Raw genomic sequence first — 56,083 nt, 5'->3', positions numbered from 1 at the left:
CCAGCTGAACTGGAACGGGAGCAATGCAAGCATAAAAACGACGATCAGGCGGCGCATTTTTTGAGTCTAGCACGCGGTCCGGAAAACTTCGTGTGACGATCAGCCGCCCGAGCCGTACAGTTCCTGGATGCGCTGTTTTTCAGCGGCTGACATGTTCAGATATTCCTGCTGCACCTGCTCACGCGTCTTGGAGCCGCCCGTTGCCTTGACAGGCAGTGCACCACCCCGTGACAGGATCGCCAGCGTACCGTCCTTGCGCGCGACGTCGACCGACCGGAGCACGTCGCCACGGGACATGTTGCTTTGCACGTGGTCGGGATGGGTGGTCATTCCCACTTCACCGCCGGCGGGATGGTAGAGCGCCGAAGCAGATGCCAGGCCTGGGGCCGCAATGGCAAGGGCAAGGGCAATCAGGGAGAGTGGGAGGGGTTTGCGAACGGTCATGGTGTGGTCCCTTGATTCGGATGAGCCAGCGGCGACTTGCCCGGGCTATGCCTTTCGACACGGTGGGACTGTAGAAATCGGCGCGCGACAAGGCGCCAACAGCCAGATGACAAATTCGTAATCTACGAACAGGAGGCATTCTTCGAGAATGGCACCATGAAAATTCTGCTCATCGAAGACGAAGTCAAGCTGGCGGAGTACCTGCGCAAGGGCCTCGGAGAGGTCGGCTATGTGGTGGACGTCGCCCACAACGGCGTGGACGGCCTGCACATGGCCCTTGAAGGCGGCCACGATCTGCTGGTGTTGGACGCGATGCTCCCAGGGATCGACGGCTTCAGCCTGCTGACGGCCTTTCGCAAGACCAGGCAGACCCCTGTCTTGATGCTCACAGCCAGGGTCAGTGTCGAGGATCGGGTGCTCGGACTTCAGACGGGTGCCGATGACTATCTGGTCAAGCCCTTTGCGTTTTCCGAGTTGAGCGCCCGCATCCAGGTTCTGCTCAGGCGTAGCCACGGAGCACGGGACACGGCAGAGCCCACGCAACTGCGTTTGGCCGACCTGGAGATCGACCTGGTGCGGCGCAAGGCGACACGAGGCGGTCAGCGCTTGGAGTTGACTGCCAAAGAGTTCCTGCTGCTGACCCTTTTTCTGAGAAGGAAGGGAGAAGTGCTGTCTCGCACGGAGATCGCCGAGCAGGTCTGGGACATGAACTTCGACAGCGATACCAACGTGGTGGAGGTCGCCATACGGCGCCTGCGTACCAAGATCGATGTGCCCTTTGACACCGCGCTTCTGCACACCATCCGCGGTATGGGGTACGTCATGGAAGAGCGCAACGGATGAAGGCCCTGGTCCAACATCGCTCATTGCGCCAGCGGTTGTCGTGGTGGCTGGCACTTCAGAGCTTTGCCGGGCTCGGGCTGGTCTGTCTGGCCGTCTACCTGGTGACCGAATTCAACTTCCGAGATCGACAGGAGGAAACGCTGGCGCAAAAGGAAAACGTCATCCGGCACTTGCTGGCGGACGGCAAGGAGCACGGGGATTCGGAAGACCTTGCTCACAAGCTCGATGATTTCCTGGTGGGGCACGGAGATCTTTCGCTTGAAGTAGCGCAGGCCGATGGGGCCGTCCTCTACGCCCATACCCGCAACCAGAATGAAAAGACGGTCTGGCGCCAGCGGCAGTTCGAAGTGGCGCAGTCTGCAGGCCAGACACCCTCAAAGAGTCTGCGCGTCCAGCTGTCGCTGGACATCCAGACCGACAACCAGTTGCTGCACCGGCTTGCAGTCACATTGCTGGTGGCAGCCATTGGCGGGGCCGTCGTGGTTTCGCTAGGCGGCTTCTCCCTGGTCAACCTGGGCCTGGCGCCCGTTCGAAGACTGGCCAGCCAGACGCGCGCCGTTTCGGCGGACAACCTCCACCAGCGGCTCGATGGCGCGGAGCAGCCCCTTGAACTCGTGCCGCTGATCGACCAGTTCAATGCACTCCTGGCTCGCATTGAAAAGGCCTACTCCCAGATGGAGGGCTTCAATGCGGACGTGGCGCACGAGTTGTGCACGCCTTTGGCCACGCTCATTGCCAACAATGAACTGGCGCTGCGGCGCCCCGAGCAGGCGGATATTCGCGAGGTGCTGGCGTCCAATCTGGAGGAGCTGCATCGCCTGACCGGTATCGTCAACGACATGCTGTTCCTGTCCCAGGCGGATCGGGGCGTGGGAGCGCGTCGCGTGCCCGTGGCAAGCCTGGCATCGGTGGCAGCCGACGTGCTGGACTACCACGAGGCGGCGCTGGCCGAGGCGGGTCTCACCGCGAAAGTAGTCGGCGATGCGCATGGCACCTTCGACGTGCCGTTGTTGCGCCGGGCTTTGTCCAACCTGCTGGGAAACGCAACCCGCTACGCGAGCACTGGCTCCATCGTGCAGATCAACTTGAGAACTGTTGACGAGGACCGCGTGCTGATCAGCGTCACCAACTACGGCAACACCATCGATCCCGAAATACTTCCCCAGCTGTTTGACCGGTTTTTCCGGGCAGATCCTGCTCGCAGCCATGGGCAGAGCAACCATGGCCTGGGCCTGGCCATCGTGGGCGCGATTGCCCGCATGCACCAGGGCAAGCCGGTGGCCAGGTCAGAGAACGGAGTGACAAGTGTCGGGATAGAGATTCGCGCTCACTGAAAATCAGCGTCGTTTGTTGGCCCGCTGCCTCGGAGCCACGCCAATATCATGATGAGCACCTGGCGGGTGGGCTTCGCTGGGCTGCATGTGATTGTGTTGAAGTGCCGCATTGGCCAAGCCGCCCAAGATGCCGCACTCACCGGCGGGATGGCCTGGTGAGTACTGTTGTTGCAAGCTGCGCAATTCCGACTCCAGTGCCTGGAGTTCCCGGATGCGAGAGACCACGTGCCCGATGTGCTCCCGAAGAAGCGCGTCCACTGCGCCGCAGTTTTCATCCGGAGCGTCCTTGAAATGCAACAGCACCCGGATCTCATCGAGCGTCATGTCCAGGCAGCGGCAATGGCGGATGAAGGCCAGGCGCTCGACATGGCTGCTGTCGTAGACCCTGTAGTTGCTTTCTGTGCGCATCGCGATCGGCAGCAGGTTCTCGCGCTCGTAGTAGCGGATGGTCTCTGTCTGCGTGCCTGTGGCCTTGGCAAGTTCGCCGATTTTCATGAAGCGTCCTTCGCAAAATCTGGTTTACGTAGGACAAGGCGGCGACGTCTCGAAAGTCGCTTGACTTTAAGGTCACTACAGGGTTTCCAATTAGGCCATGAAAACAGAAACCAGCACTTCCTCCAGCGTTGTTGACACCTGCTGCTCCTCGGGCTGCTCCAGTACCGTTGCCTCGGCTTCTGCCGCCGCAAGCAGCCCAGGCCAGGGCACGCTGTTCCGAATCCCCACCATGGACTGCAGCGCCGAGGAGTCGGAGATCCGGCGGGCGCTGGAACCTCTGGAGGGAATCAGGTCCTTGGGTTTTCAGCTCGGCGCGCGCACGCTGAAGATCGATGCGGACGATCGCGCCTTGCCCCTGGCGCTGGATGCTATCCGCAAGGCGGGCTTCGATCCACAGCCGGTCGCCACTGCGGCAAGCACCCAGGGTGGCCAGGGCCGGGTGTTTCGCATTGCGACCATGGACTGCAGTGCCGAGGAGGCGGAGATTCGCCGGGCGCTGGAGCCTCTGGATGGAATCCACTCGCTGGGTTTTCAGCTTGGCGCACGGACGCTAAAGATCGACGCTGAGGAAAGCACCTACCCGTTGGCACTCGACGCCATCCGGAAAGCGGGCTTCGATCCGCAGCCTGTGGCCGGTTCTGACGGCGGACAGGCGGGTGCATCAGCCGACGACCACGACCAAGGACATGGTTTTGCAGGCGGCATTTCCCGGTTGGTGGCTGCGCTGGTGTTCGCGACTGGGGCTGAGGTCCTTTCCTTCTTTGCACCCGACCAGATGGCCTGGAAGGTGGCCGGCATGGCCATCGCTGCCGTGGCCATCTGGCTGGCGGGTATCGACACCTACAAAAAAGGCATTGCGGCACTGCTGCGCGGCAAGCTCAACATCAATGCGCTGATGTCGGTGGCCGTCACGGGCGCATTCCTCATCGGTCAGTGGCCTGAGGCTGCCATGGTGATGGCCCTGTACGCGATTGCTGAACTCATCGAGGCCAAAGCCGTGGACCGGGCCCGCAACGCCATCAAGGGCTTGCTGGAACTGGCCCCAGAAGAGGCACTGGTTCTGGGAGCAAATGGGTCGTGGTCTGCTACACCGGTGGCTTCGGTGGCCATTGGAGCAACCGTGCGCATCAAGCCAGGCGAACGGGTGCCGCTGGACGGCAAGGTGACCAAGGGCAACGGGGCCATCAACCAGGCGCCGGTGACTGGCGAGAGCATTCCCGTGGACAAGGCGCCTGGCGACCAGGTGTTCGCGGGGACCATCAACGAGACTGGTGAACTGGAGTTTGAGGTTACTGCCTTGTCCAGCAACACCACCCTGGCCAGGATCATCCAGGCCGTGGAGCAGGCGCAGGGCACGCGTGCACCGACGCAGCGCTTCGTCGACCGCTTCGCCTCGATCTACACCCCTGCTGTCTTCGCCATTGCCGTGGCGGTAGCGGTGCTGACCCCTTTCCTGATGGGCCTGACTTGGCTGGAGGCGCTATATAAGGCCTTGGTGCTGCTAGTGATCGCCTGTCCGTGTGCTCTGGTCATTTCCACGCCCGTCACAGTGGTCAGCGGATTGGCCGCGGGAGCGCGCCGCGGGATCCTGATCAAGGGCGGAACCTACCTGGAAGACGCCCGGCTCCTGAAAGCCGTTGCGCTGGACAAGACGGGCACCATCACCGAGGGCAAACCCAAGCTGGTGAAGTGGCAGGTATGGGGCGCTGGCGATGAGGGCGCTATCCAGCAGATGGCCGCCAGCCTGGCGGCCCGTTCCGATCACCCCGTTTCCAAGGCGATTGTTCAGGGACTGGAGGCACAAGGCCCCGAGGCTGAGAACTTCAAGGCCTTGCCCGGGCGCGGTGTCGAGGGCGTGGTCAATGGTGCGCGCCTGGTGCTGGGCAATCACCGGCTGATTCACGAGCAGGGCTTGTGCGGACCGGACCTGGAGGCGGAGCTGGCCATCCACGAAAAGCAAGGCCGCACGGTCACCCTCCTGGCAGACGACTCGCGGGTTCTGGCGCTCTTCGCGGTAGCGGACACCATCCGCGAGACCTCAAAGCAGGCCATCGTCGATCTCAAGGCACTGGGAGTGACCTCGGTGATGCTGACCGGCGACAACACGGCCACTGCAAAGGCCATCGCAGCACAGGCCGGCATTGATGATGCCCGCGGGGATCTGCTGCCCGAAGCCAAGCTTGATGCCATCAAGGAGATGCAAAAGCGCTATGGCGCCACCGGTATGACCGGCGATGGCATCAATGACGCGCCGGCGCTGGCGCAGGCCGACATCGGCTTTGCCATGGGCGGTGCGGGGACTGACACGGCGATGGAAGCGGCCGACGTGGTCATCATGAACGATGACCTGCAGCGCGTCGCCGAGACCGTGCGCCTGTCCAAGCGCACCCATGCCGTTCTCTGGCAGAACATCACCTTGGCGCTGGGTATCAAGAGCGTTTTTCTGGTGATGGCGGTGGTGGGCACTGCGACCATGTGGATGGCCGTTTTTGCGGACATGGGGGCCAGCTTGCTGGTGGTGGGCAATGGACTGCGCCTGCTTCGCGGCACGCGGGTCGAGCCTGCCGCGAAGACCCAGCCTGCGCAGCCCAAGGAGCATGCCCATTCCCACTAGCGATTGCCCGGGACGCACGATGCCTATTTGCCCGCCTTGGAGACCTCCTGGGCTACCAGCTCAGCCAGTTGCTTGGCGCCAAAGCTGGGCAACGGCCGCCCATTCACAAAGAAGGTCGGGGTCTTGTCGACCTTGAGGGCAGTCAGGTCCTGCACATCCTGCTGCAGCATCGCTTCCAGCGTGGGCGATGCTATGTCGGCCCGAGCTCTCGCCATGTCCAGACCTGCCTGCTCGGCCGCACTGTAGGCCAATGCCAGATTGGGATTTCCATGGTCTGCCCACTGTGGCTGTGCCGCCAGCAGGGACTCCAAGACCACGAGGTACCTGTCCTGCAGCCGCGCGGACTCCAGCAGCTTGACCACCTCGCCCGAGCCCTGGTGGAACGGTGCATACCGGATGACCAACCGTACCTGGGAGGGATACCGCTGCATGAGATCTTTCACGACCGGATAGAAAGCGCGGCAGGTCTCACATGCGGGATCGAAGAATTCGACAATGGTCACGGGCGCCTCTCGGGGGCCGATGACTGGCGAATGCATGCGCACCAGCCGCTCAGACTGCCCGGCGGCATGCTGCTCTTGGTTGCTGGTCACATGGCTCTGGTAGAGACTCGCACCGACCGCGAAGGCTGCAAGTGCGACGCCCAGCACGAGGGCGATGATGTATTTGCGGTGGATCATTTGGCTGTTTTGCGCAGATAAAGACAGAGTGAAACGGCGATGACAATGAACGCCGCCAAGGAAAGCCAGGGCAGTTCAATGCCATAGAAAAAGTCGAGCTTCTGATCGGCGCAGGACACGCCTACAGCGCATGGAACCCATGCCCTGGGAACCAGGCCTGCAGCCAGAAGGCTGTGGTAGCCCGCTACGGCCGCGCCTGCAAGCGCCAGGGGCGGGGTCCCCTCGTTTTCAGTGCAATAACTGGCGGTACGCAAACCCAGCACTGGCGCGGGGGTGGTGTTGGTAGATCGTTGATTCTGTTGGCTTTCCTGTTCACCTTCAAATCCGGGATTCGTGGCGTCAAACCGTGATCGGTTTCATCCGTTGGTGCCAGTTATCGGTGCTCCCTGCCGCGAGGGCAGGATTTGGTCGGCATAACGGTCAACAGGAAAGCGGATCACGCCTCGCAGGTTGATGCTTTCCAGCCTGGTGGGAGCAATTTTTCCGATCAGTTCCGGCGGAATGGCCTGGCGGCGGTTCGACCAGCGATCCAGAACAGCCTGCATTTGTGACGTGTTCCACGCCATGACGATGTTGGCCAGCAGACTCAACGCGTCGGCCACAGCCTGCATTTCGTCCACACGTTTGGCCTGTGCCGGGCTGATCCGGCCGGTGTAAATGGCGCGCTTGAGGGCGTTGACCGCCTCCCCCCGGTTGAGCACCCGGCGCAATTCATTCCTGAAAGCGTCCTTAACAAAGTAGTCGGCAAGGAACGCGGTTCGCAGCAAACGTCCCAATTGCACGCCAGCGTCATAGATGGGGTCACCCTGGGCAGCAGAGCCAAACCGCGCCAGTGCTGCCACCGCACTGGCGTGACCACTCATGACCGAAGCCGCCAGATGCACCAGGCTGTCCCAATGCTTTTCGATCAGGGCAACGTCAACATTGGCCTCGCACACCGCAGCTATTTCGGCTGGCACCTTGGCGCCGCGAGGCACGAACAGGTGGCGTTGTTTCAATTCCTTCAACCGCGGGCAAAGATCAAAGCCCAACAACCGGGCCAGTGCCATCGCAAAATCGGTGTAGCCGTGGGTGTCCACCGCCAGTTGGCTGGTTTCAAGGCGTTCCTGACGTATGACGCCTTCAATGGCCACGCCAGCTTGGCGCTCATTGAGCACGAAGGGCTGTGCGTGAAAGATTCCCCAGCGGTCGCGTACATGGGAGTAGATGCCAATGGAGGGCGTGTTGCGCCGGGGATCAAGCCGGGCCTGCCATACCCGCTTGGTTGTCTCCATGCTCATCATGTCAGAAGACGCCAGGTCTGAACGGCCCCAAGTGGTGGCGATCGGGTGGCGTTGCATAAACTCCAGCACCGCCTGGCAAGCCTGACTCAGACGGCGTTCGTCCCGTGCCCAGCGCATGGCCTGGCGGATGCTGGTGGCAGACAACTGCGGAATCATGCGCGCGCATTCGATGGCTGTCAGACTGGTGCCGTGGGCCATGATGCCGGCATAGACCATCAGCAGTTCCGCTGTTGACCGTGGTTCACGGCCGAGCATGATCCAGCTGAAGCGCACCTGGGCGTCAACGGCCAGAATCACTTCAGGCAATTGCACTTCGCCGATGCGGTGATCCAAAGCCGCCCGTAGCTTGGTGACTTCGGGGTCTTCGTCTTCGGCGGGTAAAACTGAGAGGTGGAGTTCATCGTCGACGCGCAGTACGCCACTGCGTGCCGCCGCAGCCACAGCATCGACACCTGCAGTTACCTTGGCCAACAATGGCTTCAGAAAGGTGGCCGCCTTGCCGGGCAGCGACAGACGGGCATAGTGCTTCTTGGACTCGTCCTTCCAACGTTCGTCCGTGAAGAACAGGCGTGCACGGCCCCTAAAACTCAAGCTGTGCTCGATCCAGACCGATCCATTGCGCACCGCGCGGCGCAGGGCAAACAAGGTGGCAACCTCCAATGCCCGAAACGCCCGTTCCCGGTCTGGGCTGGATATGGCGGCTTGCCAGACCTTCCCCAGGCCTGGCGCGACAACGCCATCCGGCAACTTTCTGATGTTACTGGCGTAATAGGCGCTCAATTTCGTCAGGGCGTCGATGGTGGGATGCTCTCCGGTGGCTTGCCATGGAAGCTTTGCAATTGCCACAAGCAGTGAGCGTACGGGGCGAATGACATCAATCAATCCTTCGCGCACAAGGGAGGCCCGACTGGGTGGCTTGCGTTTCTGGGTTTCGATGACCAAGGCTTCAAGCCGTGCGCGCAGCTCGGCGTCCGGCACAGCGCCCTGGGCGCTCAAGGCCACGAGTTCGGCCAGTAGCGTTTTGTACATCGCCGCCCAGTTGACGGTGGCGGGGACCTCGGCAGCGGTCTGGCGCCACAGATCGGCAATCCGGCGCTGCACCATCAAAATCAACTGGTCCGTGGTGGTGAACAGGCAATACCGCAGAAAGCAGGCGACCTCCACGGTGCGCGCGGGTTCCTTGATCTTGGCGCCGGCAGACGGCGGCCGAGAGACTAGTCGGCGCGCGTAACGGCGCAAGATGAGATCGGGGATGTCGGTCAGGTGTTTATGAACGTCCAGCTCGTACAGCAGATCGATGCGTTCAAGTACCTCGCTGATTTGGCGGGTTGAGTGCTTGGCCGGCGCCGACCACAGCCAGCTTTGTTGGGTTTGTCCATCTGGGCGCAGCTCTGCAACCGAGGTTCGCCACCGATCAAGGGTTGCCGGATCGACGCTGGCGGCGATTGCAGCACCTGTCTCCGCTTCGAGCTGGGTGAGTGCGCTCGCAATCAAAGTCCGGATGGCCCGCTCGTGCACGATCACCAGCTTATTCTTGTACAGCCATTGGCGGGCCCTCCCGAGCAGTTGATCGCGGTCGGCGCAACGGGCCACTTCGTCCCGCAGTTCACGCACCAGGGAGCGGCGTTGGTGCTCGCTCATCCACCGAAAACCAAGGGCCGTGCACGCTACTTGCTGGTGATCGAACAGTGTCTTCTCCCGCCCGTACAGCGTGCGCAGCGAAGCCACATCAGGGGTGGCAATGCCAAGTTCCTCGCTCAAGTGGCGCCACAGGGCGACGGGAACCACCCGAAAGGCATACAGCAGGCGGCCACTCATGCGCAAAAACCCGATATGCAGCGCCAGACCGAGCTTGTGGGCGTCACCCCGGCGCGCATTGATTGCCTCGCGCTCTGCACCATCGAAGGTGAAAAACGCCTTCATCTCGAAGTCACTGATATCGCGGGGCAGCTCACGCATCCCCAAAAACGTCGTTTGCCAGTCCTGCATCGTGAACCCCATTAGTGGGAGGCCACGATACCCGTTTGAGAAGTGAACAGGAAAGCCAACAGAATCAACGATCTACCAACACCACCCCCGCGCCAGTGCTGGGTTTGCGTACCGCCAGTTATTGCACTGAAAACGAGGGGACCCCGTCTAGAGTCGGTGCGGTTGATTGATGTTGTTTGGGTTGATACCCAGACCTCGCAGGTGGCTGCGGCATTTGAAGTCGAGCACACCACGTCCATCTACTCAGGGATCGTTCGCATGCTTGATTTGGCCCTTGGCACGCGGGTTGCTGGCAAATGCGCGCTGTTTTTGGTAGCCCCAGACAATCGCAGAGACAAGGTGGCGGAACAACTTCGAAGACCCGCGTTTTCCCGGGTGTCAGAGCTGGGGATCCGTTATCTGCCCTACAGCCAACTGGAGCAGAACCACGCGTCAATGAGCCGCTTTGGCTCCAGCATCAAACCACTGCTGGAGATTTCGCAACGGCTGTAAACCACGCTCCCTTCGGCGTGGCAACCCGCCATATTCATGCTTTGTCGATGTTCACCACTGTGCGTATCGGCCACTCTCGGCTATGTCGGCAAGATGACGTTGCTGTCATCCATAGCTGCGCAATTGAACGGCTGACGCACCCGTCGTAGGGCTTCTTGATGGGCTGGCGGCACTTATTATTTCGTATCGATCGCTGCTCTCGATCTCCCCGCAAAAAGACCCCTCATACCCCCAGTCAGTTCGACAATGGACACACCATGAACATCACCACCAACCCGCTCGGCGCACTACTGCCAGTCAATCCGGCGGGAACGTTGCCGTCCAAAGCACCCACAGTTCAGGACCGTGGATTTTTGGACGTGATGAAGCAGGCACTCACGACCACGAGCCAATTGCAAAGTGAATCTGGGCGCCTGAGCCGCGAGGTCACCTTAGGCAACCCCACTGTCAGTCTTGAAGAAACGATGTTTGCAGGAGTCAAGTCGAACATTGCATTTCAAGCGACGCTTCATACCCGCAACCGTTTAGTTCAGGCTTACACCGATGTGATGAACATCCAGGTCTGATGCTCGGTAAGGAGAAGTACACAAATGCAGGCGCTGAGTGCACTCGTTGCTGAAAAATCGCCGACTCAGGTGGGACAGGCCCATTAATGCCCGTTGGGTTCGACTGGAAAAGCCAGCGAGAACCGTGTTTTTCCTTGCTCGGAACGGGCCGAAACATGGCCCCCATGCGCCTCAACAATGGCTTTGGTGATGGAAAGACCCAAGCCGGAACCATCGGACCCAGGATGTGTTCTTGCAGGGTCCGCACGATAGAAGCGGTCGAACAACCGAGGGAGATCTTTGGAGTCGATTTCGTTGCCGGTATTTTCGACGGAGACTCTCACGGCGCCCTCTTCCCTGGCCACTGCAACTTGAACCTCTCCCCGTTCCGGCGTGTGGCGCAGCGCATTGGAGAGCAGGTTGCTCAACGCGCGGCGGAACATCAGTCGATCGCCCTGAATTTCACCGTCTCCATGCGTGCTCAGGTTGATGTTTTTTTCTTCTGCGACTGCTTCATAAAATTCCAGCAGTGCACGGACCTCCGTCGCGGCGGAAAATCGTTCCTTGCTGGGCAAATCAACGCCGCGTTCTGTCTTGGCGAGAAACAGCATGTCCGACACCATGCGGGCCAGGCGCTGCAACTCCTCGGCATTGGAGGCCAGTATGTCGCGATAGGTTTCGGCGTCACGTCTGGCAGACAGGGTGACCTGGGTTTGCGTGAGCAGATTGCTGATGGGTGTGCGCAGTTCATGAGCCAGATCCGATGAAAACTCGGACAGACGCAGGAAGTCTTCCTGCAGCCGGTCCAGCATATGGTTCAGTTCTTGCGCCAGATCGGCCATTTCAATGGGAACGGCTTCCACGGGCATGCGCTCTTCCAGCTGTTGCCCGGTGACTGCGGCTGCCCGGGTCTTCATGGCGCGCAGAGGAGCCATCCCCTGGTGTGCCGCCAACCAGCCCAGCACGCCGCTGATCAGCGTTGCGATGGCGGCATATATCGCCAGGCTGCGCCGCAAATCGGACAGAAACTGCGTGTGATGTTCGGTATCGACGGCGATGGAAACCTCAAGAACCGTTGTGGCCGCATTCGCCATGCGCGCCTGATAGTGGATGGAGTGGAACTCGCTTCCCCCCTCTCTCCAGACGTCAAGCGTGTGCCGGTCGGGAGAAGAATGTTGCGAAGCGGGCGTCTCGGGCGGGTTAAAACCGTCGGATTGAAAGAGCGCCGCGCCTTTTTCGTCCTTGACCAGGACATAGAGGCCATGGTGATGGCTCAGCGCTTCGTTCAGGCGCCCGCGTGCATCCTCCGGCGAATTCGCGCGGGCCAGAATGTTGTCAATCAGGAGTTTTTTGTCTCTTAAGGCGGTGCGATCGAGTTCCAGAAAATGGCGGTCCGTGGCGATCATGAACAGGAAACCCAACCCGAGGACGACCGCTGCGGCCACCATCGTGAAAAAAGCCGTCAGGCGACTGGTCAGCGAAAGATGGCGCAGCACTTACGGTTCCTCGGGTGCTTCCAGTACGTAGCCCATGCCCCGTACGGTCTGGATGAGTTTGACATCCTGTCCTTCGTCAATCTTGATGCGCAGGCGGCGCATGGCCACCTCGATCACATTGGTGTCGCTGTCGAAGTTCATGTCCCACACCTGTGAGGCAATCAACGAGCGCGGCAGCACTTCGCCGCTGCGCCGCATCAAAAGCTCCAGCAAGCCAAACTCCTTGGCCGTCAAGTCAATGCGCTTGCCTGCGCGCGTGACGCGACGCCGCAGCAAGTCCAGTTCCAGGTCCGCCACGCGCAGCGTCGTGCTCTCGGTTCCGCTGCGCCCGCGCCGGAGGATGGTGCGGACACGGGCCAGCAGTTCGGCGAACGAGAAAGGCTTGATCAGGTAGTCATCTGCGCCCAGTTCTAGGCCCTTCACGCGGTCTTCGACCTGGTCGCGGGCGGTGAGAAACATGGCTGGCATCTGCAAGGCGTGCTGGCGCATCGATTGCAGGACCTGCCAGCCGTTGAGCCCTGGAAGCATCACATCCAGGATCACCAAATCGTACGTGCCCTGCAATGCAAGGTGCAGGCCGTCATTGCCGTTATGGGCCAGGTCCACGACGAATCCTGCCTCGCCCAGGCCTTGGCGCAGATATTCACCCGCTTTGGGCTCATCTTCCACAATCAATATCTTCACGACGGTGCTCCACTTGCTGGCGTGGTGATAGTTTGACGAGGTTTGGGGCGTCTGACATGCAGATAACAAAGATGTAATGTGGCGCACAGCTTTATGTCATGGATATCGTTCAAGAATCTCACCCATGAAACCCGAGATTCACTGTGGATCCCCGAGAACACCGTGCCCATGATGTCTGGCAAAGGCCCCTTTGGCTCGGTCGAGATGGGCGGCATGTTCAGTGTGTTGAAGGTGTGCCGAGAGCAAAAGCCTAGTAAATACATGGACCCAGCCTGGTTCGAGCATCCGGAAGGTAAGGTCGCCCACGAGTACCAAGGACCCTTGACCGAGCCTGCCCGGTTCAAGGCTGAGGTTGGGCAGTCCATGCGCCGAATCCAAGAGTCCAGCAACCCCACCGAGGTCCAGGTGCGTAAACCCACTTCGCACCATGGCCACTGACAAGCTAACCCTAGATGGATGAATCCAATGAAAAACACAAGCAACACAACTCCCAAGATCATCGCGCTGCTGCTGTGTGCTGCCGCTGGTTTCGCCCATGCCAGCGATAGCCATTCCGGCGAACACAGTCACGGCGCCAATGAAACCGCGCTTGGCAGGCCCGGCACGGCCGCGAAAGTCACCCACACGATCACCGTCAACATGAGTGACGACATGCGGTTCACGCCCTCCGCCATCCAGGTCGACAAGAACGACACCGTGCGTTTCATCATCAAGAACCAAGGCCAGGTCAGGCACGAGCTGAGCCTGGGCACCGAGCAGGACCTGCTGGAGCATCTGGAGGCGATGAAAAAGTACCCCGACATGGAGCACGACGAACCAGGAAAGGTGACGCTTGCACCAGGAAAGCAAGGCGAGATCGTTTGGCAATTCACTAGGCCTGGGTTTGCGAACTTCGCCTGCCTGATGCCGGGTCACTACGAGGCTGGCATGAAGGGCTTGATCAAGGTGGCCCAGAAGTAATGCACTCCAAGAATAAGGAATCATCCATGCGAGAGATGAATTCACCCTCAAGACCCATGCGCCGCGTGTTCCTGCTGGGCATGCTGGCCCTTGGCGCGACCTCCCTGCCTGCTGCGGCCAATCCCCGGGCGACGGCCCTGCAGGTCTGGAAGGACCCCCACTGCGGCTGCTGCAAAGACTGGATCGCGCACGTGGAACAGAGCGGCTTTCGCGCCAGCGTGGCCGACGAGGGGAACGACGCGGCGCGTGCCCGGCTGGGTGTGGCACAAAAATTCGCGTCCTGCCATACCGCATTGGTGCAGGGCTATGTCATCGAAGGCCATGTGCCCGTGGCCGACATCCTGCGCCTTCTGAAGGAAAAGCCCAAGGCGCTTGGTCTGGCCGTTCCGGGCATGCCCATCGGTTCGCCCGGCATGGATGGGCCAGCCTACGGCGGGCGCCAGGACGCCTACCAGGTGCTGTTGATCCAGAAGGACGGCTCGGCGCAAGTCTTCACATCGTACAAAGGAAAAGCATGAACCTCTTTACACATTTTCTCGTTGCCTCGGCCATCGCTGCGGGCTCGCTGCTGCCCGTGGGCAGCTTCGCCCAGGCCACTGCGGAACACGACCATAACCATGCGTCTGCGGCCTCTGCCGCATCCCTGACCGAAGGCGAGGTCAGGAAAGTGGACCAGGAGTCCTCCAAAGTCACGATCAAGCATGGCGAAATCAAGCATCTGGACATGCCGGGCATGACCATGGTGTTCACGGTCCGGGACAAGGACTTGTTGGCTACGGTCAAACCGGGCGACAAGATCAAGTTCATGGCGGTGAGCGAGGGAGGCAAGTTGATCGTTACCGACATTCAGCCGATCCGCTAAGAACACGCTGCATTCGCGTGCCATCGCCGCGCGCTCAACCCCTCCGGGGATGGCCACGGCAACTTCAACCAGGACAGGAGAGAACCATGATCCATATTCGCAACACCCTGATCGGCATCTGCGTGGCAACGGCATCGCTGGGCGCGCTCGCCCAAGGCACCGAAGAGCACAAGGAACACCATCCGGAAGGCGCGGCGCCCGCTGCAGCGGCCAAGAAGGCCCCGGGCCAATCCATGGGTGCAGAAAAAATGGCTGCCATGGACCAGCGCATGAAGGACATGCAGGCGATGCACGAAAAAATGATGTCCGCCAAAACGCCCGAAGAGCGTCAGGCACTGATAGCCGAGCACATGAAGATGATGCAGGACGGCATGGCCATGATGAAGCAGATGGGTGGCATGTCCAAGATGGCTGGAATGCAGGGCGGTAAAGGCATGAGCGGCATGACCGATCGCCAGCAAATGATGGAAAAGCGCATGGACATGATGGAGTCCATGATGCAGATGATGATGGATCGCATGCAGTCGCCAATGGCGCCTGCGGCCAAGTAAGGGGTAAACATGAACCACAACCATGCCCCTCATCAGATACCGGGACAAAGCCCCCAGAAAGATGGGGGCTTTTGGCGTTCTAGGTATGCCATCGGGCTACTGGTGTTCGGGGCTATTGCTGGCTACTTTCTATGGACCGAGCATCGCGCCCATCTGACGCAATGGTGGCCCTACGCGATCTTGTTGCTTTGTCCGTTGATGCACGTTTTCATGCATGGCGGGCATGGCGGGCATGGCGGGCATGGCGGGCATGGCGGGCATGGCGGGCATGGCGGGCATGTCAATGATAAGAATGCCGAGACGTCGCAGCAAAACGACGATCAGCGCAGGAGCTAAAAGCGATGAACCACTCTGGGTCCTCTTACGGTCTGTGGCTGCTGGTGGCCATCAACGTCGCCATCTTCGCCATGTTCGCCTTCAGCTTTTTTAAGCCGGCCACCGCACGCGACTGGCGAAGTTTTGGCGCGTTCACGGCGTTTATCGTTGCGCTGTTTGTCGAGATGTACGGTTTTCCGCTGACCATCTACTTTATGTCCGGGTGGTTGGGGCAAAAATTCCCTGGTGTGGACTTTTTGAGTCATGACGCCGGGCATCTTTTGGAGCTGTTATTTGGCTGGGGCGGCGATCCTCATTTTGGTCCGTTCCACATTCTCAGCTACCTGTTTATCGGTGGAGGATTCTGGATCCTGGCCGAAGCATGGCCGACACTTTATGCAGCCCAGCGCCAAGGCCAACTGGCACAGTCGGGCCTCTACGCCCGGGTGCGTCACCCGCAGTACATCGGGTTCGTACTGATCATGTTCGGTTTCCTGTTGCAATGGCCGACCATCCTCACGTTGCTGATGTTTCCTGTCCTCTTGGTCATGTACGGCCGCTTGGCATTGACTGAAGAGCGTGAGAGCGCGGTGCGATTCGGTCAGGTCTGGCAAGAGTACGCGAGCCGTGTACCGCGTTTCATACCCAAGCTAGGCTGACAAAAGGCAGCTTGGGGGATATTTCAACTGTCAAGGTGAATCATGACCTCCATTGATTTGGTCATTGCAGGCATGACTTGCTCCATGTGCACGGCGCGTGTAACGCAAGCCTTGCGGGCCGTTGCCGGAGTAGGTGCTGTCGAAGTCGATTTGAAGGCGGGCACGGCGCACGTCAAGGCCGACTCTTCCCTTGCCCCACTTAATGGGGATCTCTTGATTCTCTCGCTGCAAGAAGCGGGATACTCCGCCCGCATCTTGCATTCGGGTGCACCCCATCTGTACACCGCGCCAGTCAATTCCGGCTGCTGTTGCAAAAGCTGACATGCCCGACATCACCATGGGCAAAAGCCGGTTGAGGTTGGGTTTGGGGGGACTCCTGGTGGTTCTGCTGATGGCCGCAGGCATGTACGTTCTGGGTGCGCGGAGCCAGTCGGCACCCGATGGTTTGCGCCCCGATGATCCGCAGGTCGTGAATGCGGGAGCCCGCATCTACACCCAGCATTGCGCCGCCTGCCACGGAACCCGTGGCCAAGGCCAGCCAGACTGGCGCGAGCGCGGCCCCGATGACCTTCTTCCAGCCCCACCGCATGACGAGAGCGGTCACACCTGGCACCACCCTGACGCACAACTTTTCGCCATTACCAAATATGGGCTGGCGAAGTTGATCCAGCAGCCGGACTACCAGACCAACATGCCCATTTACGACGGTGTGTTGAGCGATTCGGAAATCATTGCCGTGCTGTCATGGATCAAGGCACAGTGGCCCAAGGAAACCCAGGCACGGCACGATCAGGCCAACGCACAGTACCAAAAGTCGCTTGATCGTTGAGCCAGTCCCTCTGGCTGGACGCAAGCACTTTTCTGTCGACAGAAAAAGAAAGGCCCGATGCACAAGCATCGGGCTGAAAGGGGAAATGAAGCGATTAGTTGATGTAGAGGTTCTTCAGCTGTGCGTTCTTGTCATCCAGCACCTGCTGGCGAGATGGGCTGGTTTGAGCACCCGTATTGGTCTTCTCCACGATTTGAGGTGTCGGCGTATCTCCGTGCAGCATCTTGGCATGAACGTTGGGATCTACTGGACTCTTGGCCGTGTTCTGGCCGATGTGCTCAGGCGTGACATGAACAACATCGCCATTCCCTTGGTGCCAGGCGGAAGTGGCCTGAGACAAGCCAGACAAAGTGACAAAGGCAATGGCGAGAGAGAGCTTTACGGTTTTGGTGGTCATTTTGAAGTCCTTGCAATGAAAAGTGAAACTGGATTTTTTGCCTGTGCGAAGAGCACGAGTTAACTGTAAGAAGCCGCCACCAACAGGACGCTGACCACCACATTACGTTTTGTTCATTTCGAACCCTGTGCATTCCATTTGGTGGATGCGCACCGTCCGACTTGACTTTGCCACCTTGACAGGGTTCATCATGAAATTAAGTCAGGAGCCATCCACCATGCAAGCGAACACCCCCATTGTTTACACCTGCCCCATGCACCCCGAGGTGCGCCAAGACCACCCGGGGCGCTGTCCAAAGTGCCAGATGCATCTGGTACCCGAGGGCGAGGTGTCCCATAGCCCCCCGCATGACCATCGCAGCCATTCCATACACACTGCGGTGCCTGTACCTGCGAACGCACCACGCACCACACAGCCGGAGTCGGGCGGCACGATCTACACCTGCCCCATGCACCCCGAGGTGCGGCAAGATCACCCGGGCCGCTGTCCAAAGTGCCAGATGCACCTGGTGCCCGAGGGCGAGGTGTCCCATGGGCACCCGCATGACCATCGCGGCCATTCCATGCACGCTGCGGTGCCTGTGCCTGTGCCTACGAATGCACCAGGTACCACGCAGCCAGAGGCAAGCGACACGATCTACACCTGTCCCATGCACCCCGAGGTGCGTCAGGACCACCCTGGCACTTGTCCCAAGTGCGGCATGACGCTTGAGCCCATCATTCCGCTGGATGAGGAAGACAACCATGAGCTGCTGGACTTCCAGCAGCGCTTCTGGTGGACGCTGCCGCTGACGGTCGTCGTGACCATTCTGGCGATGTTCGGCCACCGCCTCGGATGGTTTGACATGAAAGTGCAAACCTGGGTTGAACTGGTGCTGTCCTTACCTGTCGTGTTCTGGACGGGCTGGCCCTTCTTCGTACGCGGTTGGCAGTCCGTTGTCCATCGCAGCCCCAACATGTGGACCTTGATCGCTCTGGGAACGGGCGCAGCCTTTCTCTACAGCCTCGTGGCCACCGTGGCGCCGGGCGTTTTCCCCGATTCGTTCATCTCCCTGGGGCGTGTGGCGGTCTACTACGAGGCGACAGTGGTCATCATCTCGCTGACTATGTTGGGCCAGATCATCGAGTTGAAGGCCCGTTCGCAAACTTCTGCGGCCATCAAGGCGCTACTCGGATTGGCACCCAAGACGGCACGTCGCATCAATGCGGATGGGAGCGAAGAAGACGTACCTCTGAACCATGTACACGTCGGAGACCTGCTGCGCATCCGCCCCGGCGAGAAAGTGCCGGTCGACGGCATTGTGACTGAAGGCAGCAGTGCAGTCGATGAATCCATGCTGACCGGTGAGCCTGTGCCGGTGACCAAGCGCCCTGGTGACAATGTGATTGGCGCCACGATGAACACCAGTGGTGCCTTGGTGATGCGCTCCGAGAAAGTCGGTGCTGCCACGATGCTGTCGCAGATTGTTCAGATGGTGGCCAATGCCCAGCGCTCGAAGGCGCCCATGCAGCGCATGGCGGACGTGGTGGCAGGCAAATTTGTGGTCGTGGTGGTGCTCATCGCCATTGCCACCTTCTTTGTCTGGGGTTTGTTTGGTCCAGAACCTAGCTGGGTGTTTGGTTTGATTAACGCAGTGGCGGTGCTGATCATCGCGTGCCCTTGTGCGCTGGGGCTGGCCACGCCGATGTCGGTGATGGTGGCCACAGGGCGTGCCGCGACACAGGGAGTGCTATTCCGCGATGCTGGCGCCATCGAGAAAATGCGCGAGGTGGACACGCTGATAGTGGACAAGACCGGAACCTTGACCGAAGGTAAGCCCGCTTTCGACACCGCAGTTGCCGCACCTGGCTTTACAGGGGACGAAGTACTGCGCCTTGCGGCCAGTTTGGACCAAGGCAGCGAGCATCCTTTGGCAGAGGCCATCGTCAGCGCCGCACGCGACAAAGATCTTGAACTAGTCAAACCCGTTGATTTCGAGTCCGGCAGCGGCATCGGCGTGCGCGGCATGATCGACGGGAAGCATCTGGTGCTGGGCAACACCGCCTTGATGCAGCTAGAAGGCGTGGCCACTGATGCGCTCAAGGTTGATGGCGAGCGTCTGCGCAGTGAAGGCGCCAGCGTGATGCATCTGGCCGTGGACAGGCAACTGGCTGGCATTCTGGCCGTTACCGACCCCATCAAAGCCACCACGCGGGAAGCTATTCAAAATTTGCACGCCAGCGGCTTGCGCATCGTGATGGCAACTGGCGATGGCCTGACCACGGCCAAGGCTGTGGGTGCAAAACTGGGCATCGACGAGGTGCATGGCGAAGTCAAGCCCGCAGACAAGCTCGCGCTTGTTGAGCGGCTCCAGAAAGAAGGCCACATTGTTGCCATGGCCGGCGATGGCATCAACGATGCGCCGGCGTTGGCAAAGGCCGACGTCGGTGTGGCCATGGGCACGGGGACCGATGTAGCCATGAACAGCGGCCAGGTCACGCTGGTGAAAGGAGATTTGCGCGGCATCACTGCGGCGCGCGACATCTCCATCAACACCGTCCGGAACATGCGCCAGAACCTGCTCTTCGCCTTCCTCTACAACGGCCTCGGGGTACCGATTGCGGCAGGCGTGCTGTACCCGTTCACCGGGTGGTTGCTGTCTCCGCTGATTGCGGCGCTGGCCATGAGCCTGAGTTCGGCCTCGGTGATCTTCAATGCGCTGCGCCTGCGTCGCGACCGTTGAGATGTCCACCTACTGCAAGCACAGTGAAGCAACGGCAATCATCGCCGCCCCAGCCGAGACTGTGTTCGCGTTCATGGATGATCCTACCCATCTCGGTGCACACATGGGGCGGCACTCTTTCGTCATGGGCGGCATCTCCATGCGCACGCAAACCGATGCTCGGGGAGGCCGGGCTGTGGGGTCCGTGATCCGCATGTCAGGCCGAATGTGGGGCCTAGAGTTCTCGTTGGAAGAGGCCGTTGTTGAACGTCGCAAGGGGCAGCGAAAAGTCTGGGAAACCCTCGGTGATCCACGCTTGTTGGTGATCGGGCGTTATCGCATGGGTTTTGAGGTGCAACCGACCGATAGGGGGACGCAACTGCGAGTATGGATTGACTTCGACCTGCCCGCACGCGGGCTGCAGCATGGTCTTGGACGGATTCTTGGCAGTTTCTATGCCAACTGGTGTGTTCGGCAAATGGTGCGAGAAGCCGAGCGCACATTGAAACGACGGATTCAAAAGTGAATTGCAACACCGAGGGCTTCAATCAATGTGGGTGGATGCGGTGCCATGTCATCTCGATAAGCGCAGATCACCGCGTTCCGAGCAGTGCTTCTGTGCGTGCCATGGACGGCCTCAAGAAAATGATTTGATTACGCAAATGTAATCTGAGGCTCATCCTTCTATCAGGCCGGCCTGTCGAGAATGGCTGTATGGGATGGCGCTGCGGATCAAGCGCGCCGGCAGAACACGGCTGACACCGTGAAAAACACTGAGGGGATCAACGCGATGGATTCAACCTACCACCGGTTCACCGAATTATTTCAACAACTGGGGCTGGCCGCTGACGCTCGGAGCATTCAGGACTTCCTGCTGCGCCACAGCCCGCTTCATCCATCCATCCGGCTAGAAAGTGCACCATTCTGGAGTCAGGCCCAATCGGCCCTGTTACGGGATGAAATATTGCTGGATGCGGATTGGGCAGAGGTCGTTGACCAGTTGAATACAGCCTTGCGTGGATCGAAAGGTAAGTGATGTCCAATATAAGGTTGAGGCGGTCCGTCGGCGCAGCATTGTTGGCACTCGTATTTACCCAGGCAAGTTTCAGTCAAGAGGGGCGCCTTGGCGCCCATCTGGAGGGGCTTTTGAATGCGGCGCGGGAGGGTAATCCAGAATTTGCCAGCATGCAGTACGAGGCCGATGCCGCTGCCGAGCGCATACTGCCCGCCGGCGCCCTGCCCGACCCGCGGTTCAGCATGGAGTTGCGCGACCTCACCCGCATGGGCGAGCGCAATGCCTCGCTGCTGCCCGGGCGTGTGGGCAGCACGCGCTACATCTTCACGCAGGAGCTGCCGTGGTTTGGCAAGCGGGACCTCAAGCGCGCGGCCGCCGCCTTGCAGGCCGAGGCTGCCCAGGGGCGCGTGGCGGGCAGCTGGAACGAGCTGGCCAGCAAGATCAAGGCAGCCTACGCCCAGCTCTACTACCTGGATCAGAGCGAGCGGCTGACCCGCGAAATCCTGGACCTGATGGCCCGGCTTGAGAAAGTCGCCCAGGTGCGCTACGCCAGTGGCCTGGCCGCGCAGCAGGACGTGATTCGTGCGCAGCTGGAGCAAACCACCATGCGCAACGAATTGATTGCACTCGAAGCAGAGCGAAGTCAGTTGCAGGCCAAGCTGAAAGCGCTCGTGGGGCGCCCTGCCAGCGAGATGCTGGCTACGCCAGAGAGCATTCGCACACTTCCGGCGCCTGAGACCATGCGATTTGATGTCCTGGAGCAGCGTGCACGGTCCAGCAATCCGCTGCTGAGAACCGAGGAGTCACAAATCCAGGCTGCAGAAAAGAATCGTGAACTCACCTACAAGAACCGCTATCCGGACTTTGCGGTGGGGGTGTCACCCATCCAGTACGGCAAGTCGATACGGGAATGGGAGCTGATGATCGAGGTCACCATCCCCTTGCAGCAGGACACCCGCCGTGCACAGGAGCGTGAGGCACACGCCATGCTGGAAGCAGCGCGCTCCCGCCGCGAAGTCGCCACGAACCAGGTGCTCGCCGATCTGTACGAAAACACCGCAGGCCTGGAGGCGGCTCGCCGTACGCTGGCGTTGACGACGGACAGCCTGCTGCCCCAGTCGGAGCTGACGTTCCGGTCGGCATTGGCAGGCTACGAATCGGGCAAGGTGGATTTCGCCACTTTGCTGGATGCGCAAAGGCAGATACGGCAAGCAAAACTTAATCAAGTCAAAGCAGGAGTGGCGGCCCAGATGCGCCTGGCAGACATCGAGCGCATCGTGGGAGAAGAACTATGACAACAAAAATCGGGATGAGCGCGCTCGTGCTGGCAGCCACGGCACTGGCTGCGGGGGGCGGCTATTGGTACGGACAACGCCAGTCTGCTGCACATGGATCCGTGCAGGCGGCATCAACTGTTGCTTCGGCAAGCGAAAAAAAGGAGCGCAAGGTCCTTTATTACCGCAATCCGATGGGTTTGCCCGATACGTCCCCCACGCCCAAGAAGGACCCGATGGGAATGGACTACATCCCTGTCTACGAAGGCGAGCAGGAGCCGGACGCCGCAAGCGCCAACCAGATCAAGATCAGCACCGACAAGGTTCAGAAACTCGGGGTGCGCGTTGAGGCGGTCAGCTTGCGCAGCCTGGACAAGATGGTGCGCGCTGCAGGCCGTATCGAACCCGACGAGCGCCTGACCTACGCCATCACCCCTAAGTTCGAGGGCTACGTCGAACGCCTGCATGTCAACGCCACCGGCCAGGTCGTTGGCAAAGGTCAGCCCTTGTTCGAGGTCTACAGCCCGGAACTGGTGTCGGCGCAACGCGAATATGCGATTGCCGCCCAAGGGCTCGACGCCTTGAAGGGCGCCAGCGAGGAAACACAGAAAGGAATGCGAGAACTCGCCGAATCGGGCCTGACGCGCCTGCGCAACTGGGACATTTCGGACGAGCAAGTGAAGGCGCTGACTCAGTCGGACACGGCGCGCCGCACCCTCACGTTTCGATCGCCGGTGGCAGGCATCGTGACCGAGAAAAAGGCGGTACAAGGCATGCGTTTCATGCCAGGCGATGCGCTCTACCAGGTCACCAACCTGTCTTCAGTGTGGGTGATAGCTGATGTGTTCGAGCAGGACATCGGCTTGGTCAAAACAGGGACAAAAGCCACGGTTCGCATCAACGCCTACCCGGACAAGGTGTTCACCGGTTCCATCACCTACGTCTATCCAACGCTCACGGCTGAAACTCGCACCGTGCCCGTGCGGGTTGAATTGACCAATGCAGGTGGGTTGCTCAAGCCGGGGATGTTCGCCCAGGTGGAGCTTCCCGCCGCCTCCAAGGGGGCCGTGCTGACGGTACCGACGTCGGCGGTGATCGACAGCGGAACACGGCAGATCGTTCTGGTGCAACTCAAGGAGGGGCGTTTCGAGCCCCGCGAGGTCAAGGTCGGCGCTCGCAGCGAAGACCGCATCGAGATCATTGAAGGGGTGCGAGATGGTGAGCTGGTGGTGACAGCGGCCAATTTCCTCATCGACGCGGAAAGCAACCTCAAAGCCGCCATCGGCGGGCTGGGGCATACAGGACACGGTACTCAAGCCGCCCCTGAAGGATCAGCAAGCACCAAGGCCGTCACCGGCGTGGGCCACCAAGCCGAAGGCACAGTAGAAGATATCGATACGAAATCCGCCACGGCAACCCTGGCGCACGGACCGGTGCCCAGCCTCAAATGGCCAGCCATGTCCATGGAGTTCAAGGTTGCGAACAGTGGCTTGCTGAAGGCGCTCAAGCCCGGCACGGCGGTGGCGTTCGAGTTCGTCGAGCGCGGCCAGGGCGAATGGGTGATCACCGCGGCCCGGCCTCTGGGCAAGGCCGCGGCCAGCCCTCACGCCGGACACAACTGATTTTCGGGAGACTCCATGCTTGCGAAGATCATCGACTGGTCGGGAAGAAACCGTTTCCTCGTGCTGCTGGCGACCCTGTTCGTCATTGTCGGCGGCGTCTATGCCGTGCTCAAGACACCGCTCGACGCGCTGCCCGACCTGTCGGACGTGCAGGTCATCGTCTATACCGAGTATCCGGGCCAGGCGCCTCAGGTGGTCGAGGACCAGGTCACCTATCCGCTGACCACTTCCATGCTGTCGGTTCCCAAGTCGAAGGTGGTGCGCGGCTTCTCCTTCTTCGGCGCCTCGTTCGTCTACATCATCTTCGAGGACGGCACCGACATCTACTGGGCCCGCTCGCGCGTGCTCGAATACCTCAACTTCGCGGCAGGTCGCATGCCCAAGGGCGTGACGCCACAAATCGGCCCGGACGCGACCGGCGTGGGCTGGGTCTACCAGTACGCGCTGCTGGCCAAGGACAAGACGCTGGCCGAGCTGCGCACGCTGCAGGACTGGTACCTGCGCTACCAGCTCACCAAGGCCCATGGCGTAGCCGAGGTGGCGTCGATCGGCGGGTTCGTGCAGACCTACCAGATCACCGTCGATCCGGTGAAGTTGCGCGCCTACGGCATTCCCCTGGCCAAGGTGTCGCAGGTAGTGCGCGAGTCGAATCGCGATGTCGGTGGACGTCTCGTGGAGATGGCCGAGACCGAATACATGGTGCGCGGCAAAGGCTACCTGCGCGGCGTGGCCGACATCGAAAACCTCGTGGTCAAGGCAGAAAAGGGTACGCCGGTTCTGATCCGCGACATTGCCCGGGTGGAACTGGCGCCGGACGAGCGCCGGGGCCTGACGGAGCTCAACGGCGAGGGCGAAGTGGTCTCGGGCATTGCCATGGCGCGCTACGGCCAGAACGCGCTGGAGGTGATCCACAACCTGAAGGAGAAGATCGCCGAGGTGTCGAGCGGACTGCCAGAGGGCGTCACCATCGAGGCGGTGTACGACCGGTCTGACCTCATTCACCGCGCCATCGACACGCTCAAGCGCACGCTGCTGGAGGAAAGCCTCATCGTCGCGCTGGTCTGCGTGGTCTTCCTGATGCACGTGCGCTCGGCCCTGGTGGCGATCCTGATGCTCCCCGTGGGGGTGCTGATCGCCTTCATCGCCATGCGATTGCTGGGCATGAACTCCAACCTGATGAGCCTGGGCGGCATCGCCATCGCCATTGGGGCCATGGTGGACGCGGCCATCGTCATGATCGAGAACGCGCACAAGCACGTGGAACGCCTGCCCGAGGAGCACACCAACGCCGAGCGCGTGGAGGCCATGATCGCCGCCTGCAAGGAAGTGGGACCGGCGCTGTTCTTCTCGCTGCTCATCATCACGGTGTCCTTTCTGCCAGTGTTTACTCTGGAGTCTCAGGAAGGGCGCCTGTTCTCGCCACTGGCCTACACCAAGACCTTCGCGATGGCCGGGGCCGCGCTGCTGTCCGTGACGCTGGTGCCGGTCCTGATGATGCTGTTCATCCGGGGACGGATCATGCCGGAGTCCCGTAATCCGGTGAACCGGTTCCTGATCTGGACCTACCGTCCCATCATTGCCGCTGTAATGCGCTGGAAGAAGTTGACCATCGCTGCCTCACTCGTGGTGCTCGGCGTTTCTTTCTATCCCGCCAGCCAGTTGGGATCCGAGTTCATGCCTACGCTCAACGAAGGCACGCTGTTGTACATGCCCGCGTCGCTGCCGGGCATGTCCATCACCAAGGCGGCCGAGCTGATGCAGACGCAGAACAAGATCATCAAGAGCTTTCCCGAAGTGACCTCTGTGTACGGCAAGGCCGGCCGCGCCAACACTGCCACGGACCCGGCGCCGACAGAGATGTTCGAGACCGTCATCAATCTCAAGCCCGAATCAGAATGGCGCTCGGGCATGACGATGGACAAGCTGATCGCCGAGCTCGACCAGGCGCTGCAATTCCCCGGCGTGTCCAACGCCTGGACCATGCCCATCAAGGCGCGCATCGACATGCTCTCCACGGGTATCCGCACGCCCATTGGCATCAAGGTCTTCGGCAAGGACCTGGGCGAGATGGAGCGCCTGGCGCGCGAGATTGAAACTGTGGTCAAGCAGGTGCCCGGAACGACTTCGGCGTTCGCCGAGCGCATCACCGGGGGCTTCTACCTCAACATCGAGCCCGACCGGGCGCAGCTGGCGCGCTACGGGCTGGGGGTCGGGGAACTGCAGGACGTCATCGGCACGGCCCTGGGCGGCGAGATGGTGACCACCACCGTTGAAGGCCGTGAGCGTTTTGGTGTCACCGTGCGTTATCCGCGCGAACTGCGCACCGACCCGCAGCAGATCGCCCGCGAAGTGCTCGTGCCCACCATGGACGGCGCGATGGTGCCGCTGGGGCAGGTGGCCCGGGTCGAAGTGGCAAAGGGCGCGCCGGGCATCCGCACTGAAAATGCCCTTCTGTCTGCCTACATCTTCGTGGACATCCGTGATCGTGACATCGGCAGCTACGTGGCAGACGCGCGCAAAGCCGTGAACGAACAGGTCAAGTTTCCACCGGGTTACTACGCGACCTGGAGTGGCCAGTTCGAGTCGATGGAACGTGCGGTGCAAAAAATGAAAGTGGTCATTCCCGTCACCCTGCTCATCATCTTTCTGCTGCTGTACCTGAACTTCAAGCGCCTGACCGAAACCCTGATCGTCATGCTGTCGGTGCCGTTTGCCCTGGTCGGCGGGGTCTGGCTCATGTGGTGGATGGGCTACAACATGTCGGTCGCCGTCGCGGTGGGCTTCATCGCCTTGGCGGGCGTGGCCGCCGAGACCGGGGTGATCATGTTGATCTATCTTGACCATGCCTGGGAGGCAATCCAGGCCAAGCGCCGCGCTGAAAACAAGCAGCCTGGCGTGGCAGACCTCTATGAAGCCATCATGGAAGGCGCGGTCGAGCGGGTGCGGCCCAAGATGATGACGGTGGTCGCCATCATGGCGGGCCTGCTGCCCATCCTGTGGGGGACCGGAACAGGCTCGGAAGTGATGAGCCGTATCGCTGCACCGATGGTGGGAGGGATGATTTCCTCGACCGTGCTCACGCTGGCGGTGATCCCGGCCATCTACGGCCTAGTCAAGCAGTGGCGACTGCCGAAAATGGCGAGATAAGGCTGCCTGATGGGCCGAGCGCGCCCTCGATACATGGAAAGAAAGTAACTATCCCCCGGCAAAACCGGGGGCTTTAAGTTGTGAGCCGCTCGAAGCGGCTACATACGGTCGCTGACGCGACCTCTCAGTTTTGGAGCCACCTTATTGGTGGCGGGCTCACTTCCAAAGCCCCATCTGTTCGAGCCTCTCATCTTCATTTTCCTGCTCGCGGATGTACTGCCTGATGCCACCAGCCCTCCGCCGTAGCCGACACAGTGCAAAAATGATGATCAGTCATTTTTGCACTGGCAATGTATGCGTCCGGCAATCCCGTCTTGAGATAGACCCAGCGCCGAGGCATCGTGTGCACGATGAAGATCATGCACACTATGGCGAACGACACGATCGCCCAACGCCCCAAGCGGCGCTATTACTCCCCGGTACTCAAAGCTCAGATCGTGGCCAAATGCCAGGTCTCCGGCGCGTCAGTGGCTGACCCTTACGCCTACCTGTGCGATGTGATGGCACGCCTGCCGATGCAGCGCGCCAGCCAGGTCGGCAAACTGCTGCCGCACCGCTGTGAGCCCACCAAGGCTTCAAGCATTTAGATAGGACTCGACTGCGCCTCCATTGCTGCGATCAGCGGACAACGTACTTTGCCCCTTGCCGAACCGCAGAGACGAACCAACGATGAAAGTGCTGCTTCCATCCGTTGCAAGTCCGCAAGCTTGAGTCGAACTTCAACGAGCTTGGTCTCAGCCTTCACACGAGCGTGAGCACAACTCTCCCCATCTTCAAGTTGAAGCAGCTGCGCGGTCTCGTCCAAGCTGAACCCCAACCGCTTCGCGGCTTTGATGAAGTGCAATCGAGACTGATCGTTCCTGCCGTAGCGCCGAATGCTGCCCGAGGGCCGTTCGGGTTCTAGCATCAGCCCCTTGCGCTGGTAGAACCGAATGGTTTCAACGTTGACACTGGCCGCCTTGGCCAGATCTCCGATGGTCATGCCTGGGTCGGCGTCCAGAGGGTTGTTGTACATGGTTCTTGACTCCGTACTGGGGTACGGTTCTAAGCTTATGCGATGTCACTTGATTCTCCCAACCAAGTTAGCGGTGGCAAGGCACTAATCGCTGGCGGTCTGTCTGCGCTCTTCGCGTCTGCCTGCTGCCTTGGCCCCCTGGTGCTGATTATGCTGGGTGTATCTGGCGCCTGGATCAGCACATTGACATTGCTGGAGCCTTACCAGCCGTTGTTCATCGGTTCGGCCATCGTCGCGCTGTTCTTTGCGGCCCGCCGAATTTGGCGCCCAGTCGCTGCCTGTAAACCTGGACAGGTTTGCCAAAGGCCTGTGGTTAAGCGTTCCTACAAGACGTTGTTTGCACTGGTGGTCCTGCTGTTGGTGACCGCAATAACGTTCCCCCTGATCGCCCACTGGTTCTATTGATGAAAGGAAACGAAATGAAGCGAGCAATCCTGGCAAGTGCTGTGCTTGTGTTGGCGTCACCCGGCTGGGCTGCACAACAGATGGTCACCCTTTCGGTACCTGGCATGAATTGCGCTACTTGCCCGATCACAGTCAAGAAAGCGCTGACCCGGGTAGAAGGAGTCATTGATGTGAAATCCAACTTGGCCAAGCGAGAAACCACGGTGGTCTTTGACGACACCAGAATCAAGGTGGACGCACTGACCAAGGCCACTACGGAAGCCGGATTCCCGTCAACTGTTGCCCCAAATAAGCCATGACAGATGTGATCCTGAACTCAGTTCTGACGTGTCCTGACTGCGGACATGCAAAGAACGAAACCATGCCAACCGACGCATGCCAATGGTTCTACGAGTGCGAAGAGTGTCACACCGTCCTTCGTCCAAAACCGGGCGATTGTTGTGTGTTCTGCTCGTACGGGTCAGTGCCGTGCCCTCCGATCCAATCCGGTGATCAAGCCACTTGCTGCCGGCCCGAAACCTGAAGGTTCGCACGCACTGTCGGGGCGGCCCCCGTCCCTTCCTTGTCGCTCAGGTGGTGCGGCGCTCCGAATAAATATGGGATGACCGCGCGGCTTACCGGATTGCGTCCAACACCGGCCGCTCGGCAGGCTTCGGTTTGGAAGCTGAGACAGCTCACCTAAAAAGGTATCTGTGAATCACCCAAACGTAGGCCACCATGCCAAAGAGCTCTACCAGCGACTGCACGACGATGACCACCGCAGCCACCTCCCAGCCAGTAGGGAGCAACAAGGCCAAGGGCAGGACCACGAATGAATTACGGGTGCCCATGCTGAATGCAAGCGTTCGCCCTTGCTCCATCGGCAGGCGCAACTGAAGCGCAATAACTTTGGCCAGCAAGGCGGCGGCCACCAAGAACAGTACGAAGACTGGCACCATCTTCTGCAGCTCACCAATGGTTTCCACGACGGTGCCCACCTGCGCGCCCGCGATCAAGAACACCACCAGCGCGAGCAGCGGCACCGGCCACCAGGCCATCGTGTCTCTGGACCCTTCGGCCTTTGGATGCGCTTCAATCCAGCGCTCAGCCAGCACCGCCCCGGCCAAGGGAACCAGCACGATCAACACGGCGGGAGCCAGCGTGGCCCAGTCCCATGAGGCCGGGCTCTGCGCATCTGCCATCAGCCATAGATAGAGCGGCAGCAGGATCAACTGCAACACCAGATTCAGCGGTGTGATGGCAATGGCTCGTGGCACGTCCCCTTTGCCCAGTTGGCTGAAGGTGATGAACCAGTCGGTACACGGCACCAGCAGAACCAGCAGCACGCCCAGGCGCACCACGGGATCGAAGTCGAACACTCCGACCAATACCCACGCCAGCAGTGGAAGCACAATGAAGTTGCCCAGCAGCACAGCCATTGCAAAGCGCCGGTCGCGCAGGGCATCTAGCACATGCAGCAGTGGTACTTGGAGGAACGTTGCAAACAGCAACGCCGCCAAGGTGGGCCACAACAGCGTTTCCATGGCTGGGCCGATATTTGGCCACGCCGTGCCCACCGCAAGACCGAACCCGATGGCGATCAGATAAGCCCATACCTGATAGCGCTCCAGCGTCAATCGGCTCACGAGCAGCATCCCGAAGAATCGGTCGCAGCAGGTACGCTTTGGCGAAGGTCGGTGAGGATGTTGCAGTTGGGCGCAGGGCCACCCGCACAGCCTTCGCTGCAAGCGCGCACATAGCTCGACAGGGTGCGATCCAGACGGCGCAACTCCGCCATCTTGGCCCGCACAGCAGTCAGGTGCGTCTGGGCAATGGCGCGTACCTCAACACAGTCGCGCTCGCCGTTGGTGGAAAGCGCGACCAGCTCACGGGTTTCTTCAATCGAGAAACCCAGGTCACGGCAGTGCCGGATGAGGATCAACACGTCCAGCACCGACTCTGGATAGACACGGTGGCCGCTCTCGCGGCGCAGGGCTGGTGGTATCAATCCCACCTCTTCGTAGTACCGAAGGGCAGACATGAGCAGCTTGACTGTTGATCATGAACGGCCGTGACCATTGCCGGTTGCATGAATCCGCGGGAAGGAAGCCGCATGCAAAAGAGTGTGCGGCAACAATCTCGCCGTAGCTGCACGGCCCAGATACACCAACCCTCAGATGTGGGTTTCTTGGGGTACGCCGCAGACTACGGCTATCATTGCGACCAGTTCTCAATTGCCTGCTGCCCATATCATGCGCCGACTGCTCGCAGTCACCCCGGACGAAGGCTGTCGCGGTGCTGCCCACCAATAGAAAGAAGAACGTCACGGTGCAGTTCACCGTCAAATAAGGCACCCATGGCGCGCGAATCTCTGTCCCTGCCAGCTTTGCGAGGCGGCCTGCTGGCCTTGCTGGCCGCAGCCTTGTTCGGCATCAGCACCCCCATGGTCCAGAGGCTGGGTGCAGGGCTGGGAGCGTTCACGACGGCCACGCTGCTGTATGCAGGGGCGGCTGTCGTTGGCGCCTTGTCCCTGCGGACCGCCGCCCACGAGGCCAGGTTGCAGAGATCCGATGCCTGGCGCCTCATCGCCATGGCGGGGTTTGGCGCCGCCCTTGGGCCTGTCGCCCTGTCCTGGGGCCTGCAACACACGAGCGGCGCCAGCGCGTCGCTCATGCTCACGCTAGAAGCACTGTTCACCGCCACGCTGGCGTGGTGGTTGTATAGCGAGACCATGGACCGCCGTGTGTGGGCTGCCATGCTTCTTTTGCTGGCTGGGGGCATGGCTTTGGTTATGGACCAGGGCCTGCAGGGCAGCACGCAGATTCTAGGCCTGCTTGCCGTGCTGCTGGCGACGGTAGCCTGGGGCGTGGACAACACCTTGTCCCGAGGACTGGCCGAACGCGATCCCAGCCAGATCGTGATGGCCAAGGCGTCACTGGGAGCCGCTGCGACAGCATGTCTTGCCATGGTGTCGGGAGAGCCTTTTCCCTCCCTGACGGCAGCTCTTGGGCTTTTTGCTGTGGGTACCACGGGGTATGGCCTGAGTCTTAGGTTCTACCTTCTGGCTCAGCGGGCTTTTGGTGCAGCGCGGACTGGCTCCGTGTTCGCCTTTGCTCCTTTCATTGGTGCGGCTGTAGCGTTCGGCTTCGGCGAACGGCCTGCGGGATGGCTGATGCTGCTCGGTGGGCTTCTGATGCTCGCGGGTGTGCTGCTGCATTTGGCCGAGAGCCACGGGCATGAACATACGCATGAGCCGATGGAGCATGAGCACGCCCACCGCCATGACGACGGACACCATTCGCACTCGCATGACGTGATACCCACAGGGAGCCACAGCCACGTGCATTTCCACGAGCCGGTTACCCATGCCCATCCTCATGCGCCTGATGTCCACCATCAGCACAGGCATTGACTCACTCAGCGGAATCGAAAAAGCCGCCAAGGCACTCTGATGTCATGCTGCCAAGCTCGGAGGCCAGTTATGGGTTTCTGCCTGGCAGGATTGGCACCACGCATAGAGCGCGTCGTACATCACCATGCCATGCCCGAGCATCTCATGGTCATCGCTGAAGGTCTTGGACAAACCGAGCGACAGCGCATAAAGGCCCGCCGATTGCGGCGCCAGGTCCAGTCTGGAGGTGTCGGCGCCCCGCACGATCAAGGCCAGTTGCTGCAAGGCGGGATCGGTGAGTTCGTACTTCCTGAGAAAGGCGTCAAAGCTGCGCAGATCGCCGTCGTGGGTCAATTCGACGCCGGGCACGTCGTAGGGGATAGCTCCCGTGTCCTGTGCCACCTGAAGCACGGACGCTGCGGGCACATAGGGGTCCCCTCGTTTTCAGTGCAATAACTGGCGGTACGCAAACCCAGCACTGGCGCGGGGGTGGTGTTGGTAGATCGTTGATTCTGTTGGCTTTCCTGTTCACCTTCAAATCCGGGATTCGTGGCGTCAAACCGTGATCGGTTTCATCCGTTGGTGCCAGTTATCGGTGCTCCCTGCCGCGAGGGCAGGATTTGGTCGGCATAACGGTCAACAGGAAAGCGGATCACGCCTCGCAGGTTGATGCTTTCCAGCCTGGTGGGAGCAATTTTTCCGATCAGTTCCGGCGGAATGGCCTGGCGGCGGTTCGACCAGCGATCCAGAACAGCCTGCATTTGTGACGTGTTCCACGCCATGACGATGTTGGCCAGCAGACTCAACGCGTCGGCCACAGCCTGCATTTCGTCCACACGTTTGGCCTGTGCCGGGCTGATCCGGCCGGTGTAAATGGCGCGCTTGAGGGCGTTGACCGCCTCCCCCCGGTTGAGCACCCGGCGCAATTCATTCCTGAAAGCGTCCTTAACAAAGTAGTCGGCAAGGAACGCGGTTCGCAGCAAACGTCCCAATTGCACGCCAGCGTCATAGATGGGGTCACCCTGGGCAGCAGAGCCAAACCGCGCCAGTGCTGCCACCGCACTGGCGTGACCACTCATGACCGAAGCCGCCAGATGCACCAGGCTGTCCCAATGCTTTTCGATCAGGGCAACGTCAACATTGGCCTCGCACACCGCAGCTATTTCGGCTGGCACCTTGGCGCCGCGAGGCACGAACAGGTGGCGTTGTTTCAATTCCTTCAACCGCGGGCAAAGATCAAAGCCCAACAACCGGGCCAGTGCCATCGCAAAATCGGTGTAGCCGTGGGTGTCCACCGCCAGTTGGCTGGTTTCAAGGCGTTCCTGACGTATGACGCCTTCAATGGCCACGCCAGCTTGGCGCTCATTGAGCACGAAGGGCTGTGCGTGAAAGATTCCCCAGCGGTCGCGTACATGGGAGTAGATGCCAATGGAGGGCGTGTTGCGCCGGGGATCAAGCCGGGCCTGCCATACCCGCTTGGTTGTCTCCATGCTCATCATGTCAGAAGACGCCAGGTCTGAACGGCCCCAAGTGGTGGCGATCGGGTGGCGTTGCATAAACTCCAGCACCGCCTGGCAAGCCTGACTCAGACGGCGTTCGTCCCGTGCCCAGCGCATGGCCTGGCGGATGCTGGTGGCAGACAACTGCGGAATCATGCGCGCGCATTCGATGGCTGTCAGACTGGTGCCGTGGGCCATGATGCCGGCATAGACCATCAGCAGTTCCGCTGTTGACCGTGGTTCACGGCCGAGCATGATCCAGCTGAAGCGCACCTGGGCGTCAACGGCCAGAATCACTTCAGGCAATTGCACTTCGCCGATGCGGTGATCCAAAGCCGCCCGTAGCTTGGTGACTTCGGGGTCTTCGTCTTCGGCGGGTAAAACTGAGAGGTGGAGTTCATCGTCGACGCGCAGTACGCCACTGCGTGCCGCCGCAGCCACAGCATCGACACCTGCAGTTACCTTGGCCAACAATGGCTTCAGAAAGGTGGCCGCCTTGCCGGGCAGCGACAGACGGGCATAGTGCTTCTTGGACTCGTCCTTCCAACGTTCGTCCGTGAAGAACAGGCGTGCACGGCCCCTAAAACTCAAGCTGTGCTCGATCCAGACCGATCCATTGCGCACCGCGCGGCGCAGGGCAAACAAGGTGGCAACCTCCAATGCCCGAAACGCCCGTTCCCGGTCTGGGCTGGATATGGCGGCTTGCCAGACCTTCCCCAGGCCTGGCGCGACAACGCCATCCGGCAACTTTCTGATGTTACTGGCGTAATAGGCGCTCAATTTCGTCAGGGCGTCGATGGTGGGATGCTCTCCGGTGGCTTGCCATGGAAGCTTTGCAATTGCCACAAGCAGTGAGCGTACGGGGCGAATGACATCAATCAATCCTTCGCGCACAAGGGAGGCCCGACTGGGTGGCTTGCGTTTCTGGGTTTCGATGACCAAGGCTTCAAGCCGTGCGCGCAGCTCGGCGTCCGGCACAGCGCCCTGGGCGCTCAAGGCCACGAGTTCGGCCAGTAGCGTTTTGTACATCGCCGCCCAGTTGACGGTGGCGGGGACCTCGGCAGCGGTCTGGCGCCACAGATCGGCAATCCGGCGCTGCACCATCAAAATCAACTGGTCCGTGGTGGTGAACAGGCAATACCGCAGAAAGCAGGCGACCTCCACGGTGCGCGCGGGTTCCTTGATCTTGGCGCCGGCAGACGGCGGCCGAGAGACTAGTCGGCGCGCGTAACGGCGCAAGATGAGATCGGGGATGTCGGTCAGGTGTTTATGAACGTCCAGCTCGTACAGCAGATCGATGCGTTCAAGTACCTCGCTGATTTGGCGGGTTGAGTGCTTGGCCGGCGCCGACCACAGCCAGCTTTGTTGGGTTTGTCCATCTGGGCGCAGCTCTGCAACCGAGGTTCGCCACCGATCAAGGGTTGCCGGATCGACGCTGGCGGCGATTGCAGCACCTGTCTCCGCTTCGAGCTGGGTGAGTGCGCTCGCAATCAAAGTCCGGATGGCCCGCTCGTGCACGATCACCAGCTTATTCTTGTACAGCCATTGGCGGGCCCTCCCGAGCAGTTGATCGCGGTCGGCGCAACGGGCCACTTCGTCCCGCAGTTCACGCACCAGGGAGCGGCGTTGGTGCTCGCTCATCCACCGAAAACCAAGGGCCGTGCACGCTACTTGCTGGTGATCGAACAGTGTCTTCTCCCGCCCGTACAGCGTGCGCAGCGAAGCCACATCAGGGGTGGCAATGCCAAGTTCCTCGCTCAAGTGGCGCCACAGGGCGACGGGAACCACCCGAAAGGCATACAGCAGGCGGCCACTCATGCGCAAAAACCCGATATGCAGCGCCAGACCGAGCTTGTGGGCGTCACCCCGGCGCGCATTGATTGCCTCGCGCTCTGCACCATCGAAGGTGAAAAACGCCTTCATCTCGAAGTCACTGATATCGCGGGGCAGCTCACGCATCCCCAAAAACGTCGTTTGCCAGTCCTGCATCGTGAACCCCATTAGTGGGAGGCCACGATACCCGTTTGAGAAGTGAACAGGAAAGCCAACAGAATCAACGATCTACCAACACCACCCCCGCGCCAGTGCTGGGTTTGCGTACCGCCAGTTATTGCACTGAAAACGAGGGGACCCCTTGATGCGCTCGTGGTTGTAGTAATTGACGTAATCTGCCCGCCCGCTTCGAGCAGATCGACAGTGATGGGTGCCGCAAGTGGGAAACACTCGGCCTTGAGTGCGCCAAGCGATGGGGGCTTGATGCCGACTTGCCCTGTCGCACGGTATCAAGCTAACGTCGTTCACAAGTGGCGCTGCGAAGTGGGTTGAGTGCTCCCTGCACTCAAGGCTCCTGAGTCATTCCCGTTTTCACTCCGAAATTTGCAGCGCTGGGGGATATTTGTTGGTCTTTTTAGGGAGATGGACCGACGATAACGTATGGTTTTTGACGGTTTCATCTACTCGGCAGCACCGCGACATTTCCCTTGCTGAGCTTATTCAGTTCTCGGCGTAGCTCCTTATTGTCTTTGATCAGTTGCTGGACCTTCTCCTCGGCTTCTGCGAGCAAACGGCGTGCGTCATGCCAGTCTAGTTCACCGAGGCGATAGGTTGTGAGCAGATCGTTATAAAGCTCGCGCCACTGGGAGACACGATCAGCTGCACTTCTCTTTGCATCGGGCCGAGATCCCGCATCTCCACCTTTTGCACTCAACAACCAGGGATCAACAATGTTCTTCTTGAAGCTGTGTTTATAGTTGGCACCAAAAAGCGTTTTCGGCCCGACGCCTGAGCGACGCACGAGTTCACTGAGGGTCAAAGCGCCACCATTTGCAGGATAGAGACCGTTGTGCGCTTGGATTTCTTGTTCGATTGTTCTTATGGCGTTAGTGACTTTCTTCACAACCTCGTCATAACGTTGCTCTCCACGCGCAACTGCACTGGCACGGATTTGCTGCCTAGCGGCGTCCGAGAACTTTGAAGGCGCTTTACTATTCATGTTCTCACTGCCCTGCAGAGCCGACCAACAGTTCAACCCGTGGATCTAGTCGCCACTTCTTCTCCAGGTCTGGAAAGCGACCGAGATGCATGCGAACTTGTCCAGCCCAGAACTCAGCGACTAATTCTTGCTGACTTGCGATCTCGAATTCCCAATGCTCTAAGGCCTGCGAAATGCAATCATCTACCTCCTCACGCAGCCAGGCCTGCTCGAGGCGGTGATCACACGAGGTTTGGCAGCTCGATGGATCGGGATGTCCCCGCTTTCTATTGCAAGGACCAAACTGGTTCAAGGACTTCGTGCACATAACGCCGGGGCGGACCAGGTTCCAGGTTGTTCCGCCTAGTGTCAGAATTTCTGCCAAGTCGCGAATGCTCTCCGCTCCCCAATCTTCAGAGCGTCGGTGAGCCGTTTGCCTTTGTTCCGCTACAGCACGACGAATACTGGCAGCCGCAGGTCCTCCAAAACCATCGCTATGGAGTCGGTGGGCGGTGGGTGGATTGGGGCCCTCAAACGAGATCAAATCTCCTAGGGATGACTGGGTCTCGCCTTCAGTGACAAATTTCGTCAAGTCGTCCGAACAGCGGATGATGCGCAGTTCGCGGACGATCTCGTCAATCTCTGCGGAAAGTGCCTTATCTGTCAGGATGTAGTAGAGGGTCATCTCAATATTCTTATGCCCAAAAACATCCTGAAGCAGCTTAGGGGCTTGGACGATGGCGAGGGCCACAAGTCTGGCCAGAGTTTTTCTCAACCGATGTAGTCGAATTGCCTGTCCACCAGGTTGCTGTTCTAGTCCCAACGACCGCGAGTAATGTCTTAACAACTCAGCCAAAATCGTTGATGTCGCTGGCCTGCCGCGGTTTCCGGATCCAAACCACAGATTACTTCGGTAGGTTGTCTCAGCAGGGCTCCACATCGGTTTGGCGGGATTGATCGGAGACAACCGTTCCATAAGAGCTATTAGCTTCGCTTGCTGTACGAATGCACGCACTGCAAGATCCGGTATGGGCCAGTCGCGCCATTCGCCGTTGTGGCGGCGCACAAGTTTATATGTGCGTCCATTCACGAATGCAGTGCCATCGGGCGCGTTGCGGATAGCGCCTCGCTCTATTGTCAGAATTTCACCGTTGCGGCTCCCAGTCGACAAGCCGGCAACGAACAGATGTGCTCCTTGTAAGACCTTAGCCAAGCCGAATAATTGAGCCGCGCGGCGTGGAGGCCATGCTTCCGTTCGAGTGCTATGTTCAGGGCCCGAAACGTCGGCGTCTATTTCGCCGCGACTAATTGCGGTCTCGTCGTTTGAAGTCTTCTTGCTATGGCTCCCCCTCTGGCTTAGCTTCAGGGGAAACGGCAACTTTTCAATGACTTGACCAGTCGCATCGATCCACACTTCGTTTTTTAGGATTGCAGCGCATCGGTCGCTAACTGTACGAATATCATCTTTCGATTCATGGGCCTCCTGCCAAAGGTTCTGAAAATTCGACAAAACACGCAGGATGTTTGGGCCCAGATTCTCAATGATCCAGTGGGACTTCGTCCCAATTTCCTCAACATAGGCATCAGGCAGTGGTAAATGCGGTTCGCAATGCGCCGCCGACGTAGGGGTATCGAAGTCACCTGACACACGGGTGAGTATTTTTGGGTCCACACCCCACAGCGGAGCATCGGTCCACAAACCTCTATCAGATGCCGCATGCATCCGCTTGAGTTCGTTTTTAATGTTCAACTTCACCGAGTTAGAGAGCGGTAGAGCATCTACATTCTCTCTGGACACCGAGGCGAAGCGAACGAGGGGTAGGCTTGGATTTTTTCCCTCTCCAAACCCTGTATCTACTTCATCTAAAGCAACCATTGCATTGGCGACCGCGATCGCCGCAATGAACGCAACGCTCTGGTGGGCCATCATAGCGAGCACCGACGGGTCTAAGCTATCACGACCGTTACGTAAGCTAACAGGGGCGATACGACACAAGACGAGGTAGCGATTGCAATTTAAAACCGCGCTATCAACTAAGCCTTGTATTACCGGCTCTACGTCACTTCCTCGCGATACAGGCTGCTTAAGATGAACCCGTAAATTGGCCAAAACTCTTTCTTCGATTCGAACATTCCAATGCGATCGGGATCCGACTGGGAACCACTCTCGTGGAGTCATCCATGTCGTCCAGTCGTCGCCATGCCCGAGCAAGTACTTCACGTGCTGAAGCTCCAACTGCCCCATCCGTTGTACATCCTCGGCGGCATATTTGGCCAGAACCACGTCCGGTGAGGCTTCAAACGCGGCTCTGACCTCCCGTTGAATGACGTGTCCCCTAGCCATTTTCAGGCTTTGTTGTAGAACCCACGCCATTGAATTCAGGCACCCGGTGCAGGCCCTTTTCAATGCTGAGTGTCCAAGCGTCGAACGTCGCCTTAACCAAATCACCTTCAAAACCGAACAGCGCCGCCTCGGTATTCCTAAGTTCGGTGTGCAAAGAAACTTCTCCACCGCGATGGAAATGCTCTGCGGGTATTCGGCTTTGAAGGTGCTGCAATTCGGCGAGCCGCATTGCAAGCCCTCTTAACGCCTCCGGCGCTATCACTGCATTTTCAGTGCATAGGGTGCAGCGATGTACGGTGCAAAGTGACTGCCCGTTAACGACAAATTGAGGGTCAAGCCGGCTCGGAGGTTGGCGCGGATCTTTGCAACCTATTCCCAGCCTGCTCTTCTTGAGCTTGCGGTACTCGGCCAGTCTCATTTTTTGGTCCGAGGTAATACCCCCGGTTTCCACAACTTGCCGCAGAGCAGTGTGATCAAGCCGTCCGGAAGAAACAACCATCGCCCACATTTCGTTTGTATACGTGACGAAGATGCGTGCGTGTTGCTCTTTAATGATGTTGCTTTCCAAGTATTTCGCCGTCATGGAGGGCGAGCGATGTCCTAGCGCCTTCTGAACGGCCAATACTGATCCGCCCGAAATTCGATACGCATATTCGGCAAAAATGCTTCTGAAGTCGCTGGCGTTTACTGCTGGGATCAGGTTCTCGCGTGCAGCGCGGTTCTCATTGACGCTCGTAACGACAATTCGCAGAACTGGCGTGTTTCGTTCATATTTATCGTAGTTTTTATCGTCTAGTGCGTGAATACCGTTTCTGGTGCGATAGAGCCAAACGCTTTCAGATTTCCGCTGCAGTTCCATGACCGTCAGCCGGGCTTCTGTAAGCGATACGAGATCGGCGTTCGCCACCAGTAACTGATTAAGTTTTATTTTTGCAATACGGAGGAGACGAACAAGTTCCTGCCGTAATGGCCAAGTTCGTTCAACTATTGTGCGAACTATTTTCCCTGGGGACCGATCTGCCTTCCAATCACCGTGCAAAAAGTGGTCCGACGAGCCTCGCTCTTTAAAGCCAGTCATGATGTAGCGATTGGAATCCTGCGGGTGATCTCGCAAAAAAGGCATACTTTCGGAGGTGGGAGCAGATGCTTTGACACGTAAGTCCAGTAGCGTTTGCACGTTCCACCCGCCACCAATTAGCGCTAAGTGGAAACCCATACGGATCTCAAAGGCTGTGGGAAAAAGTGTGGCAAACATCGTGTCTGTCGATAGCCCATGGCGCGAAAGTGTCTTCTCTGCTTTTCCTGTTTCTCTACTCCAAAATTTCCTGATGGCACTGGCAGTCGGAAAAGCATCCATTTCAAGAAAAGGAAGCAAGTACTCTGCGTTGCGAAGCCAATCAACCTGCTCCTCGTTGACAGGTGCCCGCTTCTTAGCAAGCATGTCATCCACCATGGCCCAGCGATCAATTGCTCCGAACCAAAAGCGCTTTATTTGAGTAAACAGGTCGCGCGACTGTGCTTGAGTAGGTATTTCTCGAGATGACTGCAGGAACTCAGGTCCGATCCATGGAAGGGGCCGCATCCCTTGAGCCCGTCGGGTCATGTCTGCAACAGACCTGAAGGATGAAAATATGCCAGGTGAAAAGCGTTGCACTGCGAGTTGCTGGTGGAGGTGCGTCAAATCCTTGACACTGCGAACAGGCGTGACGGCGATTCCAGATTGTGGAGACAGCGCTTCCATCTCGTCGAAAAGACGCCACCACATTTTTAAGTCCGCCACTCGACCCCGACACGTTTTTTCTGTGGCAAACATCAGTTTCTCTTTAATTGCTGGCAGCAGTTCATGGATCAAAGTAGGCCGGCCGCTATAGCCACCAAGCCAGCGGTCCTCAAGTCCTGGTTTTTTCGGCTTGTCCTGCCCTAATTCGAGGTCTGACAGGTCAACGAGGCACGCCTTTCTAGCGTGTTGTGTCCAGAATCTTAGAGGGCTGTCAGTGCGTCGCAGAAGGTCTGGTGAATAGATTGGTTCCGGATCCGCGCCTTGCCGTGGAAGATGGTCTTTCGAGATCTTTCTGAGCGTCATTAATGATCCTCAGACCAATCAACCATCGTTGATTGATACCGTTCGGGTAGAGCTTCATCGAGCTGGTTGCAGACCCAACGAACGTACAGGCTCGTGGTGGTGCTACTGATGTGCCCAAGCTGCGGAACAATTTTCAGCTCTATAACGCCCTTCATCAAAATCGCAGTCAATGTTCCCGGTCCTGTGTAATTGGGCTCTCGGTGCTCCCTACCATCCCGAATTTCCTTGACAAGCGTGGAGCAGGCCCACCAATGCCTCCCGAGGTGAGGAGACCATGCCGGATACGGGAGCGCTCCAGACTTCCAGGCGGAGTAGAAGCTTGAGGCAGATTGACGAATGCCCTCGGGATTCAGAAACAGGTGTACAGACCTGTTCAATCTCTCTCGCTGAGCCTCCGGGCCGCGCGCCCCGCCAACCCACTTTTTAAGGAGTCGGGGCCGTATTTTTGTGCGGTACGCGTGCAACTTTTCAGCGAAGTGAAGGGGGATCTTGATCTGCCGCTCGGGTCCAATCTTGTCGCTGTGAACCTCGTCTATCCCACTGTCTTTCCCCTTAGTACCGTAACGTAGGCGTACAGACACTAGCTGGTGCTTAAGATCTGCTGTCGGGTTGACGATGACCCATTTTTGAGGGTCCAGCGGCAGGGTATCGTTACGCCAACACGCAACCTCTTGCCGCCGAGCCGCCGACATCAGGACCGTTTCACACATGAGCCCTAGAGTTTGGCCTCGTAACGTATAGACAGACTCGAGCCAGATGTCTACTTGGTGATCAGTCGGCATCTGCAGTTCCCCGGGCGACTCTCTACGACGTCCTTGTCGTACATCGTAGGTCCGTGGCCGAGAATTTCCTGCGCTATGAGACCTGCCTGGGTAGGCGGTGCGCGTGACATACGGGACTGCGAAATGCGAACGCTTGCCCTTCCAAGTCATCCACTGGAGATAGTCCGTAGCAGTGTCGACATAGCTGTTGACCGTCTTGTCGCTCAATGGCCTGCCATCCTTGCCCCACTTCCCGGAGACTAAATCAGACTGAAATCCGTCAAGGACGTGTGCAACATAGTCGGCTCTGGCGGGGTCGATTGTTTTTTCTTCACACCACTCCAAGAAGTTGCAAAGCCACCACCCGTAAGACCGAATGCTCGTAGCTGCGGGGCGGCTTCCTTGTGTACCCGGGTGGGCTCGATTCCACATTCCCAAACCGAGATCGACCAAGTACTCGGAGCCATCGCGGTGGATGCCAGGACGTGCGTCGAGGATGAACGGAAGGTGCGCAACCCGGCCATACCCTGCCCGTGTCAATTCCACAGACCTTGGTTTTACTAGTTTGAAGTTGTACTTTCCCATAGATGACCGAAGTTGTAGGGTTGCAGGGTTGTTAGGAATACCGATCGGCGTTTTGTACTATAAAGGTGCACATCGTGGCCTATTGCACCGACCTGGGTTTTGGCGCGGCGCGCGGCGCCGAAATGCTGTCGCTGATGCTGGCCTGCGGCATTGTCAGCCGCCTGGTGTCGGGCGTGATCTGCGACCGCATTGGCGGTGTGCGCACGCTGCTGCTGGGCTCGGCGTTGCAGGGCGTGGGGCTGTTGCTGTTTCTGCCGTTTGACGGGCTGGTGCCGCTGTACGTCATCTCGGCCATGTTCGGGCTGTTCCAGGGCGGCATCGTGCCGGCGTACGCCATCATCATCCGCGAGTATTTCGCGCTGCAGGAGGCGGGCGCCCGGGTGGGCGCGGTGATCATGGCCACGCTGATCGGCATGGCGCTGGGGGGCTGGATGTCGGGCTGGATTTTTGACGTGACGGGCAGCTACCAGGCGGCATTCATCAACGGCATGGGGTGGAATCTGCTGAATCTGTCGATCATGGGCTGGCTCTATTGGCGCATACGCCACCAGCGTGGCGTGGTGGGCCGGGCGCAACCCAGTGCGGGATGAGTGGGGCGCGCCAGCGCTGAGAGAAAATTTGAGTAAAAATGGGCTGTAACGCTTATTTGTAAAGCGCCAATAGCTATTAAAATAATAGCATTATGCTTAGGTAAACTGCCTCGATAGAAGGGGCTAGCGGGGCACGATCACCATCCAGCCCACGCCAAAGCGGTCGGCCACCATGCCAAATGCGGTGGCAAAAAACGTGGGCCCGAAGGGCATCTGGATTTGGCCGCCGTCGGCCAGGGCGTCGAACAGGCGCTGGGCTTGGGCGTCGGTGGCGGCGGTGATCGAGAGCGCGAAGCCTTTGAACAGGCCTTCGCCCGGGCGCTGCCCGTCCGAGGCCATGATCTGCGCCGCGCCGATCTGCAGGTTGGCGTGCATGATTTTGTCCCCCGCCATGGTGTTGCCGGGCGGTGGTGGCTCGGGGTTGTCCTGGTAGCGCATCAGGGCGGTGACCTGGCCGCCCAGGGCTTTGCAGTAAAAGCCCAGCGCCTCTTCGCAGCGGCCGTCAAAGAACAGGTAGGGCTGCACTTGCATGGGGTATCTCCTGCGGTATGGAGGTGCAGGTATACAACTTTTCGTGGCGGCTGTCGCGCACCGCCGGGGGTTCGCAACCAGTGCTTACAACGCTTGCAGATAGCGCTGCGCCAGTTCCTTGCGGGCCGCATCGTCCAGCCCCAGCACATCCACCAGGTAGGTATCGATGCCGCCAAAGTCAGCATCCACGCGGTGCAGCGCAGCATTGAGAAAATCTTCCTGCACGCGCCACAGCACGGCCAGTACCTCTGAGGGGGCCAGGCTGCCCAGGCCTTCGGGGCGGCGGTAGAGGCCGTTGGTGAGCAGGTAGTCCTCCATGACGGTGGCGCGCGGCACGCCCAGCGCCAGCAGGATGAGCGCAGCCGCAAAACCGGTGCGGTCTTTGCCCGCCGTGCAGTGGAAGACGATGGGGCTGTCGTTGTCGAGCAGCAGGCGAAACATTTCAGCAAAGCGCGGTGCGTTGTCGTGCACAAAGCCCCGGTAGGTCTCCTGCATCAGGCCCACGGCGTCTTGCGCGGTCAGGGCGTGGCCTTGCTGTTGCAGGGCCAGTGCGCGGTGGATGACGGTGGGTTCAATGGTGAGCGGGTGGTAGGCCACGCCGGGCAGCGCATAGGCCTGGGCAGCGCGTTCGCTGGCGCCCCGGAAGTCAATCGCGCGCGTAATCCCCAGCGCCTGCAGCCTGGCCTGGTCGTCCGGGGTCAGGTCCGCCAGGTGGTCTGAGCGGAACAGGCGCCGCCAGCGCAGCGTTTGGCCCCCCAGGCCCTGGTAGCCGCCCAGGTCACGGAAGTTGCTGGCACCGGCCAAGGGCAGAGAGCGGGTGGGGTTGGTGGAAGGCGTAGGGGGTTGCTGCTGTTGCATGGCCAGTCGGTGGGTACGGTGCGAAGAGTGCGAATGCGCGATGACCCAGCTTAGCCCATGCGGGTGACGGTCCGTGTCACGCGGGTATCGGGGGCCTGGTGTATGCCCTGGGTACCCGCAAGTCAGTGCGGCAGCGTGGTGACTGTGCCATCCACCGGCAACTCCTGGCTGCCCTTGGGGCAGGGCAGGTCCGTGTAGGTGGTGCGGCCGTCTTTCAGGCATTTGCGCGATTGCGGGCGTGCGGGCTCTGAGGCACCGGGCTGGGTCGGGTGGGCCTGTGCGGGGCGTTTCATTGTGGGCGGCAGGGTATCGGCTCCGGGGCGGGTGATTTTCTTCCAGGCCTGTTCAGTCCAGGGCCCGGCCTGCGGCCACCACTGGTCGGCCGTCCACCAAGCGGCAGCCGCAGCGGCCACCAGGGCTGCTGCCAGGGCGGTAAGGATGGTGCGCTCTCTGCGGCTGCGCATAGGCTACCGGTTAGCCCAGGTGATTGCCCAGAATGCCCGCCAGCTCGAACATGCCCGCGCTGTCTTTGCCAAACACGGCGCGCAGTTTGTCGTCGGCAACGATGGTGCGCTTGTCCTTGGGGTCTTGCAGGTTGTGGGCCTTGATGTATTCCCACATCTTCTTGACGGCTTCGGGGCGGGCTACGGGGTCGGTACCAATCACAGCGGCCAGGGCGGCACTGGGCGTTTTGCCAGCGGCGGGTTTGCGCGGTGCCTTGGCGGCCGCTGTTTTGCTGGCGGGGGCTTTTTTGGCGGCAGCAGGTTTTGCAGTCTTTTTGGCTGCGGCGCTTGTCTTGCCTGCCTTGGCAGCTATCGTTTTAGCGGCAGCATCCGGGCGTGGCGGGAACTTGCTGGGGGCAAATTCAAAGTTGACCTTGCCCGCCTCTTTGTCCCACGCCAGGTGGGCCTTGAAGGCGCGGCGGGTGCGCATGCTGACAAACTTGTCGAGCAGGTCGGTCTTGCCGGTGGCTAGCAGCTTGTGCATCTGCTCGCGTTCCACCGGCTGCTGCAGGATGATCTTGCCGCTCTTGAAAGTACAGCTCGGTGTGGGCTGCGCGGCGGTGGGCACGGCCTTGCTGCACACATAGTTGCTGCCGTGTTCGTGCACGTCGGAGCCGCAGAGGGGGCAAGGGCCGAGGGCGGCGTCTTCAAACGCCACCAGCTCGCCCGATTCCTCGCCTTTTTTGTCGTCGCCAAAATCGAATTCGAGCTTGTAGTTGTGTGCCTCGTCGTCGTATTTGATGACGATCTCGGACGTGAACGGCCAGCCCGCCTTGGAGCGAAAGCCCTCCAGCGGGCCAATCTTCTTGTCGCGCAGCAATGCGTTGGCCTCGGCGGTTTCAAACGTGCGGCCTGCGGGCGATTTGCCAAAGCTGAAGCCGCAGCCTTCCGAGCCGGGCTTGCCCACGCAGGCAAAGCGGCGGTAGTTTTCTTTGACGACACCGCCGCAGTTGGGGCAGGGTGATTCGAGCGTGGCGTAGTCGCCAGGGATGGTGTCGCGGTCGTATTCCTTGGCCTTTTTCACCATGCGCTCGGTCATGCTGGCAATGCCGGACATGAAGGCCTCGCGGCTGAGCAGGCCTTTTTCCATTTGCGAGAGCTTGAACTCCCATTCGCCGGTCAGGTCGGCACGCGAGAGTTCTTCCACCCCCAGCCCGCGCAGCAGCGTCATGAGCTGGAACGCCTTGGCCGTGGGGATGATTTCACGGCCTTCGCGCAGCATGTATTTTTCGGTCAGCAGGCCTTCGATGGTGGCCGCGCGCGTGGCGGGCGTGCCCAGGCCTTTCTCTTGCATGGCGCTGCGCAGCTCTTCATCGTCGATCTGCTTGCCCGCGCTTTCCATGGCGCCCAGCAGCGTGGCTTCGGAGTAGCGGGCGGGGGGCTTGGTCTTGAGGCCCTTGGCGTCCACCGGCGCGGCCAGGGGCCTTTCGCCCGGCTGCACGGCCACCAGGTTCTGGCCCTTGTCACCGTCTTTGCCGCCTTCCACCTCGCCCGCGGCTTCTTTGCCGTAAATGGCCAGCCAGCCGGGCTTGACCAGCACCTTGCCCTCGGTCTTGAAGTGGTGCTGTGCGCCCGCTGCATCGATGCGGCTGATGCGTGTCGTGACCTGGTATTCGGCGCTGGGGAAAAACACCGCCATGAAGCGGCGCACCACCAGGTCGTAGAGTTTTTGTTCGGCTTCGGACAGGCCGCTGGGGGCTTGCAGTGTGGGGATGATGGCGAAGTGATCGCTGACCTTGCTGTTGTCAAAGATGCGCTTGGTCGGCCGGATGTAGTTGCCATCGAGCGCCGTGCGCGCATGCGGCGCCAGGTGCGCCATACCGCTGTGGGCCAGCATTTCAAAGGTCTCGCGGGCCACCGGCACATAGTCCTCGGGCAGGGCGCGCGCGTCGGTACGCGGGTAGGTCAGCGCCTTGTGGCGCTCGTACAGCGACTGGGCCAGCGCCAGCGTCGTCTTGGCCGAGAAGCCGAACTTGCCGTTGGCCTCGCGCTGCAGGCTGGTCAGGTCGAACAGCAGGCCGCTGGCCTGGGTGGTGGGCTTGCTTTCTTCGGTGACGGTGGCCGGCTGGTTGCGTGCGGCGTTGGCGATGTCCTCGGCTTCGCGTGCAGACCATACGCGGTCGGCGCGCATCTCTGCGTCGTCGGGGTTCTTCTTCCACTGCGGGTTGAACCACTTGCCGGGGTAGCGGCCGGCCTGGGCGGTGAACTCGGCGTGGATTTCCCAGTAGTCGCGGCTGATGAACTTGCGGATTTTTTCCTCGCGCTCGACCACCAGCGACAACGTGGGCGTCTGCACCCGGCCCACGGTGGTCAGGAAGAAGCCGCCGCCTTGCGAGTTGAACGCCGTCATGGCGCGCGTGCCGTTGATGCCGACCAGCCAGTCGGCTTCAGACCGGCTGCGGGCGGCGTCGTGCAGGCCCTGCATTTGCTGTTCGCTGCGCAACTGGTCGAACCCGTCGCGGATGGCCTGCGGCGTCATGCTTTGCAGCCACAGGCGCTTGATGGGTTTGCCCAGTGGCACGGGTTTGCCCGCCTTGTTGCCACCGGCGTACTGCTCGATCAGGCGAAAGATCAGCTCACCCTCGCGGCCCGCGTCGCAGGCGTTGATGATCTCCGTCACATCCTTGCGCTTGGCCTGTTTGACGACGGCGTTCAAGCGCGTCTTGGTTTTATCGACAGGTTTGAGATCGAAATGCGGCGGAATCACCGGCAGGTGGGCAAAGCTCCACTTGCCGCGTTTCACGTCGAATTCCTCGGGCGCCTGGATCTCCACCAGGTGGCCGACGGCGCTGGTGACGACGTAGCGGTCGTTTTCGAAATGTTCGTCGTGCTTGTCGAATTTGCCCGCCACCGGGGTGAGGGCGCGCACGATGTCTTGTGCGACCGAAGGTTTTTCTGCAATTACCAGTGTTTTGGTCATGTTGGGTCTCGCCATACAGGCTGCCACGGGGCCGGGCCCCGGGCGCTTCTACAATCCTTGCTTCACACACGCGTACACGCGCACGCGCATGTGTGCACTATCAAGTTAACAGAGTTTTGCCATGCCCCGCACTGCAACCGCCGCCGCCGTTGGCCGCCGCATCCAGATTCGCCGCTCCGGCGTACACGGCAAGGGCGTGTTCGCGGTGCAACCCATCGCCGAGGGCGAGGTGCTGATCGAGTACACCGGCGAAATCGTCAGCTGGCAGGAGGCGCAGGACCGCCATCCGCACGACCCGTTGCAGCCTAACCACACCTTCTATTTCCATGTGGATGAAGACCGTGTGATCGATGCCAACTTCGGCGGCAATTCTTCGCGCTGGATCAACCACAGCTGCGACCCCAACTGCTTTGCCGACGAGGTGGATGGCCGCATTTTCATCACCGCGCTGCGCAACATTGCAGCAGGGGAAGAGATCAACTACGACTACGGTCTCATCATCGACGAGCGCTATACCACCAAGCTCAAGGCCGAATACCCTTGCTGGTGTGGCGCGGCGTCCTGCCGGGGCACCCTGCTGGCGCCCAAGCGCGGCTGGGTTGCCCCCGAGCCGCGTGCCAAGGCAACGCCGCCCCGCACCCCGCGGAGGGCCAAGGCATGACCGCCCCGCTGCGCTGGCCGCTGGAGGCGATCTGGGAGGCGGTGGCGCCCCAGCTGCCTGGATTTACCGCCGAGGTGCTCCCGGCATTGGATTCGACCAACACGGAACTGATGCGCCGCGCGCGCGCGGGCCATACCGACCCCGTGCTGCTGGTGGCCGAGCAGCAAACCGCCGGGCGCGGGCGCCTGGGCCGCGACTGGCACAGCGTGCGCGGTGATTCACTCACTTTTTCGCTGGGCCTGCCGCTGGCGCCGGTCGATTGGTCGGGCCTTTCGCTCGCCGTGGGCGTGAGCGTGGCCGAAAGCCTGCAGCCCGCGCTGCCGCTGCCCGGCAGTGCCCTGCCGCGCATTGGCCTGAAATGGCCCAACGACCTGTGGCTGGGCGGTGCGCAGGGCGACCGCAAGCTGGGCGGTATTCTGGTGGAGACGGCCAGCTTTGTGGTCCCGCAGGCCGCCACCCCGGCGCACACCGCGCCCGGCCGCTACGTGGTGGTGGGCGTGGGCCTGAACGTGCGCCCGCAGCATGCCCAAGGCATGTCGCTGCCGCCCGGCTGCCTGCAGGAGGTGGATGCCCAGCTCGATGCCCCCACCGCCTTGCTGCGCATTGCGCCACCCCTGGTGGGCATGCTGCAGTTGTTCGCCGCCTATGGTTTTGCGCCCATGCAGCCGCGCTTTGCGCTGCGCGATGTGTTGCAGGGGCGCAGCGTGCAGTTGAGTGACGGCACCAGCGGCACCGCACACGGCGTGGGCGACGATGGTGCCTTGCTCGTGCATACTGCGGGCGGCATGCTGCCCGTGACCAGTTCCGACATCAGCGTGCGGCCCGTGGCCGCCAGCGTGCCCTGACCATTTCACACACCACCCATGCTGCGTTTTTTTGTGCTCGTCCTGCTGCTAGCCAACGCGGCGTACTACGCCTGGTCGCAGGGCCTGCTACTGGAATGGGGGCTGGCCCCGGTCTCGCAGTCTGAGCCGCAGCGCCTCGCAGAGCAAATTCGCCCCGAGGCGCTGCGCGTGGTGGGCAGCAAGACATCGGCTCCGGCGGTTGCTCCCGCTGCTGCGGCGCAGGAGCCTACATCCGCCCCGGCGCCAGCCCCCGTCGAAGCGCCTGTGGCCGCAGCTCCTGCAGGCGAATGCCTGCAGGCGGGGGTGTTCGACGAAGAGCAGGCCGCCGCCTTGCGCCGCGCCGCCGCCAGCCTGCCCCAGGGCTCGTGGACGCTGGAACGCACCACCATCGCTGGCCGCTGGATGGTCTACATGGGCCGCTTTGCGGATGCCGATGCGCTGGCCAAAAAGCGCGCCGAGCTGCGCGAAATGAACATTCCCTACGACCGCCCGGGCAGCGCATCGCTGGAGCCCGGCCTGTCGCTCGGGCGCTTTTCGACCGAAGAGGCCGCGCAGCGCGGCCTGAGCAACCTGACCGCCAAGGGCGTGCGCACCGCCCGTGTGGTGCAGGAGCGCAACGATGCCCCCGGCTACACGCTGCGCCTGCCCGCCGCCGACAGCGCCCTGCGCGCCCGTGTCGAAGCGCTGCGCACGCCCATGGCCGGCAAGGCGCTGCGGCCCTGCTCCTGAGCGGGCGGTCGTTTTGGGGCTGTTAGCCCTGGTTTGGGGGCATATCGAGTGCCGGAAACCGCAGCGTGAACCGAAGGCCCGGGGGCTGCTGGCCGGGGTGGGCTTCTTCCAGCATGATTTCGGCGCTGTGCTGGCGAGCGATCTCCAGCACGATGGGCAGGCCCAGGCCCGAGCCATCGGCATCGGTGCCCAGTGCGCGGTAAAAGGGCTGAAAGACCAGTTCGCGCTCGGATTCGGGCACGCCAGGCCCCGAGTCTTCGACCTGCAGCAGCAGCACGCGGCCAAAGGTGTCGGCCAGCACGCGCGCGGTGATGATGCCGGGTTTGTCGCTGCTCGACGGGGTGTAGTTGATGGCGTTGTCCACCAGGTTGCGCACCAGCTCCTTGAGCAGCGTGGGGTTACCCTGCACCCACACGCCCGGCGCGCCGGGCTGGGCGCCGTCGTAGCCCAGGTCGGTGCCCTTGTCCAGCGCACGCGGCACCGAGTCGCGCACCACGTCCATGGTCAGGCGCGCCAGGTCGCAGGGTGTGAAGGCGATCTGCGCGCCGCTGCTTTCGGCCCGCGCCAACGCCAGCAACTGGTTGACGGTGTGCGTGGCGCGGATGCTCGAGCGCCCGATCTGCAGCAGCGACCGTTTGAGCTCCTCGGTGCTGGTGCCTTCGCGCTGCGCCAGGTCGGCCTGCATGCGCAAGCCCGCCAGCGGGGTCTTGAGCTGGTGCGCGGCGTCGGCCAGAAAGCGCTTTTGCGTGGCCAGCGAATCGTTCAGGCGCGTCAGCAGGTCGTTCACGGACGAGACCAGCGGTGCGACCTCTAGCGGCACGGTTTTATGGTCCAGCGGGGACAGGTCGTCGGGGCTGCGCGCCCGGATGCGTTCTTCCAGCTGGTGCAGCGGCTTGATGCCGCGCGCCAGCGCCAGCCAGACCAGTAGCACGGCCAGCGGCAGGATGACGAACTGGGGCACCATCACGCCCTTGATAATTTCGGTGGCCAGCACACTGCGCTTTTCGCGTGTTTCGGCCACCTGCACCAGGGCCAGCGGGGCGCCTTCGAGTGGCAGGCGCACCCAGATATAGGCCATGCGGATTTCCAGTCCGCGCAGCTCGGCGTCGCGCAGGCGCACCTCTCCGATGGTGGGGGCTTCGTCCTCGGTCGGCAGCGGCAGTTCGCGTTCGCCCGAAAGCAGTTCGTTGTGCGGCCCGGTGACCTGGTAGTACACCGTGTCAGAGTCGTCGGCGCGCAGGATTTCGCTCGCGGGCTGGGGCAGGTTGAACTGGGGCTTGCCCTTGTGCACCGACACCAGCTGTGCCAACGCATGGGCGTTGTATTCCAGCGCGCGGTCGAAAGGCTTGTTGGCAATGCCCTGCGCTACCAGCCAGGTCAGCGCCAGGCTCACCGGCCACAGCAGCAGCAGCGGGGTGAGCATCCAGTCCAGGATCTCGCCGAACAGGGAGCGCTGCTCGCGCTGGAAGATCTTCAAGATCGTGGCCCTGTTTTTGAATAAAAAGTGGCTTTAACGCAATGTGGGAAAGCGCTAAAAGCTATTAAATTAGGAGCAAGCGATGCCGCTCCATCGGTGCCGCAAGAAACTGGCACGGCCCAGGCCAGCGGCCGCCGCGCAAGGGCCGCCCCGCCGCGCTGGCGGCGTCTCCCCTCCCGCAGCGTGCAGCGAGGCGAGAGAGGGGGGAAGGAGCGCAGCGACACAGGGGGGAGTTCCCTACCCTAGCCGGGAATTTTTTCCAGGCAGTAACCCAGGCCACGCACCGTGGCGATGCGGATTGGGCCCTTCTCGATCTTCTTGCGCAGGCGGTGGATGTACACCTCGATGGCGTTGTTGCTCACTTCTTCGCCCCATTCGCACAAGCGCTCGACCAACTGGTCCTTGCTGACCAGGCGCCCGGCGCGCTGCAGCAGCACTTCGAGCAAGCCCAGCTCGCGGGCTGACAGCTCCACCATCTTGCCGTCAATGGTGGCCACGCGGCCCGATTGGTCGTACACCAGCGGGCCGTGCTTGATGGTCGAAGTGGCACCACCCATGCCTCGCCGCGCCAATGCGCGCACCCGCGCTTCCAGTTCCTGCAGTGAGAAAGGCTTTGCCATGTAGTCGTCGGCGCCCAGGTCCAGCCCCTGAACGCGCTCTTCCACGCTGTCAGACGCCGTGAGAATCAGCACCGGCAAGGCCGAGCCTCGGCTGCGCAAGCGCTTGAGCACTTCCAGCCCGTGCATGCGCGGCAGGCCCAGGTCCAGGATGAGCAGGTCGAATTCGTTGTTGGTCAGGAGTGCCGCATCGGCCTCGCTGCCGCTGGCCACATGGTCCACCACGGCGCCCGAACTGCGCAGTGTGCGCAAAAGGCCATCGGCCAGCACCTGGTCGTCTTCGGCAATGAGGATGCGCATGCTTGTCTCCTTGTAATGCGTCTGATTTTAGGAGCCTGCCGAGCGCTGTGTGCGGTTCAAAGAGGATTGCTGCCGCTGGCGTAGGTTTCCAGCCCAATGGACACCACCGCAGCCACTTCAGCGCCCACCTCGGCGCGCAGCTCCGCTTCGGCCTGGGCCAGTGCGCTGCGAAAAGCCTCCAGCCATGCCAGCCCTGTGGCAGTGAAGTGCACACGGCGTGCACGTGCATCGTGCGGGTCGGCTGCGCGGCGCACCAGTCCCCAGGCTTCGCACTGGTCCACCAGTGCGCCCATGGACTGCTTGGACATGCCTGCGCGCTCGGCCAGGTCGACCAGCCGGTCGCCGTGCAGCGACAGGTGCCGCGTGATGTGCACGTGGGCCGCGCTCACCTGGTCGCGCGCGGCCAGGTTGGACAGGGCCAGTGGTACCTCCACATTGCGCGCCATCAGCTGCAGCACCCGCGCATCGAAGCGGCGCAGCGCGTCCCCCATCAAGCGGCCCAGGTGTGTCTGGCGCCAGTGGTCGTGGGCGGGGGAGGTGGCTTGCAGAGGCATTGTTATATGGTAAGGCAAACTGACCAAATAATCTGATGATTTCTACCAATGGCTTGGTAGACTACTGTTCAAGCATCCAGTTCATTTGTTGTTGAAACGGTGAGCGGTCTCTTCTAACCTGTTGACCTCCAAGGAGATTTCCATGAACGCACCCATCAGCCGCAGCATGCCCCCCGATGGCGAAAAAGCCAAAGCCCTGGCCGCCGCGCTGGCCCAGATCGAGAAGCAGTTTGGCAAAGGCACCATCATGCGCCTGGGCGAAGGCGAGGTGATCGAGGACATCCAGGTGGTGTCCACCGGCTCGCTGGGTCTCGATGTGGCGTTGGGTGTGGGCGGTCTGCCGCGCGGCCGCGTCGTCGAAATTTATGGGCCTGAGTCCTCGGGCAAAACCACGCTCACGCTGCAGGTCATCGCCGAAATGCAAAAACAGGGCGGCCAGTGCGCGTTCGTCGATGCCGAGCATGCGCTCGACATCCAGTACGCACAAAAGCTGGGCGTCAACCTGCAAGACCTGCTCATTTCGCAGCCCGACACCGGCGAGCAGGCGCTCGAAATCGTGGACAGCCTGGTGCGTTCGGGTGCGGTCGATCTGATCGTCATTGACTCGGTGGCCGCGCTCACGCCCAAGGCTGAAATCGAGGGCGATATGGGTGACAGCCTGCCCGGTCTGCAGGCGCGCCTGATGAGCCAGGCGCTGCGCAAGCTCACCTCGACCATCAAGAAGACCAACTGCATGGTCATCTTCATCAACCAGATCCGCATGAAGATCGGCGTCATGTTCGGTAGCCCTGAAACCACCACTGGCGGCAACGCGCTCAAGTTCTACGCTTCGGTGCGCCTGGACATCCGCCGCACCGGCACCATCAAGAAGGGCGAGGAAGCCATTGGCAACGAAACCCGCGTCAAGGTGGTGAAGAACAAGGTCTCGCCACCATTCAAAACCGCCGAGTTCGACATCCTGTTTGGTGAAGGCATTTCGCGCGAGGGTGAAATCATCGACATGGGGGTGACGGCGCGCATCGTGGAAAAATCCGGCGCCTGGTATGCCTACAACGGTGAAAAAATCGGCCAGGGCCGCGACAATGCACGCGAGTTCCTGCGCGAAAACCGGGCGTTGGCCCATGAGATCGAGAACAAGGTGCGCGAGAGCCTGGGCATCGCACTGCTGCCTGCCGCCTTGCCGGTCGCTGCGCCCTCTGCGGCCGCAGAAGCCTCTGACGCTACCGACGGTGTGGTGCCTGCCCCCGCAGGCCGTGCCCGCAAGGCCGAAGCCAAGGCCGACTGAGTTGCCTTGAACCTAGAAACGGCAGTTGACCGCTTTGTCTCTCTTGCTAAGCCGCATGAAATCGACCGTTGATGGCTTCGATGGTGTTCACCTGATGGGTGAAAGCGCTATGCACTCGCCAGCACCGCGCTCAGGGCGCCATGCGGCGTTGTTCCTCCTTGCGGGCAGGAGCCCGCCGCGTCGTCTCGTCTTGCCTGGCTCCCAGATCACGGCACCGGCGGGCGCATCCAACTGCTGTTTCTAGGTTGCATGGCTGCACCGCCGATCTCCCTGAAAGGCCGCGCGCTGCGCTATTTGGCGGCGCGCGAGCATTCCCGGGCGGAATTGCTGCGCAAGTTGGCACCGCACGCGCAGGAGCCCGGTGAGATCGAGCGCGTGCTCGACGACCTGCAGGCCAAGGGTTTCATCAGCGCGGAGCGGGTGGCTGCATCGCTGGTGCACCGGCGCGCGGGGCGCCTGGGCGACCAACGCATCCGGCAGGAGCTGCAATCCAAGGGGCTGGATGCAGACACCGTGGCGCAGGCGCTGGAGCAGTTGCAGGGCACCGAATTCGCGCGTGCGCAGGCCGTCTGGCAGCGCAAGTTTGGCCAGCCAGCCCCCGATGCCGCAGGCCGCGCGCGGCAAATGCGGTTTTTGCTGGGACGCGGGTTCTCGGCCGCCGTGGTGCGCCGGGCGGTGCAGGGCGCACCGGACGAAGACGCCTAAAGCCACGCTTAAAAAATAGAGTGTTTTAGGCCTTTAACGCTTACCTATTAAGCGCGAGCAGCTATCAATATTGAAGTGCACTCGCGGGCTTCGATTGGGAATCAGATCCCCAGCATCAATTTGAGGTTTTGCACTGCTGCGCCGCTGGCACCCTTGCCCAGGTTGTCCAGCCGCGCCACCAGTACAGCTTGGCGGTAGGCCTCGTTGGCGAACACGCGCAGTTCGAGCTGGTTGGTGTTGGCCAGCGTATCGGCGGCCAGCTTGAGGTCTTCGGTGGGTGCAAGCACCTTCACCCATTGCTCGGGTGCATTGGTACGGGCGTAGTGGGCGGCCAGTGCGTCGTGCAGGTCGGCCGCCTGGGGTGCACCGGGCAGCATGTCCAGGTGCAGCGGTAGTTGCACCAGCATGCCCTGGGCAAAATTGCCCACGGCCGGGATGAAAATCGGGCGCCGCGTCATGCCCGTGTAGTGCAGGATTTCCGGGATGTGCTTGTGTGCCAGGCCCAGCGCGTAGGCTTCGTAGGGCGGCGCATTGCCGGCCTCGTAGGCTTCGATCATGGGGCGGCCTCCGCCCGAGTAGCCCGAGATGGAAGGCAGTGCCACCGGAAAATCGGGGGGCACCAGGCCTGCATCGACCAGCGGGCGCAGCAGCGCAATGGCGCCCGTGGCGTAGCAACCGGGGTTGCTGACACGGGAGGCTGTGCGCACAGCGTCGAGCTGGCCCGCGCACAGTTCAGGAAACCCAAACACCCAGCCGGGTGCCGTGCGGTGCGCGGTGCTGGCGTCGATCACCTTGATGGTGCGGCCCGTGGTTTTCTCGATGTCGTCCACCAGGGCCACGGTATCGCGTGCGGCGTCGTCGTGCAGGCACAGCACCACCAGGTCGGCCTCGCTGACCAGGGCGCGCTTGGCGGCGGGGTCCTTGCGCAGTTCGGGGGCAATACTCAAAAGCGTGACCTGCGCCATGCCTTGCAGGCGCTCACGGATTTGCAGGCCTGTGGTGCCGGCTTCGCCGTCGATGAAGACTTTGGACATGGGGTGCTCCTGCAGGAAAGGCGTGGTGCAAAAGGCGCTAGGAGTCTGTCGGGCTTGGGGCGTCGAAAGCGATTCGCAGCCGACGATTTCCAAGTCCGGCAGGCTCCTGGAGAAGGCGCGCATACCTTGTAAGTTTTTAAAAAGGCATGGTGCGTCGCAGCATGATACATTTATCGGCTGCCATGTCCCAAGCCCGCCGCCAGACATCTG

At 60.8% G+C, this 56,083-nt stretch carries 52 protein-coding genes and 4 pseudogenes (1 of these 56 cut by a window edge); 31 read left to right on the top strand and 25 right to left on the bottom strand.

Annotation, left to right across the window (positions count from 1 at the left end; genetic code table 11):
• Both C8D04_RS19205 and C8D04_RS13515 read right to left on the bottom strand, forming a co-directional pair.
• Positions 1 to 33: the beginning of a hypothetical protein gene (locus C8D04_RS19205; protein ID WP_347708430.1), read on the bottom strand. It extends 303 nt beyond the left edge of the window; only the first 33 of its 336 coding nucleotides appear in the window; its start codon is at positions 31 to 33; the stop codon falls past the left edge of the window.
• A gap of 66 nt (positions 34 to 99) precedes the next feature.
• Positions 100 to 444, bottom strand: coding sequence for a DUF4148 domain-containing protein (locus C8D04_RS13515; RefSeq protein ID WP_116005316.1), 345 nt, complete (start codon positions 442 to 444; stop codon positions 100 to 102).
• A 156-nt stretch (positions 445 to 600) separates the two neighbouring features.
• Here C8D04_RS13515 and C8D04_RS13510 point away from each other — a divergent pair, with 156 nt between their 5' ends.
• Together C8D04_RS13510 and C8D04_RS13505 are read left to right on the top strand one after the other, a co-directional pair.
• Positions 601 to 1,287 carry a heavy metal response regulator transcription factor gene (locus tag C8D04_RS13510; RefSeq protein ID WP_116005315.1) on the top strand — a complete coding sequence of 229 codons (687 nt, stop codon included), beginning with the start codon at positions 601 to 603 and terminating at the stop codon, positions 1,285 to 1,287.
• Complete coding sequence (locus C8D04_RS13505; protein WP_116005314.1) at positions 1,284 to 2,621, top strand: heavy metal sensor histidine kinase; 1,338 nt, start codon at positions 1,284 to 1,286, stop codon at positions 2,619 to 2,621. Before C8D04_RS13510 ends, C8D04_RS13505 begins: the two co-directional genes overlap by 4 nt.
• A 3-nt stretch (positions 2,622 to 2,624) precedes the next feature.
• Here C8D04_RS13505 and cadR read toward each other — a convergent pair whose 3' ends face one another.
• Positions 2,625 to 3,116, bottom strand: coding sequence for a Cd(II)/Pb(II)-responsive transcriptional regulator (gene cadR, locus C8D04_RS13500; RefSeq protein ID WP_116005313.1), 492 nt, complete (start codon positions 3,114 to 3,116; stop codon positions 2,625 to 2,627).
• 90 nt (positions 3,117 to 3,206) lie between these two features.
• On the bottom strand, positions 3,207 to 3,347 hold the full coding sequence (locus C8D04_RS18740; RefSeq protein ID WP_165829135.1) for a hypothetical protein: 141 nt from the start codon (positions 3,345 to 3,347) through the stop codon (positions 3,207 to 3,209).
• Between C8D04_RS18740 and C8D04_RS13495 the strand changes: the two genes are divergently transcribed.
• Entirely contained in the window at positions 3,346 to 5,730 is a 2,385-nt protein-coding gene (locus tag C8D04_RS13495; RefSeq protein WP_116005312.1) for a heavy metal translocating P-type ATPase, read from the top strand. The two genes, C8D04_RS18740 and C8D04_RS13495, sit on opposite strands and share 2 nt — an antisense overlap.
• Positions 5,731 to 5,753: 23 nt before the next feature.
• On the opposite strand, the gene C8D04_RS13490 is transcribed toward C8D04_RS13495, so the two are convergent.
• Both C8D04_RS13490 and C8D04_RS13480 read right to left on the bottom strand, forming a co-directional pair.
• Positions 5,754 to 6,410 carry a thioredoxin domain-containing protein gene (locus C8D04_RS13490; RefSeq protein ID WP_116005311.1) on the bottom strand — a complete coding sequence of 219 codons (657 nt, stop codon included), beginning with the start codon at positions 6,408 to 6,410 and terminating at the stop codon, positions 5,754 to 5,756.
• Positions 6,411 to 6,766: 356 nt separating this feature from the next.
• The gene (locus tag C8D04_RS13480) at positions 6,767 to 9,682 is read right to left on the bottom strand and encodes a Tn3 family transposase (protein WP_116006189.1); all 2,916 of its coding nucleotides are present in this window, start codon (positions 9,680 to 9,682) and stop codon (positions 6,767 to 6,769) included.
• 147 nt (positions 9,683 to 9,829) lie between these two features.
• Between C8D04_RS13480 and C8D04_RS13475 the strand changes: the two are divergent.
• Positions 9,830 to 10,174, top strand: a pseudogene (locus tag C8D04_RS13475) (type II restriction endonuclease); the annotation flags it as partial.
• A 257-nt stretch (positions 10,175 to 10,431) separates the two neighbouring features.
• Complete coding sequence (gene fliE, locus C8D04_RS13470) at positions 10,432 to 10,740, top strand: flagellar hook-basal body complex protein FliE (protein WP_116005310.1); 309 nt, start codon at positions 10,432 to 10,434, stop codon at positions 10,738 to 10,740.
• An 83-nt stretch (positions 10,741 to 10,823) separates the two neighbouring features.
• On the opposite strand, the gene C8D04_RS13465 is transcribed toward fliE, so the two are convergent.
• Both C8D04_RS13465 and C8D04_RS13460 read right to left on the bottom strand, forming a co-directional pair.
• A complete protein-coding gene (locus C8D04_RS13465; RefSeq protein WP_116005309.1) occupies positions 10,824 to 12,215 on the bottom strand; it encodes a heavy metal sensor histidine kinase in 1,392 nt (463 codons plus the stop codon).
• Complete coding sequence (locus C8D04_RS13460; protein WP_116005308.1) at positions 12,216 to 12,899, bottom strand: heavy metal response regulator transcription factor; 684 nt, start codon at positions 12,897 to 12,899, stop codon at positions 12,216 to 12,218.
• Between the two features lie 93 nt (positions 12,900 to 12,992).
• Here C8D04_RS13460 and C8D04_RS13455 point away from each other — a divergent pair, with 93 nt between their 5' ends.
• The 9 genes from C8D04_RS13455 (at position 12,993) to C8D04_RS13415 (ending at position 17,075) form a co-directional block, all read left to right on the top strand.
• Positions 12,993 to 13,337 (top strand): hypothetical protein, encoded by a 345-nt coding sequence (locus tag C8D04_RS13455; protein WP_199563003.1) that lies wholly within the window; start codon positions 12,993 to 12,995, stop codon positions 13,335 to 13,337.
• A 27-nt stretch (positions 13,338 to 13,364) separates the two neighbouring features.
• Positions 13,365 to 13,859, top strand: coding sequence for a cupredoxin family protein (locus C8D04_RS13450; RefSeq protein WP_116005307.1), 495 nt, complete (start codon positions 13,365 to 13,367; stop codon positions 13,857 to 13,859).
• 56 nt (positions 13,860 to 13,915) lie between these two features.
• Positions 13,916 to 14,377, top strand: coding sequence for a DUF411 domain-containing protein (locus C8D04_RS13445; protein WP_116005306.1), 462 nt, complete (start codon positions 13,916 to 13,918; stop codon positions 14,375 to 14,377).
• A complete protein-coding gene (locus C8D04_RS13440; RefSeq protein ID WP_116005305.1) occupies positions 14,374 to 14,721 on the top strand; it encodes a copper-binding protein in 348 nt (115 codons plus the stop codon). Before C8D04_RS13445 ends, C8D04_RS13440 begins: the two co-directional genes overlap by 4 nt.
• A gap of 86 nt (positions 14,722 to 14,807) precedes the next feature.
• Complete coding sequence (locus C8D04_RS13435) at positions 14,808 to 15,272, top strand: hypothetical protein (RefSeq protein WP_116005304.1); 465 nt, start codon at positions 14,808 to 14,810, stop codon at positions 15,270 to 15,272.
• Positions 15,273 to 15,281: 9 nt separating this feature from the next.
• On the top strand, positions 15,282 to 15,608 hold the full coding sequence (locus C8D04_RS13430) for a DUF2933 domain-containing protein (protein WP_116005303.1): 327 nt from the start codon (positions 15,282 to 15,284) through the stop codon (positions 15,606 to 15,608).
• Between the two features lie 5 nt (positions 15,609 to 15,613).
• Positions 15,614 to 16,246 carry an isoprenylcysteine carboxylmethyltransferase family protein gene (locus C8D04_RS13425; protein ID WP_116005302.1) on the top strand — a complete coding sequence of 211 codons (633 nt, stop codon included), beginning with the start codon at positions 15,614 to 15,616 and terminating at the stop codon, positions 16,244 to 16,246.
• Positions 16,247 to 16,288: 42 nt separating this feature from the next.
• The gene (locus C8D04_RS13420) at positions 16,289 to 16,567 is read left to right on the top strand and encodes a heavy metal-associated domain-containing protein (protein ID WP_116005301.1); all 279 of its coding nucleotides are present in this window, start codon (positions 16,289 to 16,291) and stop codon (positions 16,565 to 16,567) included.
• 1 nt (position 16,568) lies between these two features.
• Complete coding sequence (locus tag C8D04_RS13415) at positions 16,569 to 17,075, top strand: cytochrome c (protein ID WP_233521177.1); 507 nt, start codon at positions 16,569 to 16,571, stop codon at positions 17,073 to 17,075.
• A gap of 94 nt (positions 17,076 to 17,169) precedes the next feature.
• On the opposite strand, the gene C8D04_RS13410 is transcribed toward C8D04_RS13415, so the two are convergent.
• Positions 17,170 to 17,472, bottom strand: a complete 303-nt coding sequence (locus tag C8D04_RS13410; protein ID WP_116005300.1) for a hypothetical protein — start codon at positions 17,470 to 17,472, stop codon at positions 17,170 to 17,172.
• Positions 17,473 to 17,689: 217 nt separating this feature from the next.
• Here C8D04_RS13410 and C8D04_RS13405 point away from each other — a divergent pair, with 217 nt between their 5' ends.
• The 7 genes and pseudogenes from C8D04_RS13405 to C8D04_RS13375 all read left to right on the top strand — a co-directional run.
• Positions 17,690 to 20,194 (top strand): copper-translocating P-type ATPase, encoded by a 2,505-nt coding sequence (locus tag C8D04_RS13405; protein WP_165829134.1) that lies wholly within the window; start codon positions 17,690 to 17,692, stop codon positions 20,192 to 20,194.
• Position 20,195: 1 nt separating this feature from the next.
• On the top strand, positions 20,196 to 20,699 hold the full coding sequence (locus tag C8D04_RS13400; protein ID WP_116006192.1) for an SRPBCC family protein: 504 nt from the start codon (positions 20,196 to 20,198) through the stop codon (positions 20,697 to 20,699).
• Positions 20,700 to 20,963: 264 nt separating this feature from the next.
• Positions 20,964 to 21,209 (top strand): DUF2789 family protein, encoded by a 246-nt coding sequence (locus C8D04_RS13395; protein ID WP_116006191.1) that lies wholly within the window; start codon positions 20,964 to 20,966, stop codon positions 21,207 to 21,209.
• Complete coding sequence (locus C8D04_RS13390) at positions 21,209 to 22,483, top strand: TolC family protein (RefSeq protein ID WP_116005299.1); 1,275 nt, start codon at positions 21,209 to 21,211, stop codon at positions 22,481 to 22,483. Before C8D04_RS13395 ends, C8D04_RS13390 begins: the two co-directional genes overlap by 1 nt.
• Positions 22,480 to 24,084 carry an efflux RND transporter periplasmic adaptor subunit gene (locus tag C8D04_RS13385; protein ID WP_116005298.1) on the top strand — a complete coding sequence of 535 codons (1,605 nt, stop codon included), beginning with the start codon at positions 22,480 to 22,482 and terminating at the stop codon, positions 24,082 to 24,084. The genes C8D04_RS13390 and C8D04_RS13385 overlap by 4 nt, the downstream gene beginning before the upstream one ends.
• Before the next feature lie 15 nt (positions 24,085 to 24,099).
• Positions 24,100 to 27,231 carry an efflux RND transporter permease subunit gene (locus C8D04_RS13380; RefSeq protein WP_116005297.1) on the top strand — a complete coding sequence of 1,044 codons (3,132 nt, stop codon included), beginning with the start codon at positions 24,100 to 24,102 and terminating at the stop codon, positions 27,229 to 27,231.
• A gap of 473 nt (positions 27,232 to 27,704) precedes the next feature.
• A pseudogene (locus C8D04_RS13375) lies at positions 27,705 to 27,818 on the top strand (transposase domain-containing protein); the annotation flags it as partial.
• On the opposite strand, the gene C8D04_RS13370 reads toward C8D04_RS13375, so the two are convergent.
• Entirely contained in the window at positions 27,815 to 28,246 is a 432-nt protein-coding gene (locus C8D04_RS13370; RefSeq protein ID WP_116005296.1) for a MerR family transcriptional regulator, read from the bottom strand. The pseudogene C8D04_RS13375 and the gene C8D04_RS13370 sit on opposite strands and share 4 nt — an antisense overlap.
• Before the next feature lie 42 nt (positions 28,247 to 28,288).
• On the opposite strand from C8D04_RS13370, the gene merT reads away from it, so the two are divergent.
• From merT to C8D04_RS19005, 3 genes are read left to right on the top strand one after another with little or no spacing between them, the layout of a single operon-like run.
• Positions 28,289 to 28,651: a mercuric ion transporter MerT gene (gene merT, locus C8D04_RS13365; protein ID WP_116005295.1), complete on the top strand. Its 363-nt coding sequence runs from the start codon at positions 28,289 to 28,291 to the stop codon at positions 28,649 to 28,651.
• A gap of 14 nt (positions 28,652 to 28,665) precedes the next feature.
• The gene (gene merP, locus C8D04_RS13360; protein WP_116005294.1) at positions 28,666 to 28,950 is read left to right on the top strand and encodes a mercury resistance system periplasmic binding protein MerP; all 285 of its coding nucleotides are present in this window, start codon (positions 28,666 to 28,668) and stop codon (positions 28,948 to 28,950) included.
• Positions 28,947 to 29,174, top strand: coding sequence for a GDCCVxC domain-containing (seleno)protein (locus tag C8D04_RS19005; RefSeq protein WP_116005293.1), 228 nt, complete (start codon positions 28,947 to 28,949; stop codon positions 29,172 to 29,174). Before merP ends, C8D04_RS19005 begins: the two co-directional genes overlap by 4 nt.
• A gap of 151 nt (positions 29,175 to 29,325) precedes the next feature.
• Here C8D04_RS19005 and C8D04_RS13350 read toward each other — a convergent pair whose 3' ends face one another.
• Both C8D04_RS13350 and C8D04_RS13345 read right to left on the bottom strand, forming a co-directional pair.
• Entirely contained in the window at positions 29,326 to 30,285 is a 960-nt protein-coding gene (locus C8D04_RS13350) for an arsenic resistance protein (protein ID WP_165829133.1), read from the bottom strand.
• On the bottom strand, positions 30,273 to 30,671 hold the full coding sequence (locus C8D04_RS13345) for a MerR family DNA-binding protein (RefSeq protein WP_116005292.1): 399 nt from the start codon (positions 30,669 to 30,671) through the stop codon (positions 30,273 to 30,275). The genes C8D04_RS13350 and C8D04_RS13345 overlap by 13 nt, the downstream gene beginning before the upstream one ends.
• Before the next feature lie 315 nt (positions 30,672 to 30,986).
• Here C8D04_RS13345 and C8D04_RS13340 point away from each other — a divergent pair, with 315 nt between their 5' ends.
• Entirely contained in the window at positions 30,987 to 32,042 is a 1,056-nt protein-coding gene (locus tag C8D04_RS13340; protein ID WP_116005291.1) for a DMT family transporter, read from the top strand.
• A 42-nt stretch (positions 32,043 to 32,084) separates the two neighbouring features.
• On the opposite strand, the pseudogene C8D04_RS13335 reads toward C8D04_RS13340, so the two are convergent.
• The 5 genes and pseudogenes from C8D04_RS13335 to C8D04_RS13315 form a co-directional block, all read right to left on the bottom strand.
• Positions 32,085 to 32,450: pseudogene (locus C8D04_RS13335) on the bottom strand (chromate resistance protein ChrB domain-containing protein); the annotation flags it as partial.
• Between the two features lie 143 nt (positions 32,451 to 32,593).
• A complete protein-coding gene (locus C8D04_RS13330; RefSeq protein ID WP_116006189.1) occupies positions 32,594 to 35,509 on the bottom strand; it encodes a Tn3 family transposase in 2,916 nt (971 codons plus the stop codon).
• A 460-nt stretch (positions 35,510 to 35,969) separates the two neighbouring features.
• A complete protein-coding gene (locus tag C8D04_RS13325; RefSeq protein ID WP_116005289.1) occupies positions 35,970 to 36,512 on the bottom strand; it encodes a hypothetical protein in 543 nt (180 codons plus the stop codon).
• A gap of 4 nt (positions 36,513 to 36,516) precedes the next feature.
• Positions 36,517 to 38,865 (bottom strand): site-specific integrase, encoded by a 2,349-nt coding sequence (locus C8D04_RS13320; RefSeq protein ID WP_116005288.1) that lies wholly within the window; start codon positions 38,863 to 38,865, stop codon positions 36,517 to 36,519.
• A complete protein-coding gene (locus tag C8D04_RS13315; protein WP_133243638.1) occupies positions 38,828 to 40,918 on the bottom strand; it encodes a site-specific integrase in 2,091 nt (696 codons plus the stop codon). Before C8D04_RS13315 ends, C8D04_RS13320 begins: the two co-directional genes overlap by 38 nt.
• A gap of 1,408 nt (positions 40,919 to 42,326) precedes the next feature.
• Here C8D04_RS13315 and C8D04_RS13305 point away from each other — a divergent pair.
• A pseudogene (locus C8D04_RS13305) lies at positions 42,327 to 42,854 on the top strand (MFS transporter); the annotation flags it as partial.
• Positions 42,855 to 42,977: 123 nt separating this feature from the next.
• Here the strand turns inward: C8D04_RS13305 and C8D04_RS13300 are convergent.
• The 4 genes from C8D04_RS13300 to C8D04_RS13285 form a co-directional block, all read right to left on the bottom strand.
• Positions 42,978 to 43,385 (bottom strand): VOC family protein, encoded by a 408-nt coding sequence (locus C8D04_RS13300; protein ID WP_116005285.1) that lies wholly within the window; start codon positions 43,383 to 43,385, stop codon positions 42,978 to 42,980.
• Between the two features lie 84 nt (positions 43,386 to 43,469).
• Positions 43,470 to 44,243, bottom strand: a complete 774-nt coding sequence (locus C8D04_RS13295) for a tyrosine-protein phosphatase (protein WP_116005284.1) — start codon at positions 44,241 to 44,243, stop codon at positions 43,470 to 43,472.
• Between the two features lie 122 nt (positions 44,244 to 44,365).
• Positions 44,366 to 44,707 carry a DUF4124 domain-containing protein gene (locus tag C8D04_RS13290; protein ID WP_116005283.1) on the bottom strand — a complete coding sequence of 114 codons (342 nt, stop codon included), beginning with the start codon at positions 44,705 to 44,707 and terminating at the stop codon, positions 44,366 to 44,368.
• A gap of 10 nt (positions 44,708 to 44,717) precedes the next feature.
• The gene (locus C8D04_RS13285) at positions 44,718 to 47,666 is read right to left on the bottom strand and encodes a DNA topoisomerase III (RefSeq protein ID WP_116005282.1); all 2,949 of its coding nucleotides are present in this window, start codon (positions 47,664 to 47,666) and stop codon (positions 44,718 to 44,720) included.
• Between the two features lie 121 nt (positions 47,667 to 47,787).
• Here C8D04_RS13285 and C8D04_RS13280 point away from each other — a divergent pair, with 121 nt between their 5' ends.
• The 3 genes from C8D04_RS13280 to C8D04_RS13270 are packed head-to-tail and all read left to right on the top strand — an operon-like array spanning position 47,788 to position 49,901.
• The gene (locus tag C8D04_RS13280) at positions 47,788 to 48,327 is read left to right on the top strand and encodes an SET domain-containing protein-lysine N-methyltransferase (protein ID WP_116005281.1); all 540 of its coding nucleotides are present in this window, start codon (positions 47,788 to 47,790) and stop codon (positions 48,325 to 48,327) included.
• Positions 48,324 to 49,172, top strand: coding sequence for a biotin--[acetyl-CoA-carboxylase] ligase (locus tag C8D04_RS13275; RefSeq protein WP_116005280.1), 849 nt, complete (start codon positions 48,324 to 48,326; stop codon positions 49,170 to 49,172). Before C8D04_RS13280 ends, C8D04_RS13275 begins: the two co-directional genes overlap by 4 nt.
• 18 nt (positions 49,173 to 49,190) lie before the next feature.
• Positions 49,191 to 49,901: an SPOR domain-containing protein gene (locus C8D04_RS13270; protein WP_116005279.1), complete on the top strand. Its 711-nt coding sequence runs from the start codon at positions 49,191 to 49,193 to the stop codon at positions 49,899 to 49,901.
• 22 nt (positions 49,902 to 49,923) lie between these two features.
• Here C8D04_RS13270 and C8D04_RS13265 read toward each other — a convergent pair whose 3' ends face one another.
• From C8D04_RS13265 to C8D04_RS13250, 3 genes are all read right to left on the bottom strand, one after another.
• The gene (locus C8D04_RS13265) at positions 49,924 to 51,378 is read right to left on the bottom strand and encodes a sensor histidine kinase (protein ID WP_116005278.1); all 1,455 of its coding nucleotides are present in this window, start codon (positions 51,376 to 51,378) and stop codon (positions 49,924 to 49,926) included.
• A 242-nt stretch (positions 51,379 to 51,620) separates the two neighbouring features.
• A complete protein-coding gene (locus tag C8D04_RS13255) occupies positions 51,621 to 52,295 on the bottom strand; it encodes a response regulator transcription factor (protein WP_116005277.1) in 675 nt (224 codons plus the stop codon).
• A gap of 56 nt (positions 52,296 to 52,351) precedes the next feature.
• The gene (locus C8D04_RS13250; RefSeq protein ID WP_116005276.1) at positions 52,352 to 52,849 is read right to left on the bottom strand and encodes a MarR family winged helix-turn-helix transcriptional regulator; all 498 of its coding nucleotides are present in this window, start codon (positions 52,847 to 52,849) and stop codon (positions 52,352 to 52,354) included.
• A gap of 142 nt (positions 52,850 to 52,991) precedes the next feature.
• Here C8D04_RS13250 and recA point away from each other — a divergent pair, with 142 nt between their 5' ends.
• Positions 52,992 to 54,134, top strand: a complete 1,143-nt coding sequence (recA, locus tag C8D04_RS13245) for a recombinase RecA (protein ID WP_116005275.1) — start codon at positions 52,992 to 52,994, stop codon at positions 54,132 to 54,134.
• A 249-nt stretch (positions 54,135 to 54,383) separates the two neighbouring features.
• Positions 54,384 to 54,839, top strand: a complete 456-nt coding sequence (gene recX, locus C8D04_RS13240; RefSeq protein ID WP_116005274.1) for a recombination regulator RecX — start codon at positions 54,384 to 54,386, stop codon at positions 54,837 to 54,839.
• A gap of 101 nt (positions 54,840 to 54,940) precedes the next feature.
• On the opposite strand, the gene argC is transcribed toward recX, so the two are convergent.
• On the bottom strand, positions 54,941 to 55,873 hold the full coding sequence (gene argC, locus C8D04_RS13235) for an N-acetyl-gamma-glutamyl-phosphate reductase (protein ID WP_116006188.1): 933 nt from the start codon (positions 55,871 to 55,873) through the stop codon (positions 54,941 to 54,943).
• Between the last annotated feature and the right edge of the window lie 210 nt (positions 55,874 to 56,083).

The sequence above is a fragment of the Simplicispira sp. 125 genome, from assembly GCF_003096555.1.
GTDB lineage: Bacteria > Pseudomonadota > Gammaproteobacteria > Burkholderiales > Burkholderiaceae_C > Simplicispira.
This window is presented reverse-complemented; position numbering and strand designations above follow the sequence as displayed.

Coding starts and splice junctions, on each gene's coding strand:
- C8D04_RS13515 (WP_116005316.1), bottom strand. CDS start 444: ATGACCGTTCGCAAACCCCTCCCACTCTCCCTGATTGCCCTTGCCCTT.
- C8D04_RS13510 (WP_116005315.1), top strand. CDS start 601: ATGAAAATTCTGCTCATCGAAGACGAAGTCAAGCTGGCGGAGTACCTG.
- C8D04_RS13505 (WP_116005314.1), top strand. CDS start 1,284: ATGAAGGCCCTGGTCCAACATCGCTCATTGCGCCAGCGGTTGTCGTGG.
- cadR (WP_116005313.1), bottom strand. CDS start 3,116: ATGAAAATCGGCGAACTTGCCAAGGCCACAGGCACGCAGACAGAGACC.
- C8D04_RS13495 (WP_116005312.1), top strand. CDS start 3,346: ATGGACTGCAGCGCCGAGGAGTCGGAGATCCGGCGGGCGCTGGAACCT.
- C8D04_RS18740 (WP_165829135.1), bottom strand. CDS start 3,347: ATGGTGGGGATTCGGAACAGCGTGCCCTGGCCTGGGCTGCTTGCGGCG.
- C8D04_RS13490 (WP_116005311.1), bottom strand. CDS start 6,410: ATGATCCACCGCAAATACATCATCGCCCTCGTGCTGGGCGTCGCACTT.
- C8D04_RS13480 (WP_116006189.1), bottom strand. CDS start 9,682: ATGCAGGACTGGCAAACGACGTTTTTGGGGATGCGTGAGCTGCCCCGC.
- fliE (WP_116005310.1), top strand. CDS start 10,432: ATGAACATCACCACCAACCCGCTCGGCGCACTACTGCCAGTCAATCCG.
- C8D04_RS13455 (WP_199563003.1), top strand. CDS start 12,993: ATGTCATGGATATCGTTCAAGAATCTCACCCATGAAACCCGAGATTCA.
- C8D04_RS13450 (WP_116005307.1), top strand. CDS start 13,365: ATGAAAAACACAAGCAACACAACTCCCAAGATCATCGCGCTGCTGCTG.
- C8D04_RS13445 (WP_116005306.1), top strand. CDS start 13,916: ATGCGCCGCGTGTTCCTGCTGGGCATGCTGGCCCTTGGCGCGACCTCC.
- C8D04_RS13440 (WP_116005305.1), top strand. CDS start 14,374: ATGAACCTCTTTACACATTTTCTCGTTGCCTCGGCCATCGCTGCGGGC.
- C8D04_RS13435 (WP_116005304.1), top strand. CDS start 14,808: ATGATCCATATTCGCAACACCCTGATCGGCATCTGCGTGGCAACGGCA.
- C8D04_RS13430 (WP_116005303.1), top strand. CDS start 15,282: ATGAACCACAACCATGCCCCTCATCAGATACCGGGACAAAGCCCCCAG.
- C8D04_RS13425 (WP_116005302.1), top strand. CDS start 15,614: ATGAACCACTCTGGGTCCTCTTACGGTCTGTGGCTGCTGGTGGCCATC.
- C8D04_RS13420 (WP_116005301.1), top strand. CDS start 16,289: ATGACCTCCATTGATTTGGTCATTGCAGGCATGACTTGCTCCATGTGC.
- C8D04_RS13415 (WP_233521177.1), top strand. CDS start 16,569: ATGCCCGACATCACCATGGGCAAAAGCCGGTTGAGGTTGGGTTTGGGG.
- C8D04_RS13410 (WP_116005300.1), bottom strand. CDS start 17,472: ATGACCACCAAAACCGTAAAGCTCTCTCTCGCCATTGCCTTTGTCACT.
- C8D04_RS13405 (WP_165829134.1), top strand. CDS start 17,690: ATGCAAGCGAACACCCCCATTGTTTACACCTGCCCCATGCACCCCGAG.
- C8D04_RS13400 (WP_116006192.1), top strand. CDS start 20,196: ATGTCCACCTACTGCAAGCACAGTGAAGCAACGGCAATCATCGCCGCC.
- C8D04_RS13395 (WP_116006191.1), top strand. CDS start 20,964: ATGGATTCAACCTACCACCGGTTCACCGAATTATTTCAACAACTGGGG.
- C8D04_RS13390 (WP_116005299.1), top strand. CDS start 21,209: ATGTCCAATATAAGGTTGAGGCGGTCCGTCGGCGCAGCATTGTTGGCA.
- C8D04_RS13385 (WP_116005298.1), top strand. CDS start 22,480: ATGACAACAAAAATCGGGATGAGCGCGCTCGTGCTGGCAGCCACGGCA.
- C8D04_RS13380 (WP_116005297.1), top strand. CDS start 24,100: ATGCTTGCGAAGATCATCGACTGGTCGGGAAGAAACCGTTTCCTCGTG.
- C8D04_RS13370 (WP_116005296.1), bottom strand. CDS start 28,246: ATGTACAACAACCCTCTGGACGCCGACCCAGGCATGACCATCGGAGAT.
- merT (WP_116005295.1), top strand. CDS start 28,289: ATGTCACTTGATTCTCCCAACCAAGTTAGCGGTGGCAAGGCACTAATC.
- merP (WP_116005294.1), top strand. CDS start 28,666: ATGAAGCGAGCAATCCTGGCAAGTGCTGTGCTTGTGTTGGCGTCACCC.
- C8D04_RS19005 (WP_116005293.1), top strand. CDS start 28,947: ATGACAGATGTGATCCTGAACTCAGTTCTGACGTGTCCTGACTGCGGA.
- C8D04_RS13350 (WP_165829133.1), bottom strand. CDS start 30,285: ATGCTGCTCGTGAGCCGATTGACGCTGGAGCGCTATCAGGTATGGGCT.
- C8D04_RS13345 (WP_116005292.1), bottom strand. CDS start 30,671: ATGTCTGCCCTTCGGTACTACGAAGAGGTGGGATTGATACCACCAGCC.
- C8D04_RS13340 (WP_116005291.1), top strand. CDS start 30,987: ATGGCGCGCGAATCTCTGTCCCTGCCAGCTTTGCGAGGCGGCCTGCTG.
- C8D04_RS13330 (WP_116006189.1), bottom strand. CDS start 35,509: ATGCAGGACTGGCAAACGACGTTTTTGGGGATGCGTGAGCTGCCCCGC.
- C8D04_RS13325 (WP_116005289.1), bottom strand. CDS start 36,512: ATGAATAGTAAAGCGCCTTCAAAGTTCTCGGACGCCGCTAGGCAGCAA.
- C8D04_RS13320 (WP_116005288.1), bottom strand. CDS start 38,865: ATGGCGTGGGTTCTACAACAAAGCCTGAAAATGGCTAGGGGACACGTC.
- C8D04_RS13315 (WP_133243638.1), bottom strand. CDS start 40,918: ATGACGCTCAGAAAGATCTCGAAAGACCATCTTCCACGGCAAGGCGCG.
- C8D04_RS13300 (WP_116005285.1), bottom strand. CDS start 43,385: ATGCAAGTGCAGCCCTACCTGTTCTTTGACGGCCGCTGCGAAGAGGCG.
- C8D04_RS13295 (WP_116005284.1), bottom strand. CDS start 44,243: ATGCAACAGCAGCAACCCCCTACGCCTTCCACCAACCCCACCCGCTCT.
- C8D04_RS13290 (WP_116005283.1), bottom strand. CDS start 44,707: ATGCGCAGCCGCAGAGAGCGCACCATCCTTACCGCCCTGGCAGCAGCC.
- C8D04_RS13285 (WP_116005282.1), bottom strand. CDS start 47,666: ATGACCAAAACACTGGTAATTGCAGAAAAACCTTCGGTCGCACAAGAC.
- C8D04_RS13280 (WP_116005281.1), top strand. CDS start 47,788: ATGCCCCGCACTGCAACCGCCGCCGCCGTTGGCCGCCGCATCCAGATT.
- C8D04_RS13275 (WP_116005280.1), top strand. CDS start 48,324: ATGACCGCCCCGCTGCGCTGGCCGCTGGAGGCGATCTGGGAGGCGGTG.
- C8D04_RS13270 (WP_116005279.1), top strand. CDS start 49,191: ATGCTGCGTTTTTTTGTGCTCGTCCTGCTGCTAGCCAACGCGGCGTAC.
- C8D04_RS13255 (WP_116005277.1), bottom strand. CDS start 52,295: ATGCGCATCCTCATTGCCGAAGACGACCAGGTGCTGGCCGATGGCCTT.
- C8D04_RS13250 (WP_116005276.1), bottom strand. CDS start 52,849: ATGCCTCTGCAAGCCACCTCCCCCGCCCACGACCACTGGCGCCAGACA.
- recA (WP_116005275.1), top strand. CDS start 52,992: ATGAACGCACCCATCAGCCGCAGCATGCCCCCCGATGGCGAAAAAGCC.
- recX (WP_116005274.1), top strand. CDS start 54,384: ATGGCTGCACCGCCGATCTCCCTGAAAGGCCGCGCGCTGCGCTATTTG.
- argC (WP_116006188.1), bottom strand. CDS start 55,873: ATGTCCAAAGTCTTCATCGACGGCGAAGCCGGCACCACAGGCCTGCAA.